Source organism: Kaistella antarctica (genome assembly GCF_900109615.1).
GTDB classification, from domain to species: Bacteria; Bacteroidota; Bacteroidia; order Flavobacteriales; family Weeksellaceae; genus Kaistella; species Kaistella antarctica.
Genome location: NZ_FOIX01000004.1, coordinates 519,045 through 576,715 on the forward strand (window position 1 = coordinate 519,045; position 57,671 = coordinate 576,715).

The following is a 57,671-nucleotide window of genomic DNA, read 5'->3' on the forward strand; positions in this document are numbered from 1 at the left end:
ATGCTGATTGGATCTAAGTTAGAGAACGGTTTAGAAATTAATTTGGTCGGTAAAATTACCTCTCGACCTTATTTGGAAATGACTTTGAAAATCTTAAGAAATATTGGAATTTCGACGCAATGGGAAGGTCAGATGATTCAAATATTCCCCAATATCCAAACCGAAAAAAGTTCTCAAATTATTAAATGCATTACGGAAAGTGACTGGAGTTCTGCGTCTTATTATTATTCGTTAGCAGCGATTGGCAGAAAATGCATTAACCTGAAAAGTTTCCGACCGCATTCGCTGCAAGGTGATTCTGCCATCAAAGAAATTTATTGGAATTTCTTTGGAGTCAATACCATTTCACAAGGTTCAGAAAGTAAAATTTCTTTAATGCCGGAAAGTTCTTTCGTATTTCCAGACCTCATTTCTTTGGATATGAATGATTGCCCAGATATTGCGCAAACGCTTTGTGTGACGGCAACAGCTTTACAAATTCCATTTGAAATTACGGGTTTATCTACTTTAAAAGTAAAAGAGACCGATCGATTAATTGCTTTAAAAAACGAACTTTTTAAAATCGGGTGTATCTCCGAAATTACAGAAGATTCCATTTATTCTACAAAATTCTTTGAACCGAATCAAACTACCTTTATCGAAACCTACGATGATCACCGAATGGCCATGAGTTTTGCGCCGTTTTGTTTGATTAAAGATTTGACGATTGAAAATGATCAGGTCGTCGATAAATCCTATCCACAGTTTTGGGCAGATTTTGCCCAAGTTCTCGACTAAATTTTAAATTACAAAAATGACGATAATTATCACCGGAACTTCTGCCGGAATTGGATTTACGCTGGCTGAATATCTGGGTAAAAAAGGACATACGGTTTTCGGCCTGAGCCGGAAAAATGTTGAATCCAACTATTTTAAAACTATCCCGACTGATATTACAGATCACGCGCAAGTTCAAAATGCAATTGCTGAAGTTTTAAAAACTGAATCAAGAATTGATATACTCATCAATAATGCAGGCATGGGCATGGTAGGTCCTGTGGAAGATTCGTCGCAAGCGGAAATCCTTCAACTGTTCAATCTCAACTTAGTGGGAACTGTGCAAATGATGACGGCGGTTTTGCCCATCATGCGGGCTCAAAAAATGGGGAGAATCATTAATGTTTCCAGCATTGGTAGTGAAATGGGTCTTCCATTTCGAGGATTTTATTCCGCTTCAAAAGCAGCTGTAGATAAAGTGACAGAAGCGATTCGTTACGAAGTTTCTCCCTGGAATATACAAGTTTGCGCTTTGCATTTAGGCGACATTAAAACGAAAATTGCGGAGAACCGAGTGAAAACGAAAATTTCAGAACCTTATCAAAAAATCTTTGACAAAGTTTATGGTTTAATGAACGCTCATGTTGATCACGGAAATGAACCTCTTGAAGTGGCAGAATACATTGAAAAACTGCTGGAAAAGAGACAGTGGAAAGCCCATTTTTATTATGCAAAATTGGGGCAGCGCATCGGCGTTCCTTTAAAATGGATGCTTCCACAAAACTTTTACGAAAATTTAATGCGCAGATATAACCAATTGGATTAATTGACATCTAAACTTTTGAAAAAATAGTTTGAACTGATGTAGTTTAATAATTTTTTATTCACAACATTGCCAAAAAAAAGTATATTTACAATACGTTTTAAATCAATCATTATGAAATTATTAATAACAATAGTCCTTCTGATAATCTCATCAATATCGCTGAATGCGCAAGCGAATTTATTTAACGAGGCTTATCGATTCAATAAGTTTATGAATAAAATCACGACTCCAAAAGGAATATTAACCTATGGAGATATTGAGGGAAACGCCTACTATACAAATACTTTTACTTCAGCAAAAATTGAAAACGCAACCACTTTAATCAACGTACGATATAATACCTACACTGATACAGTGGAGATTTTAAAAGACGGAAGCATTTACGTTTTACCAAAAAACGAAAAATATTCTAAGATTTCCTACGCAAATTCCCCAGAGGTTTTGGTTTATTTGAATTCCGGAGAAATGGAAGGTTATTATTTCGAATTGGTTCCCGGAAAATACCGTTTGCTGAAAAAACTGAAAGCAGAATTCCGTCCCGAAGTTCCGGCTGTAAATACTTTTACATCATCTGTTGCGGCAAAATTTGAAAACCTGAATCCGGTTTATTATTTTGAAATTAATAACCAATTTGTAAAAGTTCCGAAAAACATGAAAGACCTTCTGCAAGAATTCATTGAAAAGAAAAGCGAAATCGAGGCCTTCGTAAAGGCTAATAAGTTAAAAACTAATCAAGAAGGCGATTTAATCCGCTTGGCAAAATTTATTAATAACTAAGTTACTTCCTTTTTTAAAAATCCAAATTAGTAATATTATGAAAGCAATTATAAGTCTTCTTTCTTTACTATTCATCGCCAATATAACGCAAGCTCAACAAATTAGTTTGTCGGAGATATCGAGTAATATTCGATTTAATAAGCAAATTAATGAGTTTAATAGCGGAGCGGCCAAAATTAAATATTCCGACATTCAAGGAATTCCCTATTATTATGCGCAGTTTGTCAATGCAAAAGTAGGCGACAACGAAAGTACAATTCCTGTGCGGTACAATATTTTTTTAGACACCATCGAACTCGTGGAAAAAGAAAATGTTTATGAACTTCCAAAAGATGAACCGACACCCGATTTTACTTTTACTACAACGAAAGAAAAGCTGGTTTTCGTAAAAACAAATGATATTTATTCGGGTCATTTTTTCGAATTAACGGGCGGTAAGAATCGAATCTTGAAGAAAGTGATCACCAAATATCAACCAGCCACGCCGGCGCCGAATTCTTTAATCGCAGGCACGCCAGCTCAGTTTATTCTTCAAAGACCGATTTATTTTATCGAAACGGAAAACAATGTAATTTCAATTCCGAAAAACAGTAAGGAATTTGCAGCTCTATTTCCGGACAGAGCCAAGGAAATAAACGAGTTTGTGAAAACAAATAAGATCAAACTTAATAGAGAAGAAGATTTAATTAAATTAGGAAACTTCCTAAATAAATAAATTACGCAAAGAAAGCCACTTTTTACAATTTAAAAAGTGGCTTTTTTGGATCTTCTGATCAAAACAATTCGCGAGCAATTTTTTTAATATTATCACTTTTACCCATCGAATAAAAATGCAAAACATCTACACCGAAATCGAGTAATTCACGGCATTGGTTGATGGTCCATTCGACGCCAATTTGTTTTACGGCTGCATTATCTTTTGCATTTTCAACGGCAGAAATTAAATCTTCCGGTAAATCGATTTTGAAAACTTGTGGTAATAATTGAAGATGTTTTTTAATTGCAATCGGTTTAATTCCCGGAATAATTGGAACTTTAATTCCCATTTCGCGTGCACTTTTTACAAACTCGATGAATTTTTTATTATCAAAAAACATCTGCGTTACCACGTAATCTGCACCGGCATCTACTTTTTCTTTCAACCATTTTAAATCATAGTTCATTGAGGGTGCTTCAATATGTTTTTCCGGATAACCCGCGACACCAATACAAAATTTATTACTTTCCTCACAGATTTTCTCGTCGTGCAAATATTTTCCATGTCCTAAATCATTCATTTGATGAACCAAATCCATTGCGTTTTTATGTCCGCCATTAGTCGGTTCAAAATACTGTTGTCCTTTCATGGCATCGCCACGTAACGCCATAATGTTTTCGATGCCGAGATACATACAATCCACCAAAAGATATTCAGTTTCCTCTTTGGTAAAGCCACCACACAAAACATGCGGAACCGTATCCACATTATATTTATGCTGAATCGCCGCACAAATCCCCAAAGTTCCCGGACGCATTCTGGTCGTTTTCCGCTCCATCAAACCATTGCCTTTATCCAGATAAATATACTCTTCCCGCGAAGTCGTCACATCGATAAACGGCGGTTTGAATTCCATTAAAGGATCGATATTTTTATACAAATCCTCGATTCCCGTTCCTTTCGTTGGTGGAATAATTTCTATGGAGAACAACGTTTTTCCGTTAGCATTTTTAATATGATCTGTGATTTTCATTTTTTATTTGTCATTTCGAGGTACGAACTAATCTCGACCTATTTTTCGATTATTTTTATTTGGGCAGACATTTCCGCCTTCCGTTCCCAATCTTTTTGTTTCGCTTCGCTCTACAAAAAGGATTTCCACTCAAGTCGGGCTGCAGATTTGGTTTTTAATTAATCTTTCGATAATTTAGAAGACCTCAATTCCTAGTTTTATTACGCCCTTTCAGGGCTTCGCACAATTTCTGATTATTTCAATGGGCTTCACCCATTGCTATTGTTGTTGCGCCACTTCGTGGCTTTACATCTACTTTGTATTCCACCAATCCAAAATTTCAAAAGCATACTTCTTTACATTAATTTCGTGACGGAAAAAACCATAATTTACAATCAGTTCACTTTCAATAACTTTTCCAATCTTATCATTATCTGCAACGCGATATAATTGACTTAATATTTTATGAATCAATGAATCATGTTCATCACTTGGCGAACCTGGGATTAAATTCCAAGAATTTATTATTTTTCTTAATTCAGAAAAATCTCCATTAAATTCTCTACTAATTTCTTTTTTATTCAAAATTTCTAAATATTTTAAAGAATAATTAATCCGCCAAATTTGGGCTCAACCATTTTCGGGCAAATTCTAAATCAACTCCTTTTCTCCCGGCGTAATCTTTTAATTGATCTTCCGAAATTTTTCCAACACCAAAATATTTCGATTTCGGGTTTCCAAAATAATATCCGGAGACCGCAGCCGTTGGAAACATCGCCAAACTTTCAGTTAATTCTAAACCTATATTTTCTTTTACTTTAAGCAAATCCCAAATCGTATTTTTTTCCAGATGATCGGGGCAAGCCGGATAACCCGGAGCCGGACGAATTCCCAAATATTTCTCAGCGATTAAATCTTCATTTTCTAAACTTTCATCTTCTGCATAACCCCAAAATTCCGTTCGAACTTTATGATGAAGAAATTCCGCAAAGGCTTCTGCCAAACGGTCGGCTAAGGCTTTAACAATAATGGCATTATAATCATCGCCATCATCGTAATATATTTTGGCCAATTCCTCAGTTCCAAAACCAGTTGCGACGGCAAACGCTCCAACATAATCTTGTTTGCCAGAAGTTTCTGGAGCAATAAAATCACTCAAGGCGTGATATTCTTTTCCCGCTGATTTCTTCAATTGTTGTCTTAATGTGTGGAATTTCGCCAGTTCATTGTTATGTTCGTCGAAAACCAAAACATCATCTTGAGCATTTGAGTTTGCTGGGAAAATTCCAAAAATTCCTTTTGCAGTAAATAGTTTTTCATCTAGGATTTTATCTAACATCACCTTGGCTTCTTTAAATAACTCATTCGCCTGCTCGCCCACAACCTCATCGGATAAAATCTGGGGAAATTTTCCGTGCAGTTCCCAACTTCTGAAAAAAGGCGTCCAGTCCATAAAGTCAAGTAACTCTCTTAAATCTTGATTTTCGATAATATGAATTCCTAAATTTTTCGGTTTTACAATTTCTTCGTTTTCCCAATCAATCTTGAAGTTCTGCTTTCTCGTCTCTTCAATCGTCACGTATTCTTTATCGATTTGGCGGTTCAAAAACTTCTCGCGGAAATCTTCATAATCGATTTTTAAATCGGCTTTATATTGTACATTATTATGATCCAAAAGTTGGGAAACAACTCCAACTGCTCGGGAGGCATCATTTACATGAACGACGGTATGTCCATATTTTGGAAATATTTTCACCGCCGTATGCGCTTTTGAAGTGGTGGCACCACCAATTAATAGTGGAAAATTTAGATTCTTTCTCTGCAATTCATCAGCGACGTGAACCATTTCATCTAAACTTGGCGTTATCAATCCGCTCAATCCAATCACATCAACTTGGTGATCAATCGCCGCCTGAATAATTTTCTCCGCCGGAACCATTACGCCCAAATCGATAATTTCATAATTATTGCAACCCAAAACGACGCTTACAATGTTTTTTCCAATATCATGGACATCACCTTTTACCGTTGCCATCAATATCTTCCCGTTCGGTTTTTGCTTTTCATCTTTCTCCTCTTCGATGAAAGGTTGTAAATACGCCACGGCTTTTTTCATCACACGCGCAGATTTAACTACTTGGGGCAAAAACATTTTCCCGCTTCCGAATAAATCACCGACCACGCCCATTCCGGTCATTAAATTAATTTCAATAACATCCAAAGGTCGTTTGGAAACTGTTCTTGCTTCCTCAACATCTTCAATAATGAAACGATCAATTCCTTTGACCAAAGCGTGCGTTATTCTATTTTGTAAAGTTTCTTTACGCCATTCTAATTCTTCAACGAATTCTTTTTTGGTGGATTTCACACGTTCGGAATAATCAAGCAATCTTTCGGTCGCATCATCTCTTCGATCAAGCATGACATCTTCAACCAGTTCCAGTAATTCTTTCGGAATCTCGTCATAGACTTCCAACATCGATGGATTAACGATGCCCATGTTCATTCCGGCTTTAATCGCATGGTATAGAAAAACAGAATGCATCGCTTCCCGAACATTATCATTTCCCCTAAACGAAAAAGAAACGTTCGAAACTCCGCCACTTACTGAAACATTGGGTAAATTTTCGCGAACCCATTTTGTGGCGTTGATAAAATCCAACGCATTTCTGCGATGTTCATCCATTCCGGTAGCAACGGGGAAAATATTCAAATCGAAAATAATATCTTCGGACGCAAAACCAACTTGAGTCACCAAAATATCATAAGATCGTTTGCAAATTTCGATTCTTCGGTCGTAATTATCGGCTTGTCCTTTTTCGTCAAAAGCCATTACAATTACGGCCGCGCCATATCTTTTGATTGTTTTTGCATGATGAATAAATTCTTCTTCGCCTTCTTTTAAACTGATGGAATTCACCACGCATTTTCCTTGAACGACTTGCAATCCGGCTTCCAGGATTTCCCATTTCGAGGAATCAATCATCATTGGAATTCGAGAAATGTCGGGTTCGGAGGCAATTAGATTCAGGAATTTAACCATCGCATATTTTCCATCGAGTAATCCATCATCGAAATTAACATCCAGAATTTGTGCTCCGCCATCAACTTGATCACGGGCAATATCGAGGGCTTCAGCATATTTCTCTTCTTTAATCAATCGCAGAAATTTCTTAGAACCTGCGACATTGGTTCTTTCCCCAACATTAATAAAATTGGATTCTGGCGTTATAATTAAAGATTCAAGACCTGAGAGTTTTAGGTATTTTGTTGCTAGTTTTCGGTTGTCAGTTGTCGGATTTATATTAATTTTCATTTTTTAAGTTTTTATAATAATTGATAAATCCGTTTAATAACTTTTTACAAATCAGTATTTGATTTGCTATTTCATTAAATTCAATTTCAGAAATATAATTTTGGTCTAATGATATATAAATTTGAGTTTCCAACTCGTAAAGTGACCCTCTTGAAATATGTAAAAATTGAATAGTGTCGTTCGAAGTTCTTCTGCCACAACCTTCTGCAATATTTGAAGGGACAGAAACAGCACATCTTCTTATTTGATTTGTCAATCCGAAAAGTTCTTCTTTCGGGAAGTTTTTACTCTTCTCATAAACTAAATTCGTTAATTTTCTTGATTCTTTCCAAACCTCCAAACTGGTAAATTCCATAATTTTTTTTATAAACTAAATTCTACAATGGCTAAAAACTGACAACAATCAACCAACAACCGACAACTTCCTTGGTTCATAATCCTTCACCAAATCTGCAATCGCTTTAATATGCGGCGGCGTCGTGCCACAGCAACCACCGATAATATTGATCAATCCTTTGTCAGCATATTCACGGATTTGCTCAGCCATGAATTCTGGCGTTTCATCATATTGTCCGAAAGCATTTGGTAAACCTGCATTTGGATAAGCAGAAATAAAGAAGTCAGAATTCTTGGATAATGTTTCTAAATACGGTGTTAACTGTTTCGCTCCTAAAGCACAGTTTAATCCGACACTTAATAAATTCAAATGCGAAATAGAAATCAAAAATGCTTCAGCGGTTTGTCCACTCAGAGTTCTTCCAGATGCATCGGTAATCGTTCCTGAAACCATAATTGGAATTTTAACATTTCTTTCTTCCTGAATTTCATCAATCGCAAAAAGTGCGGCTTTGGCATTCAAAGTATCGAAGATTGTCTCTACCAAAAGGATATCTGAACCGCCATCTAAAAGCGCTTCCGCCTGTAATTTATAAGCCATCCTCAATTCATCAAAAGTAATTGCTCGAAAACCAGGATCATTAACGTCTGGACTCAAACTCGCCGTCTTGTTTGTTGGTCCCATTGAACCAGCGACAAATCTAGGTTTGCTCGGATTTTGACTAGTAAACTCATCACAAACTTTTCTCGCAATTTTCGCTGATTCATAATTAAGTTCATATACCAATTCTTCCATGTGGTAATCTGCCATGGCGATGGTTGTCCCTGAAAAAGTATTGGTCTCGATGATATCTGCGTCGGCTTCCAAATATTTTCTGTGAACTTCTTCAATGGCGTGTGGTTGCGTAAGAGAAAGCAAATCGTTATTTCCTTTTAAAGAATGTTCCCACTCTTTAAATCGTTCACCACGATAATCTTCCTCTGAAAATTTGTAGCGTTGAAGCATCGTTCCCATAGCACCATCTAGAACGAGGATTCTTTCATTTAAGGCTTTATATAATACTCCTGTGTTTTTCATTTTTTTAAATAAAATTAAAATGACGATTATTTATTTTCAGACAATCTTAAAATATCTCCAAACACGCCTCTGGCAGTTACTTTTGCACCTGCACCAGCACCCATAATTACGATTGGATTTTCACCGTAACTTTCGGTATAAATTTCAAAAATAGAGTCTGAACCTTTCAGTTGTCCGAGCGCAGAATTGGCTGGAACAGAAATTAACTGAACATCGAGTTGGCCCTTTTCCTGCTGCAAATCGCCATGTAAATCTCCGACCAAACGCAGAACGTGATTTTCTTTTTGATTCTCTTTCACTTCTTCAAAATGAGCATCCAAAAGATCTAAACTGTTTAGGAAATCATTTTTATCAAGATTTACTAAACTTTCAGGTATTAATGTTTGAACATTGATGTCGCTAAATTCATTACTTAAATCAAGTTCTCTTGCGAGGATTAATAATTTCCGAGCAACATCATTTCCTGATAAATCTTCACGAGGATCATGTTCTGTCAATCCTTGCTCCATGGCTTCTTTTAAAATGGTTGAAAACTTCTCGTTCCGAACTGAAAAATTATTAAAGATATAACTGAGTGAACCTGAGAAAACTCCTTTGATTCTGGTAATGTTTTCGCCCGACAAGTGTAATAATTTAATGGTATCAATTAATGGTAAGCCCGCGCCGACATTTGTTTCGTAGAGGTATTTTTTATTCCTTTTGTGTAAGACACGCCTGAAATCGCGGTATTCTTCGATTGATAAAGTATTGAAAATCTTGTTGGAAGAAACCAGATCAAATCCGCTTTCTGCCAATTGGGTGTAGTTTTTCACAAAATCTACACTTGCTGTATTGTCAACGACGATTAGATTTTCTAGTTGATTGATTTGGGAAAATTTAATTAACGAATCCATGTTCGATTCATCTTCCGCGACCAAAACATCTTGCGCCCAATTTTCATTAAAACCCGTTTTATTGAAAGCGATTTTTCGAGAATTTGCCACAGCGACAATTTTGAGATCAAGATTTTTACGATTCCGAATTTCTTCTGCACTTTGCAAAACCTGGTCAATCAATGTCGAACCCACTTTTCCATGACCAATTAAAGCCAGGTGAATGGTTTTAGGTTTGGAGAAGATTTGCGCTTCGATGATGTTTTTGGCTTTTTCATCTTGGGATGAACTCACGACCACATTAACCTTATTTTCAGAGGCAACTTGATTTAGAATTAAAGGAAAAATGTTATTTCGTGCTAATTCTGAAAGTATTTTATTAAAATCTTTAGCCACGAAGCCTAAGATAGAAACATTGTTAACACTGAAAATTTGTTTTACTTTTCCAGATTTTCGTTCGGTTTCAAATTCGTCAATTAAACAGTTGACCGCTTTTTCAGAATCACTTTCGTTGACTAAAACCGAAATTCCGTTTTCTACGGCTTGTTGTGAAATTACACCCACGCTGATTCTGGCGTAAGTCAAGGCTTTAAAGATTCTGCCATCAATCCCGATTTCACCTAAGAAATCTTTTCCTTCGAATTTGATAATTGATTTATTTTTTAAAATCTTTATTTCTTTATTATTTTTCATGAATGATATTATTTAAAATTTGATTGAGTTGTTTGTATTCCATTATAAAAGCATCGTGGCCGTGAATGGATTTTATTTCGTGATAAAAAGTGTTTGATTTTCTATGCATTAAAGAATCACGGCATCGATTCATTTCAAAAGCGGGAAAGAACAAATCAGAATCAATACCGATGAGATGAATATTTGCTTTAATTTCCTTCAACTGCTTTTCATCTGTATTAATGGTCATTAACAAATGATTCATCAATCGATAAGCCTCAAGACTAAATCGCTCGTTCAATTTTTCACCATGAAAATTAAGCCAGCTGTGGGAATTTAAAATCTGCTTTTCAGGATGAATTTCATTTTTAAATCTTTCATTTAAAGATGCTGGAGTTCGGTAACACAACATCGCATGTACTCTGGCTTTTTGCAAAGGTTGATCGGCATGATTTAATAAATATTGCTGAACCAAACATTGAGCATGCAACCAGTCCGACGTTTTATAATCACAAGCAAGCGGGATGAAATTTTCTGCCAAATCGTGATTTATTGCTAGTATTTCCCAACCAATCGCGCCTCCCAAGGAACCTCCGATCAAAGTATGAAGTTTAGAAACTTTTAAAAATGATAACCCTTGAAGGAAAATAGTCGCGATATCTTTCGGTGTAAAATCCTGGTAGTTTTCAGTCAGATTTCCATCAAACCCATTTCCGGGAATATTGAAACAAAGGATAGAAAAAGTATTTGTATCAATTGTTTGATTTTCGCCGATTAAAGAATTCCACCAACCGTTTTCTCCAGCAACATTAGAATTTCCGGTTAAAGCGTGATTAACCAAAACTATTGGCGCAGAATGTAACTCCTGACCAAATATTTGATACGACAAATCGATATCGAGAATTTTTCCTGATACTAACTGATGATTTTTGATTTTGATGTGTTGTAGCGAATTTTCCAATTTTTATAAAAATTAAAATTGAAAATGCTACCTAAGAAAGGTAAAAAATAGTTTCTGTTATCTCTTTCGCCTAAGCGAATAGAATGTAGCACCTTCTTCGTTTCCGAAGGGTTGCCAAGGTTTCATTGAGTCTAATCTCTCCACCTTTCTTAATAACATTTTCAATATGTAAATGAACTTATTTCGCTGCAAAGGAAAGCATTAAAATATAACCTCACAAATTTTATCAAAAATTTTTATTGCTTAATTTCGCGGTTGAAATTTAATGGAAAAGATGACTGAGAAAGAAAGAATGCTCGATGATCGATGGAGAAAATGGGGTCCTTATGTGAGCAACAGACAGTGGGGAACAGTTCGCGAAGACTACAGCAGCACCGGAAATGCCTGGGGATTCACCACTTATAACGATGCTATCAGCAGAACTTATCGCTGGAGTGAAGATGGGATTGCCGGCATTTGCGACGCTAAACAAAGACTGTGTTTTGCCTTTTCATTCTGGAATCGTAAAGACAAAATGATTAAAGAACGTTTTTTCGGATTAAGCAATTACGAAGGAAACCACGGCGAAGATTTAAAAGAAATTTATTATTATCTTGATAATACACCTACTCATTCCTACATGAAAATGGTGTATAAATATCCGATCAGCGAATTTCCGTACGACGAATTAATTGCTGAAAACAAACGAAGATCAAAACAAGAACCTGAGTTTGAATTAGTGGATACAGGTATTTTCAATGACAATAATTATTTTGATATTTTTATTGAATACGCCAAAATTAATCATGATGATTTTCTGATCAGAGTGACTGTGAAAAATCGCAGTGAACAGAAAGCACCGTTGGTTATTATGCCTACGCTGTGGTTTAGAAACAACTGGAGCTGGGGTTATGGCAACTACATTCCTCAATTAAGATCATCTAAAAATGGACTGATTGATATTGATCATGAATCACTTCCCTTAAATAAATTATACGCCAGAGATCAGAATACGCGTGCGGTATTTTGTAATAATGAAAGCAATCCGGTTAAAATATCAGACAGTAATTCAGAAGCTCAATTTTTCAAAGATGGGATTAATGATTTCCTCATTCACAATGATGAAGCCGCCATTAACCCAGAACAATCGGGCACCAAAGCAAGTTTCTTGATAGAGGCAGAAATTGAAGCCAGCGAAAGTCAGTCTTTCGATTTCCGGTTAAGTCCGCACGATATGGACGATGCTTTCTTCGACTTCGATGAAATATTTAGCAAAAGAAGAAACGAAGCTAATGACTTCTACGGTGGCATTCAAAAGGAAATTGAAGATGAAGAAGAAAAAAACATTCAACGACAAGCATTTGCAGGACTTCTTTGGAACAAACAATTCTATCATTACAATGTTTCAAAATGGTTAAAAGGCGATCCCAAATTAGATGCTCCCAGAGATTTTGATAAGTTCGTTCGGAATACAGAATGGGAGCATATGCAAAATAAAGATATTATTTCAATGCCCGACAAATGGGAATATCCGTGGTTTGCGACCTGGGACTTGGCTTTCCATTGTGTCCCATTTGCGATTTTAGATTCTGGTTTTGCAAAACAGCAATTAAAATTATTGACTAAGGAATGGTTTATTCATCCGAATGGTCAACTGCCCGCCTACGAATGGGATTTCAGTGATGTAAATCCACCAGTTCATGCGTGGTCGACTTTCCGGGTTTTTAAAATTGATGAAATGATCAATGGCAAACCCGACATTCCTTTCCTCGAAAGTGTTTTCCAAAAATTACTTTTAAATTTTACTTGGTGGGTGAACCGAAAAGATAAAAAAGGAAATAACATTTTCGGTGGTGGTTTCCTGGGCTTGGATAATATTGGCGCTTTTGACCGAAATATGGAATTCAAAAACGGAGGACATTTGGAGCAAGCTGACGGCACAAGTTGGATGGCGATGTTTGCTTTGAATATGATGCGAATCTCAATGGAACTGGCCTTATATAATCCAATTTATGAAGATATGGCGATTAAGTTCTTCGAACATTATTTGTATATCGCCGAAGCCATGGAAAATATCGGGGAAACTAAAGATGGTTTATGGAATGAAGAAGATGGGTTTTTCTACGATCTTTTACAATTAGATAATGGAGATTCTATTCCCCTGAAATTGCGCAGTATCGTCGGATTGATTCCGTTATTTGCGGTTGAAATCGTAGAACATAGTTTGTTAGAAAAATTACCCAATTTCCGCGCAAGAATGGATTGGATTCTGACGCACAAACCAGAATTAGTAGATTTGGTTTCGCATTGGGAAGTGGAAGGAAAAGGTGGAAAACACTTGATGAGTATTCTTAGAAAAACGCGGCTAAAAAGAGTTTTAAGCAGAATGGTGGACGAAGATGAATTCCTTTCTCCTTATGGAATTCGATCCATGTCGAAGGTGTACGAAAAGGAACCTTACAAATTCTCTGTGGATGGCAAAAATTTCACGGTGAAATATACGGCAGCCGAAAGTGACAGCAGTATGTTCGGTGGAAATAGCAACTGGCGCGGCCCAATTTGGTTTCCGATTAACTTTTTGATTGTAGAGAGTTTACAGCGTTTCCATTATTATTATGGTGACAGTTTGCAGATTGAATATCCCGCAAACAGTAGCGAAATGAGAAATCTGGATTTTGTGGCCGATGATTTAAGCAAGCGCCTCTACTCTATTTTCAGGAAAGATGAAGATGGAAACCGTGCATTTAACGGAAAAAATGATTTACTGAATCACAATGAATTCTTTAAAAACTATATTATGTTTTATGAATATTTCAATGGAGATACTGGACAAGGAATTGGTGCTTCTCACCAAACTGGCTGGACGGCGACGATTGCCAAATTGATTCAACCGAGAATGGGCTCGAGACCGAGATAACTTTAAACTGAAAAGCAGCATTTTGAAATGCTGCTTTTTAGTTTCATAACCATTTACTTATTTCTAAATCGTTTCAATGGATTTCAGTTCTTTCAATGATTTTTTCATGATGAACTTTTGAAATATAATTTTTACTAAACCAAAACAAATTAAAACTTGCACAATCATTCCTAAAACCAATCCTATCTTATAAGTTAAGGATTCACTTGGATTGTTTAAAATCTCATTGTTTTTAATCAATACAAGTTTTAAAAGTGCCCCACTACCGTTAATAATTAGATATATACACGCTATATAATAAAATATTTTATTGTTCATTCTTTTTATTTTTTACTAAACACCTACTTTCTCTCCATTCACAAAAACCTCATAATTCACCATTACATTAGGCTCCATGGTTTTTGAAACAGAACAGTATTTTTCGAATGAAAGTGCGGCGGCGCGTTCGGCTTTTTTCGGATCAATCTCTCCCTCGACAAAGAACTTCACTAAAATTGTTTTGAAAGGTTTCGCTTCATCAACTTCAATTCTTTCTCCAGTAACTTCTGCAGAAAAATTGGTGATTTCCTGTCTTTGTTTTTTCAGGATTGAAACCATGTCGATTCCACTACAACCTGCCACGGCCATTAAAATAGTTTCCATTGGGGAAACTCCTTTGGTACCTTCTGACTGAGAACTATTGTCTAACAGGATTTTATTGCCCAAAGAATTGGTACATTCAAACAAATAATCGTCGTTGATTCTATTAAGGGTAATTTTCATAAAATTGATTTTTAATATTGGATACGTAAAAATAGAGATTTTAATTAAAGAATTCCTCTTGCTTTTATTTCCAAATATTTATTAATGACTTCGATATTTAAATTTTCAGGCAAAGTATAAACGGTGTAAATTCCATATTTCCGAAGTTCCTGAATAATTAATTTCTTTTCGTACTCAAACTTCTCGGCGATAATCTCGTCATAGACTTCCTGAATGTTTTCCGGATTGGTATTAATCAAACTTTGAAGTTCAGCATTTTTAAAAAAGATAATCACCAGCAAATGGTTTTTTGCTATTCCACGCAGATATTTCATTTGACGATTTACCGCATCCAAAGTTTCAAAATTGGTGAAAAGTAAAATCAAACTTCTTTGCCCGATCGTATATTTAACATCCTGATACAATCTGCTGAAATCACTTTCAAAAAAGTTGGTTTGAATATTATAAAGTGATTCAGAAATCTTACGCAACTGTCCCGATTTATTATCTGCAGCGACTTTATGTTCCGTCTTTTTCGAGAACGTCATCATTCCGGCGCGGTCATTTTTCTTAAGAATAATGTGACTTAAAGCCATCGTAGCATTGATCGAATAATCGAGTAAACTCAATCCGTTGAAAGGCATTTGCATCGTTCTGCCATTATCAATCAGCATGAAAATTCGTTGTGATTTTTCGTCCTGAAACTGATTCACCATCAATTGATTTCGTTTAGAAGTTGCTTTCCAATTAATCGTTCGAACATCATCGCCGGGAACGTATTCTTTGATTTGTTCGAATTCCATGGTGTGACCAAGTTTCCGAATCTTTTTAATACCACCTAAAAGAAATTCGTTTTGAAGTGCCATCAATTCATATTTTCTTAAATGAATAAATGATGGGTAACTCGGCAACATTGCTTCTTTTTGAAAAGCAAATCTCTTAGACACCAGGCCCAATGGAGAATTCACAAAAATATTGAGGTTTCCAAAACCGTATTCACCGCGTTCTTTTGGCTCGAGAATATATTCAAAAAGGACGTTTTTATTTTTATCAATGGTTCTATCAATATTAAAATCACGCTTCTGAAATTGAAACGGAATTTCATCAATTACTTTCGTTTTAATGGTAAATGGGTAATTGTTTTTAAGATCAATCTTTATAGAATTCTGATCACCGTTTGATAATTTCTCCGGTAAAATTCTTTGTGCCTGAACAGCATTTTTTTGATTAAACAAAAGCATGAAATCCACAATAAAAGCGATCACCACCAAAGTCAATAAACCATGCGCAACCCACATCAACACTGGAAAGAAAAAAGCCAGAATATAAGTAAATCCCACGCCAAAAAGCGTGAAGAAAAATCGGTTATTGATGTACAGGTTTTTCATTTTTTATTAGGTGGTAGGTAGTAGGATTTAGGTGGTAGGAGATTAGGGTTTGGTTTTTAGGTAGTTGATTAGACCGTTGATCATTTTCATGATTTCAGTTATTTTTAAGGTGAGTTCTTCACATTTTACATCGTTCATAAATCCTAAGTTTTTTGAGATGATAATTTGAGTTTCTACTTCTGCACCACTCCCACGAGCAATCTTTAAAAACTGAATATAATCTGCAGAACTTCTTCTGGCATTACCTTCGGCGATATTTGATGGAATTGACACTGCTGCTCTTCTTATTTGAGAAACCAATCCGAATTTTTCCTCAGATGGAAACACAGAAGTAATCTCATAGATTTCTGTCACGAATTCTATTGATTTTTTCCAAACTAATAATTCTTTAAAATTTCCCATAAACTCTTTTTACTACCACCTAAAACCTAACCACTACGACCTATCTAGGAATTTCAATCGCCTCCAATATCTGACGAATAATTTCGTCAGCGGTCAAACCTTCCATTTCGCGTTCTGGGGAAACCATTACGCGGTGGCGAAGAACAGCGTAACTTGCTTCTTTGATGTCTTCTGGCGTTACGAAATCTCGTCCACGAACGGCCGCAAATGATTTAGAAGCCGTCAACAAAGCCAGACTCGCTCTCGGTGAAGCGCCCAAATAAAGGAATTGATTCTCTCTGGTATTCACAATAATTTTTGCAATATATTCTAACAACTGCGTTTCTACGACCACATCTTTTACCAAATTCTGATAGGTCTTTAACTGAGCTCCGGAAATAACTTTCTGAACGGCGTCGGTTTTATCATCTAATCGATTTTCGTGTTGGTTTTTAATGATTTGAATTTCTTGCGTAAGATTCGGATAGCCGACATTTATTTTAAACAGAAACCGGTCAAGTTGCGCTTCCGGAAGTCGATACGTTCCTTCATGCTCAATTGGATTTTGAGTGGCCACCACCAGGAAAGGTTCCTGCATTTCGTATTGTTTTCCGTCCATGGTGATTTGGCGTTCTTCCATGACTTCAAATAAAGCGGCTTGCGTTTTCGCTGGCGAACGGTTGATTTCATCGATCAAAATAAAACTGGAAAATATAGGTCCTTTTTTAAATTCAAACTCAGAATTTTTAACATTGAAAATTGAAGTTCCCAAAATATCCGAAGGCATTAAATCGGGTGTAAACTGAAGTCGGCTAAAACCAACATCAACTGTTTTTGCCAATAATTTCGCCGTTATGGTTTTCGCCACGCCGGGAACACCCTCGATTAAAACATGACCATTGGATAAAAGTGCGACCAGTAAATGTTCGATCATCGATTCTTGCCCGATAATCACTTTGCCGATTTCTGCTTTTACCTGTTCCAAACTTTGCTGAAGTTCAGTCATATCCAATCGGGAATGAAATTCTGTATTTGTATTTTCTTGATTTTGATTTTCAAAATTTTCCATAATTATTTTGGGTTCAATGGTGTTCTGTTCTAATTTAAATTGCGCTAATTTTTAAAGTAAAATCTCGTCTAACAATTTATTCATTTTAATTAAATCTTCTTGCATCACCCTTGCGTAAGGATCTTGTCCTCTTTTAATCAAGTTGGTGGCTTCTGTAATTTTCTCTACACTTTTTCCAGTTTTCAAATGAAGAAGGTTGATGAATTTCTCGTCTAAATCTTTGGTATCAATCATCAAATCGATTCTCACGCGATTGAGGAAGTACTGTGCTTTTTTTGCCATCATATCGTGAAAATCACCTTCTTGCAAATAAAGATTTCCAATGCTTTTTACGAATTCAACCGACTTATTTTTCTTTGGTTCAATGATGGGGACAATTCTCTGTTTCCGTTTTGCATTAAAAATGATGAACAATAAAAGTCCACCTAATAACAGCCACCAAGCATAACGCAACCCAGGATTGGCTAAAATAAATCGCAGAGGCGAGCGCGATTCGGCTACATTTTTATTAGCACCAGAAAACCAAACTGTTTCGCGATCAGGAAGATATGAAAATACATCCTGAACATATTTTTCATTTTCGGGTTTAAGCAAATAGTAATTGGTGACGATCAACGATTCTGAATGTAAATATAAATGACCTTTTCCATGATTAATCTTGATGAAGTTCGCCATCTTACTATCGGTCACTTCTTTGCCTAGAATCTCCGTGCTTTCCAAAACATAATCAAACCCTTTTCCTGAGGGAAGTTTATCTAATTGTAAAGAATCGTTTGCAAATTTAAGATCGGTCAATAACAATCGATTGTACTCTTCATAACTAATTCTTGTGGTCGAAAAACCGAGCGAATCGGCAATTACCTGATTAAAATACTCTGAAATCACCAATGCATCTGAACCGGCTTCTACATTTTTAAGAATTTTATTCCACGACTCAGAATCCAGTTTAGATTCAATAATTAAAATATTATGTGGTTTTAATTTTTGAGTTTTGTAGAAATCATACGGTGAAAGATCGGTTCGCTTAACTTTATCATTTAAAAGTTGATTGACTTCTTTATTAAAAACAAATAATCCAAACGGTGATTTTTCATTAATGTCAAAATTCTTGCGCCAATCAGTCACCTCGGTTTTGCTCAATTCCAGCAACGCCAAAATTGCCATCACGATGATGAAAATTAAACCATATAATTTGAACGTTTTATTCATATTTCACTTCTATCCTAAAGAGGATTTCCTATATCTTAAAATTTAAAAACTTCTGTTTGAATTGAGTATAATTCTCTTGATTAACCTCAAATTCGCCATACCAAACGTAATCGAAAATGTAGGCCAGATCTTTGAAACTCGTTTTTAACTCCTTGTTTTTGAACTCCGACAAATAATCTTTGTTGGTTTTTTCGGGATTCCAACTGATGAGTTTTTTATCCGCCAATTTCTTTAAAACCAATAAAAACTGATAACGAACTGCGGAACGGTAATCTTCTTGCCTTTCAAATTTTTCAATGCTTTCACTGAAATTAATTTCATGAATATTCTCCTGAAGATCTTGATTGGCAATGTTGAGCTTCTTATTCTTTTTACTAAAAAAGAAATTCCCGTCTTTGCCCAATAAAAATTTAAGTAAACAATACATCACAAATCCGATAATGATGACGGCGAAAATCCGCATGATATTTTCTGCATACGACGCCGTTTTGTTGGGATCAACTTTACCAAAAATCGATTCCAGAATTTTCTTTATTCTTTTCTGAATCTTTTGCCACAAAGATTCTCTCGGTTTTACGGTCGTGTAATCGTATTCTCCACCTTTGTATTTCGATTGAAACTTTTCCTCAAAACTTTTAGGAAAAATAATATTATCAGTAGTTGGTTTTTCCAGCAAAAGAGAATCGGTGTAATATTGTCCCTGATGACCGATGCTAACCGAGTCCTTAAAACTTGACATCGGCGGTGGCGGAAGTTCCTGAGAATTTCCAGATATAAATTGTAAGAGAAAAAAGAAAAGGAATGTCTTAATTTTCATTTTTACCAATCGTGTCGATTTCTGATAAATCAATATTGCGATGAAGATCAGTTCGGCTGTCATAATATTGCAAACCGGAGTTTACAAAAATCACGTTAATCATTAAAAATGAAAATACGAGCGAAACTCCATACAAGATAAAAATGAAAATTCCCATCGGTCCTTCAAATGGATTTTGCTGCAATTCTCCGCCTTGCGGAACGGTCATCATTCCGCCAAAGATGATCAGCATTGGAATCATGGTAAAAATAGAGGCAACTACTTGAATAATAAAATACATCACGATGGTTGAACCCCAATATTTCCAAAAGGGAGATTTCTCTCTTCCGTTTTTATAGGAGAATTGGGCTCTGACGGCATAACTTAAAGATTCAAAAAAACCTTTCTTGGTGTTGAAATAATCGAACATTAAAAAATTAACAACGTTCATTAATGTTGGTCCAACTAATATCAATAAAAAGAATCCGATGATGACAATCATTAAAATGAAAGAAAGTCCGAAAACCATTATTGCTAAAGGAGTTACAATAAAAAACAAGCCTAGAAATAATTTTAAAAACCGTCCGATATTATTTTTTAGATCGCTTAAAATATCATCGGCTTTAATATTCTTATTTCCCGTTTCTGCCAATCTTTTCATATATAAGATCGGGTAAGAATAGGAAACCATCGTCACGGCCAAAAACAAAATAAATACAACTGTGGAAACTAAAATCAGCATCGCGGAATTCTCTTGAAAGTAGGCTTCATAATAGTACTTTTGTCCACTGGTGTTGGAACCCATCATTTGCGAAAATAGTTCGCGATAACCAACAACAAAGATAATAACCATCACAATTAATAAAATTCCGTTGATTAAAAGATAGTTTTTAAAATAGTTTTTTCCGTGCTCTTTAAAAAAAGCAAAGGTGTCGCTAATGAACTGGCCGAAGTCACGTTTCTGATAAAATTGCATCATGTATTTTTGATTTTTTTGCTACTAAATAAGGATAGATAAAATAATAATAACCGATCAAAGAAAGCGTTCCGAAAATTAAAAATCCATTTAAAAACCCCGGCATTACCAACGCGTATCTGGTGACATAACCTTCAATAATTCCCGCAACGATCGTAAATGGAACGGTGCTTAGAAATATTTTAAAGCCATCTTTAAAACCTAATTTAAAGGAATTAAAACGGGAATAAGTTTTTGGAAATAAAATAGAAGCGCCTAAAATTAATCCAGCCATCGCTTCCACGACCATGCTGAAAATTTCGAAAACTCCGTGCAGCCAAATCCCACTCGCACTTTCTTTCAAAGCACCATGTTCATGGAAAAAGTATTGAAATGAACCAAGCATAATACTGTTTTGCAACAACGCATACAAAGTTCCTACGCCGCCGAAAATGCCGTAAATAAAAAGAACTGCGCCAACTTTTAAATTATTAAAAGTAATGGCAATCGCACTTCCCCAGTTTGAACCTTGCTGATAAACGCCAACCGCATTTCCTTTTTCAATATTCTCAATTGTTTTGTTCACGTATTCGTCACCCAAAATAATTCTCACAAAATCCTTGTCGTAATACGCTGAGATAAACCCAATCAAAGTAAACAGAATGAAGAAGCCGAAAGCATAAAATAAATACCGCCGATAGTGATGAACCAAAAGCGGAACTTCAGTTTTAAAAAACGCAAACAAACGGTTTTGCTCGGACCTTTTGGTTTTATAAATTCGTTGGAAAATGAGTGAGGAAAGATTGTTGAGATAAATAGTCGTTTTGCTTTTCGGGTAATAAGTTTGTGCAAACGACAAGTCATTCACCAAATTAATATACAGTGAGGAGAGATCATCCGGATTTTTTTTAACTTTTCCCGTGATAACCTGCTCGATTCCCAACCATTTTTCTTTATTTTGTTTGATAAACGCTACCTCTCTCATCCGATGCTAAAATAATAAAAATATGTCGCTGATCGCTATAAATACTTCACAAAATGTAAATATTAATTTCAATACCGCAAGTATTGGCGAGCGAATTTTAGCCTTCGTTATTGATCTCCTTATCAAAGGAGCCTATGTTCTAATTCTTTTTTGGTTTCTGTTTCGCGTCTTTAATTTCGGTTCTTACATCAACGGGCTCGATAATTGGTCGCAAATGGCCGTCTATATTATCCTCACCCTTCCGATTCACATTTACACTTTGGTCAGCGAAAGTTTGATGGAAGGACAGACTTTCGGAAAGAAATTAGTCAAAATTAAAGTGGTGAAAATTGATGGCTTTCAGGCGAGTTTTGGGGATTATTTAATGCGATGGTTTTTTCGATTGATCGACGTGTTTTCCAATTCCGGCGTGGTCGGATTAATCACGATGATTGTTTCAAAAAAGACCCAAAGATTAGGAGGCATTGCTTCTGGGACTGCAGTTATTTCCTTAAAAAATGGAGTTAATATTTCACATACGATTTTAGAAAACCTCAAAGAAGATTACCTTCCCCTTTTCCCGCAAGTCATCGCGCTGACTGATAATGACGTCAGAATCATAAAAGAAAATTATCACAAAGCCTTAAAAATTGATGACCGACAAGTTGTTTCAAAACTCTCCACAAAAATTAAAGAAATCCTGAAATTAGAAATCGATCCCACCAAAATGACCGAAAGACAATTCATCAATGTCGTCATCAAAGACTACAATTTCTACACGGGAAAAGATTTTTAAATAATGATTTGGGCAGACTAATCCGTCTTCCACTCTCAAAACGAGGAGCGAGTTTCGACGATTCAAATAATAATAAATAAATGATGGAGTCAATCTTTTTTTGCCATTTCTAAAGTCCTCTGCAAAAAAAAGGATTTCCACTCAAGTCGGGCTGCAGAGATTGCTTCCTTACAAGATTTTAGAAAGTTGAAAAATCCCTTTCGATTTATTTTCCTTAATTTTAAGGAACTAAATAGATTACAATGAAATACGAAAATAACAGATCAGGAAACGGTGGCGTCTTAACTTTGAACAAGGAAGACGACGAAGTCGGCAGATTAACCTACACCATTTTCCCAGACGAAAATAAATTAATAATTTCTTTTGTCTTAGTCCATGCAAAATTCGAAGGAAAAGGAATGGGGAAATATTTGGTGGAAGAAGGAATCAAATTCGCCCGAGAAAACAACTGGAAAGTTTATCCACATTGCTCTTATGCGCGTTCCGTCATGAACAGAATGAAAGATGTTGATGATATTTTATTAGAACGTTAAAATACAAAACCCATAGAAATTCTATGGGTTTAATTTTTTTGATATTTGTTTCTTATTTGTTGATGTGATAATACGCCAACATTTTATAATACAGTTTTGCCGCTAAAAACGCAGTTGGCTTCGGCATCGGAGAATCCATTAATTCCACAATATCAAAAGCAACAACATTGCATTTTTCAAAAACCTTTCTTAACAGTTCCAAAGTTGGATACCATTGCAAACCACCTGGTTCCGGCGTTCCTGTCGAAGGCGCAATCGAGGGATCGAAGGCATCTAAATCAATCGTAATATAAACATTGCCTGAAACTTTTTCTAAAACATCATTGATCCAGTTTTCATTATTTGCGATTTGGTGAGCCCAGAAACACTGTTCTTTGTTCACATATTCCATTTCCTCAACATCCATAGAACGAATTCCGACTTGAACCAAATTATGTTTTTGGCTGGCTTCATAAACCGCGCAAGCATGATTAGAAGTTGAGCCGTGAAAGTCCGGACGTAAATCGGTGTGTGCATCCAATTGCAAAACGGTCAAGTTTTCATACTTTTCTCCAACCGCACGAATTGATCCAATTGACACGGAATGTTCACCACCAAAAAGGGTAAATAATTTTCCGTCGTTAGACAAAAGTTCTTTCGTTTTTTGATAAACTGCTTCGGTCATCGCTTCCGGTGAAGATTTTTCAGTGATATCTCCTGACAGAAAAACTCCCTCTAAATAAGGTTCCGTTCCTGTTTCAATATCGTACAATTCCATATTCTCTGAAGCATCTAAAAAAAGTTCCGGTCCTTTATCAGCACCTTTTCCCCAAGTTGAAGTCCCATCGTAAGGAACCGTTACCAGCATTACTTTCGAAGTTTCCAGTTGAGCATTTTCTTCCGGAATATCTGCGTATGTTTTCATATTATGTTTGATTTTAGTTTTGCAATATTTGAACTTCAAAGATAAATATTTCAAAATAATTCTGATCTTTTATCGAGTCGTAAAGATAATCGTCCGTAGGTTTTCTGAATTTCCAGTTTATGCAATTAAATAAATCACTAATTTTATATAAAACTTCAGATAGCCCATTGTAAATCAAAAATGAAAACTCATGAAAACTAAGTATTTAATCGGATTGTTTCTATTTACTTTCCACCTATTTTTCTCCCAAGACCTTACTGGTTCCTGGTATGGAAATTTAGATGTTCAAGGACAGAAACTACCCTTGGTAATTCATATTAAAATAGAAGGAAATGATTTGAAATCATCGTTCGATAGTCCTTTGCAAGGTGCAAAAGGAATTCCGATTAAAACTACTTCATTCGAAAATAATGAATTAAAATTTGCCGCACCTGATTTAGGAATTACATTTAACGGAAAATTAAACAACGATAAAATTGAGGGAACTTTTGCACAAAGTGGATTGAATCTGCCTTTAATTCTCACCAGAAATGAAAAGACTGTGGTGATGATTCGTCCCCAAACTCCGAAACCGCCTTTCTCTTATAATTCTGAGGACATCACTTTTAAAAATGATACAGAAGGAAATCTGTTGGCTGGAACAATTGCGACACCTAAAAACCTTAATAAGAAATCACCAATTCTAGTCATGAGCACGGGAAGCGGCGCGCAAGATCGTAATGAGGAAATGTTTGACCACAAACCCTTTTTGGTTATATCAGACGATTTGGCTAAAAAAGGAATCGCGACTTTGCGTTTGGATGATCGCGGAATTGGTGGCTCGGAAAAAGGAAAAGAGAATGCTACGTCTGCAGATTTTGCAACTGATATTAATTCCGCTGTGAACTACTTAATGAAAATGGGTTACAAAAACATCGGCTTAATCGGTCATTCGGAAGGAGGAATGATAGCACCCGTGGTTGCAAATAAAAACAAAAATGTAAAATTTTTAGTTCTTCTCGCCGCTCCTGGAATCCCAATATTTGATCTTGTTTTGGATCAGAATAAAAAAATTGCAGAAAGTACCAATCTCCCACAAGAGGCGATTGATGAAGTTTTGGCTATAAAATTTAAAACATTTTCTTATGCCCAACGCTACGAAGGAAAAGATTTTAAAGTCGATTTTACAAAATATTTAGAAGAGAATTATCCTAAAATGAGAAAGCAAGAAAGAGAACCTTTCATTGCTCAAATGTCCTCAGAATGGTTTCGGTATTTCATCAAGTTTAATCCAGACGACTACTTATCCAAAGTTAAAATTCCAGTTTTGGCAGTAAATGGGAGTTTGGATATGCAAGTTTCTGCTAAAGAGAATTTAGAAGGAATTAAAAAATCCTTAACGAGAGCGGGAAATAAAAGGTTTGAAATAGTAGAATTCGAAGATTTAAATCATCTTTTTCAAACGGCAAAAACCGGAAGTCCTGCTGAGTACGGACAAATCGAAGAAACTTTTTCGTCCAAAGTGCTGAACAAAATGAGTTCCTGGATTTTATCCTTGAAATAATTTTAAGATATTTAAAGAATTAATAATAATCGCATCCTTATGAAAGCTCAGATACCTACGGAAGAAGTTAACAATCCAGCTCACTGGATTTTAGGACTTTTCTACTTTAATAAAAATGATCACCGAATATTTCCGCCGAAAAGATTTAAATACTTGGGCTCGACGATCAATTTTGCAAATCCTTATTCTATTTTTGCCTATTTAATAATCATCGGTGCTGTGCTCGGAATTCTCTACGTACTTCAAAACTTATCCATCTTTAACTAAACATTTATGCCACTAAAAGCAGTTCTATGCGATATGGACGGTGTCATCGTTGATACCGAACCACTTCACCGGAAAGCCTATTTCCATTTGTTTAATGATTTAGGCATTCACGTTTCCGAAGAATTATATACCACCTTCACCGGTGCCTCAACGAACAAAGTCTGTGATACGTTGATTGAAAGATATGGACTCGAAAACTCCCGCGAAGAATTAGCACTTATTAAAAGAAAATATTTCAAAGATTACTTTTATAATGATCCTGAATTTAATTTAATTCCTGGTGTCAGAAGTTTGATTAAGAATTATTACGAAAATAATATCAAACTCGTTTTGGCTTCATCAGCAAGTATGACCACGATTAATATGGTTTTCGAAAAGTTTGAGTTAGAAAAATATTTTATGGGTAAGATAAGTGGCGATGAATTAAGAGAGTCAAAACCTAACCCAGAGATATTTTTAATTGCCGCAGAAATTGCAAATGAACCGAAAGAAAACTGCATGGTTATCGAAGATTCTACCAACGGAATTATCGCTGCTCATTCAGCGGGGATTTTCTGCACTGCCTACAAAAGTGAACATTCAGTTGGTCAGAATTATGAGAAAGCAAACTTGGTAATTTCTGATTTTTCGGAAATTGAGTTTGAGAAAATGGGAACATACTTTCAAAGTAACCTGAGTGAGCACTAAAAAGTAATCTTGCAGAAGTCAGCTTTGAGAGGAATTGTAGATGATATTCTAGCCCAGATGGAAACGACATCCTTTTTTTGAGGAGGTGCGACGAAAAAAAGATACAGTGGACAGCTGGACTGCCATAAAAAAGGAGCAACGATTTCGTAGCTCCTTTTAATTTTAATATCCTAATAACTTTAAGACATCTTCTGCTTTCTGTTCTTCCCGGAAAACGGTGTACACAAAGTTTCCTTCTTCATCTTTATCAATCAAAATATGCTTGGGTTGCGGCATCAAACAGTGGTGAACTCCGCCATAACCACCTATCGTTTCCTGATACGCACCAGTATTGAAAAAGCCAATATAGAGCGATCTTGTATCACTGAAAGTCGGTAAATAAATCGCATTGGTATGTTGTTCAGAATTGTAGTAATCATCTGAATCACAAGTTAAACCGCCGAGAAACACGCGTTCATAAGTGTCTTCCCAACGATTAATCGGAAGCATAATAAACTTCCGCGAAATCGCCCAGGTATCTGGTAACGTAGTCATGAAAGAGGAATCAATCATGTTCCACTTTTCACGGTCGTTCTGACGTTTCTGGGAGATGATTTTATAAAGATGTCCGCCGCTTTCGCCGACGGTAAAACTTCCAAATTCGGTGTAAATATTCGGTTCTTCAACGCCTTCTTCTAAGCAGAATTTTTTAATTTGCGACACGATTTCGTTGACCATATATTGGTAATCGTAATCGAAATTCAAGGACGTTTTAATTGGAAAACCACCACCAATATTGAGAGAATCAACTTCGGGTGCAATTTTTTTCAACCGCGCGTAAACACGCAAACATTTGTATAATTCGTTCCAGTAGTAAGCCGTATCCTTAATTCCAGTGTTAATAAAAAAGTGCAACATTTTCAATCGCGCATTCGGATGGTCTGCTATTTTCTGACTGTAATAAGGGATAATATCTTTGTATCCAATTCCTAATCGAGAGGTGTAGAATTCAAATTTTGGTTCCTCTTCCGCCGCAATTCTGATCCCAATATTAAATTTGCGATCGATGCTTTCGGTCAGCTTATCCAGTTCCCGGTAATTATCAAGAATCGGCGTAATGTTTTCAAATCCATGATTGATTAAATCGGAGATCTTTGCTAAATAATCATCGGTTTTAAAACCGTTGCAAATGACCTCAACATTCTTATCAAACCTGCCTTTTTCGTACAGCGATTTTACAATGTCAATATCGTAAGCTGAAGAAGTTTCCAGCGAAATATCGTTCTTCAACGCTTCTTCTAACACAAAAGCAAAGTGACTGGATTTGGTGCAATAGCAATAACGGTAACTTTTTTTGTAATCATTGATTTCAAAAGCTTCTTTGAACCACGCTTTTGCACGCTGAATATTCATCGAAATCTTTGGCAAATAATTAAATTTCAGAGGCGTACCGAACTGTTCTATAACCTCCATCAAAGGAATATCATGGAATTGTAGCGTATTGTCCGCGACGTTAAATTCTTCCGTCGGGAAATACAGAGTTTGGTCGATAAGTTCTGAATATTTAATCTTCATTGATATAGAAAGTTTTAATGTTTTGAATGTGCAAAGTTGCGGAAAAAAGTTGGGTTTCTATTTTAAAAGACCGTTAAAATTAGGTCAATTCTTTATTCCCAATAAAGACGACCATATTTCCTTTTTCGAATTCGATCTGTACCTCATTTTCTTTGGCGAAATTTCTAGTCCCGATTCTATTGGTAATGTCTAAAGTCTCATTCTGCAAAGGCCAGTTTAAACCTTTTGTGAATACGTTTGTTGCCGAGGGAAAGGGGTATAATGAAATCAACCTGTTTTTCACTTCATTTAAAACGAGGTTATTCGGCGCGAAAAAATATTTTGAATATTCATCAAAAAAAGTGATTTTCAAATCTTCTTTAAACTTAAAAGCGACCGTCAGGTTTCCCAGAAAATGATCCATTTCTCCGCCGCTTCCTCCATAAACGTCGACTTTATTAAAGCCTTTTTTTTGAATAATTTCCAGCGATTTTTCAAAATCAGTTTTATCCTGATCAGGCGTGTAAATGAATTTCTCTTGATAAACGTTTTCGTCCTTGCCAGAATGAGAGTCAAAATCACCTGAAATAAAATCGAGTTGAGCCAGCGGGAAACCGTTCTCTTTTAAATAATGAAAAGCACCATCTGAACAAGCAATCAAGGAATAACTTTCAAGATCAGGAAAAGTTTTAGGAGGAACTCCGTTGATGAATAGTAATACTTTAGCGGTCATTTGGATTCCAGTATTCTTCGGTTTCATCATTTAATCTGGAAACATAGCGAGCCAAAACGAATAGGTAATCAGAAAGACGATTCAGGTATTTAATTAGTTCTGGACGAACTTCTTCAGATTCGTTGAGGAAAACTAAACTACGTTCAGCGCGTCGGCAAACTGTTCTACAAACATGCAAAGAAGTCGCTGATCTACCACCGCCGGGAAGAATGAAATATTGCAAGGGTGCTAATTCCTTTTCAAAATCATCCATCCAATGTTCCAGCTCTTCGATTTCGGTATCGGTAATCATTAAAGCCAAACGGGATTTTCCGTTGGCTAGAGTTAACTTATCGGTAGGAGTCGCTGATTCTGAACCGAGGGTAAATAAATCAAACTGAATTTTTTTCAATTGATTTAAAACCTGTTCGTCTTTCACTTCACTTTTCGCAACTCCGATAAAGGAATTCAATTCATCGATGGTTCCGTAAGATTCAACTCTGGCAGACGCTTTGGAAACGCGTGTTCCACCATATAAAGCAGTTTCGCCCTTGTCGCCGGTTTTTGTATATATTTTCATTTTCTTATCAATTTAAGGTATCTGTAAATTTAGGAAATTTCTACTGATTGCTTTTTCTTCCCATTTTAAAGTTCATCCAGTATGATCTTCCAGAGATTTTTATTAAAACTTCTAAAAAAATTGACATGTCCGATTTCGCCTTTTTCAGATTCTGAAATTTTAATTTCTCGATAAGTCGTTTTTAAATTGGGATAAACATTTTTCAAAAGATTGCTCATTCCCTTTTGTGTCACCCAAGTATCATCTTCCGCGTGAATTATAAATGCTTCTTGATTTAAATCTGTTGAACTATTTCCGCCAATTCTTTCATATAGTTTACTGGTTGATTTCTGATTTAAAATTAAAGTCTGCCAATCAAACGCAACACCTTTTGGTAAAGATTCTCCCAGACCAAACCGATGCGCAGGAAAATAACCGAAAAAATGGGTCATTGCGGGAAGTGCAATTCCGAACCCAAGTACGGCGGTTGCTGCAACTGCCAAGGTCAGATTTCCAATATAGGCATCTTGTGTTCCGACAAAAATAAATTTTTTGAAATTCTTCGAATAATTATTCATGCCAAGAATTAAAGCGCCAACGGAGTGACCTAGACAAAACTTAGTGTAAGTTGGATATTCTATTTCAATAAAATCAGTTACTGTTTTAAAATCTACGGTTCCCCAAATCCTCATCGAGGCATCGAAGCCACGCATTTTTTTTGGTTTTGATTCGCCAATGCCACGATAATCGTAAGTGAAGACTGTAAATCCATTTTCAGCTAAATATTTGGAAAAAGAAAAATAGATCTGTTGTTTTACGCCAGTTGCGGAATTAATCAACAACAATTTACCGTTGGAAATTTTAGGTTCGAAAACCTTTACAGAAAGTGGAATATGGTCGGAAGTATTTAGAGTCAGTTCTTTCATTTTAATGAAAATTCCACTTGTCAATAAGTGGAATTATTTTTTAAAAATATAAATTTTAAAGGAAATAAAAAAGGTAAACCGATATGCTCAATATAGCAATTTACCCTTCGATAATATCTTTCAGATAAGGCAAACCACTTTGGGAACCTCTATTTTTAGTCACTTTTAAAGAGACATCATTTCCAAATTTTACGCAGTCATCGATGCTGTTCTGATGGCAAAGTGCAACTCCAAATCCCGCGGTAAAAGCATCGCCCATACCCATTTTGTGCAAGACTGAATCGTGATCGTTGCGGTAATATTTCATTTCTGTACCATTAAAATAGGTCGTGGAATTGGTATCATCGCGAACGAATAATTTATTGGGATATTTTCTTAAAATCTGCTCTCTTGGTTCATCACCAAAGATGATTGAAAGCTCATTACTTTTAGCAACGATAAATGTGGAATTCTCAATAACCTCTTCCGAAAGTTTTTTTGCCGGAGAAGCGTAAATTCCCATTTTCTTGCCATTTTTCTTCACTAAGTCCGAAGTATATTCAACAACATCCATCGGAATTTCAAGCTGAATTAAAACCAAATCTGAGGTTGAAAAGAATTTTTCTGCTTCGGCAACATGCTGGGGTTTCAAACAATAATTAGAGGCCGGAACCACTACGATTGAATTAATTCCTTTGGCAGCAACGACGTAAGCCGTGCCGGTAGCTGCTTCTTCAGTTTCTATAACGTACCCAACATTAACACCTTCATCAACCAGATTCCGTAAAATCTGTTGACCTTTAGGATCCATTCCAACCGCTCCAATAAAATAAACGCTCGATCCCAATCTGGAAGTTGCGACCGCTTGATTGGCTCCTTTTCCACCAAAAAAACTCTCTGATTTCTCTGCCATAACCGTTTCATTAGGTTGTGGAAGATGATCAGTATTCAAAACTAAATCTATTGAAGAACTACCTATAACAATAATTTTCGGCTGTTCGGAAGTAATATTCATTATGCTTGTAAGTTATATTTCAAATGTACTTAAATAGGAGATGATTAAGAACTATTTTAATTTAATTAATTTCTATAAATTCGCAAACCACTTTTACCGGAATTTCGTTTTTGTCAAAACCAATGTAACTTGCATAAAAACCCTCACCATAACCCGTTTCAAAGGCAAAAAGATTTCCGGGCTTCTCTTCATGAGGTTTTAAAAATGCGTATTGATTCACCGCGCCTTCCTCCTGGAAAAAATGTTCATGGAAAAACTCTTCGTAAATCCCCATAAATTCTTCCCCTTTTCTTTTAAACAAATGTTGTTCCAAGAGAATCAGATTTTCCTGGGTTTCGAAATCCATCAGACAACCCATTCCACTTTCAACAGGAAAACCGTAGATTTCTCCTTCCTCTAATTCCGTCATGTTCTGACCATCGGAGGTGGCAAGTTTCCAGGTTGCTATTTCAGCATTTTTAAAAACCATTTCCACATAAGCGATACAGTTGCTTTCAATCTCTTTATGGACCAAAACTGGAAATTCTCCGATTGGGAAATCGGTCATAAACGGCGGCATTTCGCTGGTGATCAACGGATCGCTCGCAACTAATTTCCCACTTGTAAGCACAATGTTTCCAGCCTCGAAAGTCTCAATTAAGGGACTTTCTACAAAATCTTTGTCAAACAGTTTTTTGATATCTTCGATGTGGTTCATGATAATGTTTTCAATTTTTCTTCGAGCAAGACCAATTTATCCTGCGCATCTTTTTTCTTTTTCAATTCATTATCAACAACTTGTTGTGGAGCGCCATCCATGAATTTTTCGTTCGATAATTTTTTATCTACAGACATCATGAAACCTTTTAGATATTTGATTTCTTCTTCAGTTTTTGTTTTTTCTTCTCCTAAATCTAAATTCTCACTTAATGGAATTGAAACTTCTGTTCCGCCAATTAAAAAGGAGAATGTTGGTTTATCTGTTTTCTCCGCAAAATGAATTTGCTCAATATTCGCTAATTTCCGAACTAAATTTTCATTGTCAAAAGATGCTGCATTGGTGAAAACCTCCACCCTTTCGCGCGGTGAGATCCCTTTGCTCTGACGGTAATTACGAACACCAGAAATTACTTCTTTAGAAACTTCAAACTGTTTGATCAGCTGTTTATCATAAGCCTGAACTTTTCTTTGTTGAGAAATAACCAAAGCGTTTTCAATGGTTCTTTCCGAGATATTTTGCCATAATTCCTCAGATAAAAATGGCATAAATGGATGCAACAGTTTCATTAATTCTTCGAAATATAGGATCGTCTGATCATAAACTTCCGTCGAAATCGCCTCACCATAATTAGGTTTAATAGCTTCTAAATACCAAGAACAGAAATCGTCCCAAATCAATTTATACACTAAATGCAACGCGTCAGAAATACGGAACTTCTCGAATTGATCCGCAATTTCAGCGATGGTTTTATCCATTTGATTTCCGAACCACGCAATTGCCTGTTGATCTGCCTCATTGGCTTTAATAGAATCGTCTTTTTTCCAGCCTTGAATTAGTTTATTGGAGTTCCAAATCTTCGTAGCGAAATTTCTTCCCTGCAACATGAGCTCTTCATCGAACAACAAATCGTTTCCAGCAGCGGAACTCAACAAGATTCCAACACGAACGCCATCTGCACCATATTTCTCAATCAATTCAATTGGATCCGGGGAATTCCCAAGAGATTTAGACATTTTTCGTCTTTGCTTATCACGGACAATTCCAGTAAAATAAACATTTTTAAAGGGAACTTCTTTTCTATATTCAATTCCCGCCATAATCATTCGGGCAACCCAAAAGAAAATAATATCGGGACCGGTCACCAAATCAGATGTCGGATAATAATAATTGATGTCTTTATTGTCAGGATCTGTAATTCCATCAAAAACAGACATCGGCCATAACCAAGAGGAGAACCAAGTATCGAGTGCGTCTTCGTCTTGCTTTAAATTTTCTAAAGTCAGATTTTGGATTCCACTTTTTTGCTGAGCCAAAATCAATGCTTCTTCCATCGTTTCTGCTACGACGAAATCATCTTGACCTTCCCCATAAAAATAAGCTGGGATTTGTTGTCCCCACCAAAGCTGACGTGAAATATTCCAGTCGCGGATGTTTTCCATCCAGTGTTTATAGGTGTTTTTGAATTTTTCTGGGTGAAATTTCACCTCATCGTTCATCACTACATCCAATGCTGGTTTTGCCAATTCTGACATTTTTAAAAACCACTGCACAGAAACTTTCGGTTCGATGATCGCGCCTGTTCTTTCAGATGTTCCTACTTTATTTACATAATCTTCAGCTTTTAACAAAAGATCATTTTGCTCTAATTCTTTAACAATTTCTTTACGAACGACGAATCGATTTTTACCTGAATAATGCAATCCATGATCGTTTAAATTAGCATCATCATCCAAAGAATCAATCATCTGCAGGTTATGACGTTTTCCAATTTCATAGTCATTGATATCGTGGGCAGGCGTAATTTTCAATGCACCCGTTCCGAATTCGATATCTACATAATCATCTTCAATAATTGGAATCGCACGGTTGACAATAGGAACAATTACATTCTTCCCTCTTAAATGCGCATATCGCTCATCATTGGGATTGATACAAACAGCAGTGTCACCAAAAATCGTTTCGGGACGTGTTGTCGCAACAGAAATAAAATCTTCGCTATCTGAGCCTGTCGAAGATTCAATTTTATATTTTAAATAAAACAGTTTCCCGTTTTGTTCTTTGAAAATAACTTCTTCGTCAGAAATATTGGTTTTTGCTTCTGGATCCCAGTTTACCATTCGGTAACCGCGATAAACCAGACCTTTATTATATAAGTCAACAAAAGATTTTACAACTTGGTCAGAAAGTTTCGGTTCCAAAGTAAATCGGGTACGTTCCCAATCACAAGAACAACCTAGCTTTTTCAACTGCTCCAAAATGGTCCCACCGTATTTGTCAGTCCAATCCCAAGCATGTTTTAAAAATTCGTCACGGGTTAAGTCAGATTTATTAATGCCTTCTTCTTTCAGTTTTGCCACTACTTTTGCTTCTGTTGCAATGGAGGCATGATCAGTTCCGGGAACCCAGCACGCATTGAAACCTTGCATTCTGGCTCTACGAACCAAAATATCCTGAATGGTATTGTTCAGCATGTGACCCATGTGTAAAATTCCGGTTACATTCGGTGGTGGAATTACAATGGTGTAAGGCGGTTTTTCGTTAGGTTCGGAATGAAAATAATTATTTTTGAGCCAGAATTCATACCATTTCTGTTCTGTTTCCTGGGGCGTATATTTCTCTGAAATCTGCATATAATATATCTTTGACTTAATAGGTGCAAAAATAGGGAAATAAAAAAAATTGAGCTTGATATTAAAAAAATATTTAACTTTGTTTGTTAATCTCAATCAAATAACCAATTTCTAAAAAATAAAATAATGAAAAAAATCTTCGCAGGCCTATTTTTAGCCGGATCTTTTGCACTTGCCTCAGCACAAACTATTTCATTTGACAAAACCGTCTACGAATATGGAAATGTTAAACCTGGTGCCGATGGTCACAGAACTTTTACTGTTAAAAATACGGGCGACAAACCACTTATTATTTCCAGAGTTCAGGCATCTTGTGGTTGTACTACGCCAGAGTGGAGTCAAACTCCGATTATGCCAGGAAAAACAACTGAGTTAAAAGTGGGTTATGATACCAAAATTGTAGGACCATTTACAAAAATTATTGAAGTGTATTCGAATGATGCTGAGAACAGCAGATCGGTAATCACTATCAAAGGAAATGTAACTGATGCAGTTGCCGTAGCAAATACAATTACGCCGCAAACGACTGCAAAAGCAGAAGTTGCCGTGATGAATATGGATCAATCAGCAAAATTAGCTCCAGCCAAGAAAACTGATAAAGCTGCTGCTAGAAAATAGTAGTCTTTAGAATCTTTTCTGACAGATAAATTTATAAAATCATTTCATTATTGAAATGATTTTTTTATTTTAGTAGAAATATTAAAATTATGGATTTAGATTTTACTGATAACTTTATCGTAGACGGTAAATTTTCCATGGAAGATTTTTCGACAAAATATGAAGGTAAGTTGTCGAAAGACGACGGGAAAAAGATGTTAGCTGAAGAGCAAGAAAAACTACGAGAACTTCAGGAAAGACTTTATAGCGATGGCAGCCAATCAATACTGATTGTTTTGCAAGCGATGGATGCCGCCGGAAAAGACTCGCTTATCAAACATGTTTTCGGTGGCGTGAATCCACAAGGTTGTAGCGTTACCAGTTTTAAAACTCCAAATGACAAAGAATATGATCATGATTTTCTGTGGAGGCATTATATCGCTTTACCTGCAAAAGGAAAAATCGGCATCTTTAACCGCAGTCATTATGAAAGCGTTTTAGTTTGTAAAGTTCATCCAGAATACAATTTAAATGAAAAGGTTTGGAAAGACGTTGATGATTTTGACGATGATTTTTGGCAAGACCGATATGAAAGCATTCGAAATTTTGAAAAGCATTTAGCGGAAAACGGTACGACCATCATTAAAATATTTTTGAACGTTTCACAGAAGGAACAGAAAAAAAGATTTTTAGACCGAATCAACGAAGAAGACAAAAACTGGAAATTCTCGGCAGCCGATTTAGCAGAGCGGGCATTGTGGGACGAATATATGAAGGCTTATGAGGAAGCAATTAATGAAACTTCAAAAGATTATGCGCCTTGGTATGTCATTCCGGCAGATTCGAAATGGTTCACCCGAGTTGCAGCCATTCAAATCATTATTGATGCGATGGAAAAAATGGATTTAAAATATCCAAAACTTTCAGAAAAGGAAACCTTAGCTTTAGAAGATGCGAAGAAAAAATTGGAAAGTGAATAGCAATGGTCAAAATAAAAAAAGCAGAAATCGAAATTTCTGCTTTTTTTATAAAAACCCACAAGAGAAACTGTAAGCCGGATTCTGTAAATTGACCGAAGTCAAAGTGCCTGTTATTTATCTACGCGTTGCATTGCTGCAAAACTTTAGCTGATTACCCCTCGGTTTTTGGAACGAGCCGCTCCTATTTTCATTGCTGAAAAAATCCGATATACTTAACATTGCACCGCAAAGAGTTTACCTGGTTTCACTATAAATTAATATACATACTTTCTGTTGCACTTGTCCTGATCTCACGACCGACGGATGTTATCCGCTTTGCTGCCCTGTGGTGTCCGGACTTTCCTACCTCCGCTTAAGCGGAAATCAACAAGCCGTTTTTCTTGTGGAAGGCAAAGATACATAAAGTTGAAAATTTACCGCTTCTATTTTTTTGGAAAGAATTTTGCTATCAAAAGAGCTTCTCAATTTTTGATACATTTGAATAATGAACTATTTTGAAATTATAATGTCTGTTCTGCATAAGTGGTATGCGGGTTTTGCCCAGGCAACTCCGCGACTTGCCGTTGGAATTCTGGTCTTCCTTCTCTTTTTGACGATGAGCACTTTTCTAAGTAAAGTTTCTGTAAAGATTTTCCACAGGTTTTTCCCGAAAAGTAAAAATAAATCTATTGTTACTTTAATTAAAGTTTTTAAATTTTTGATAGTTCTGTCTGGTGCTTTTATCTCCCTAGAGATAATGGGTATGGGCGGATTTGTGATGAAATTTTTAGGAAGTTTAGGAGTTGCCGGAGTTATTGCCGGAGTCGCTTTAAAGGATTTGGTCTCATCGATGTTTTCTGGAGCGCTGGTCGGAATCGATAAATCATTTGCACCTGGCGATTATGTTTCCATCAAAGATGTGACTGGCGTGGTCGAGAAAATCGGATTTTTAACCACCAAAATTATTACCGATGAAGGCAAGAAGGTTTTCGTTCCCAATCAATTAATTTTCAGCGCACCCTTTACCAATTACTCTGCTTCTGGACAACGGAAAGTTTTCTTGGATTTACAAATCGCAGCCAATCAGGATTTAGAAAAAACAACCCAAGTTATTTTAGAGGAGATTAAAAGTTTCGATTTTACCGATCACATTGAAGAAGCTCAGGTCATCATCTTAAAACAATCTTTTGGCATCTTCTATTTGCAGGCCCGTTTCTTTATGAAAAGTGGCAAAAATATTATGAAAGTGAAAAGCGATGCTCTATTAAAATTAAAAGGGAAGCTAGAAGATGAAGGAATCGAACTCGCCACTCAAATGCAGATTGATACCACGTCTTTATAATTCTAACCCCAGGTTTAATAAAACACCTTTAAAAAAGCGACCTTAATATATAGTTTCTACAAATCAACTTTTAGTATATATTTGTATTTCAAAAAAACTACAATTTCGGTGAAAAAATCTTTATTCTTTATTCTTCTCTCCACCTTTTGCTTTGGGCAAAACTGGAGTATCTCCTTTGCTGAAAGAGCATCTTTGATAAATATATTTAACGCTACTGACGGAACAAACTGGAGCACGAAATGGGATTTAGAAAAAGATCCGAAGCATTGGTTTGGTATCATTATCAAAAAAGGAAACGTAACCGAAATCAATCTTCGCGGAAACGCCTTGAAAGGAAATTTTCCCGTTTCGGTCGCTGGCTTCACCAAATTAGAAAGACTCGATCTAAGCTCCAACCAATTAGCGGGCGAAGTGTCACCTGCGATTTCAGGGCTAAGTTCATTGGTTCGCTTAGATGTTAGCAACAATCGATTCACGGGCGATCCAATCGCAGCTATTTTACCACTTTCGCAGCTCAAAGAAATTTCAGTTGGGAACAATGACTTTGCTTTTGCAGATATCGAAACGCTGCTGCAGAATTTTCCGAACTTAGAAGTTCTTGATTTAGCTCATATTGGTTTAAATGCAGTTCCACAAAAGATTTCAACCTTAACAAAACTGCAAGTATTGAATTTAAGCAATAATTCTATTTTGCAAAATTTCAATTATCTTTCAACCCTGATTTCTTTGAACGAACTAAACCTTTCCGGAAATCAGTTGACAAAAATTCCTGTGGAATTATCGACTCTTACACAGTTACGGGTTTTTGATGTAAGCAATAATTCAATTTCAACTAGTTTCACTACACCGTTAGCTTCGCTAAGAAATCTCGAATGGCTGTCTTTTGCCGGAAATCAGTTGACTAATTTTCCGAACGAACTCTCCCAATTGCCAAAATTAATTCACGTTAATTTTTCCAATAATCAAATTTCTGGTGGGTTTGAAACCTTAGTAGGTTTGAAAAATTTAGAACAAATCTATTTGGATAAAAATTTAATTGTGGGCGCTTTTCCAAGCACTCTTTTACAATTAAAAAAATTACAAATGTTGTCGCTCAATGGCAATGAACTTTTTGGTGAAATTCCGGAAACCATCCCTGCGCTTACTTTTATCGACAATAATCGGTTTACCAAACTAGACATCAAGAATTTTTTACTAAAAGATAAATCGTTGGCAGATTTCACCTATTCGCCCCAACGATATGATGAGCCAAAAACAGTTTTTGCAAGTCTCGGAAGTGCCGCAACTTTATCGCAATCCCTTTCTGGTGAAGACTATCAATATACTTGGTTCAAAAACTTAGATAAGAAAACACCGATTACGGCAGAAAAATATTACATCAGCAATGTTGAGCTAGAAGATTATACCGATTACACCTGTGAAGCCTATTATTTCGAAGTTCTTCCTAACGAGTTGATGGAACTATCCTTCTTTCGTGAGCCAGTAACCTTAGCGAATGGTTTAGGAACTTCCGAAGTTAAGATCGATTTAATCGTGTACCCAAATCCTGCAAAAGATTTTATCAACATCAAAACCACCAAACTCGATATTGAAAACGTATTCATTTTCGACTTGAGCGGGAAATTAATCATGACCGAAAAATCGAAAAGAATCGACATCAATCATTTGCCATCTGCGACATATATCATTTCCATTAAAACGGATGAGGGTCTAAAATCATTTAAATTCATTAAATTGTAATTGATTGATTCAATGACAAAAATGATTTCAATCGCTTTCATCAATCAATAAAGTATCCTAAAAGCCGAGCTGTTCACTACCTTTGCTTTAAATAAAAAGATAATGAATAATTCAAAAATTATCGGTTTAAACGAAACCGACTGCCAGCAGATTTCAGAGAAATTAAATATACTTCTAGCGAACTATTCTGTATTTTATCAAAATACACGAGGAGCACATTGGAACATTAAAGGAGATCAATTTTTCACCCTTCACCCAAAATTCGAGGAGCTTTACAATAATTTAGTTTTGAAAATAGATGAAATCGCAGAGAGGATTTTGACCTTGGGTTCTACGCCAAATCATAACTATTCTGATTACCTAACACTTTCTAACATCAACGAAAGCAAAGAAAATTCTGACGGTACGAAGTGTGTAGAAAATATTTTAGCTTCCTTTAAAATCGTTATCGATTTACAAAGAGAATTGCTTGAGGTTACAGCTACAGCTGGCGATGAAGGAACCAATTCCCAGATGAGCGATTACATCACCGAACAGGAAAAAGAAGTTTGGATGTACAACTCTTATCTTGGAAAATAAAAATTGATTTCAATTAATATTAGCAAAATCGTCTTTTAAAAGGCGATTTTTGTTTTCGAATTTCTAAATTTGTTTAAACATACCAATCCAATATGCGCGAAGTCCGTCTGAAGTCAATTCTCGATAACGATTTCTATAAAATCACCATGCAAAATGCGGTTATTAAACTTTTCCCTAATGAAAAAGTAAAATACCAGTTTATCAATCGGGGCAAACATCATTTTCCAGAAGGTTTTGCGGAAGAACTGAGAAAGTCGGTTAATGCAATGGCAGAATTGAAATTGACCAAAGATGAAAAACAGTTTCTGCGCGAAACGTGTCCTTATTTAGACTTGCCTTATCTCGATTTTTTAGGCGGTTATCATTATGATCCCAGCGAGGTTCACATTGTGCAGACCGCGGATTATTTAGATGTGACGGTGGAAGGAGAATGGTATCGCACAATCTTGTGGGAAGTTCCCATCTTGGCTTTGATTTCCGAACTGCATTATGAAATGAACCATCTAGAAAGGGATTCTAATGAAGTGGTCGTTGAAAAAACTTTAGAAAAAGCCAAACAATTAGATCAGCTGAAGGTCACTTTTGCTGAATTCGGTACGCGCCGTCGACATTCTTATAAAGTACACGATTTGGTTGTAGATTCCTTGGTGAAAAATAATACTTCAGGCAATTTCATCGGAAGTTCTAATGTTCACTTCGCAATGAAATACGGCGTAAAACCAATCGGCACACATGCTCACGAATGGTTTATGTTTCATGCCGCCGAATACGGATTCAAAATGGCCAACGCACTTTCCCTGGAACATTGGGTCGACGTTTACCGTGGTGACTTGGGTGTTGCCCTTTCTGACACGTATACGACCGAAGTTTTCTTCCAACAGTTTGATAAAAAATTCGCCAAACTTTTTGACGGAGTTCGGCACGACAGTGGTGATCCGATTGAGTTTGCCAATAAAACCATTGAACATTACCAGAGAAACGGCATCAATCCGTTATTCAAATACATTATTTTCTCTGATGGTTTAAACCTTGAAAAAGTGGAAGAAATCACCAAAGCCTGCAAAGGAAGAATCGGAATTTCATTTGGAATCGGTACGAATTTAACCAATGATGTGGGCTTAAAACCAATGAATATAGTTATGAAACTCATCGCTGCACAATCAATCAATGGCGACTGGATACCAACTGTGAAACTTTCTGATGAACATGGAAAGTACACGGGCGACCCAAAAATGATCGAGCTTGCCAAAGAGTTTTTACGAATTAAAGAATAATTTTTTTTAGGACCTATTTCCCGCTCTCCGTTATATCTTTTTCTTTCCTCCTCCGCCTATTCCACTTCAAAAAAGAAAAAGGATGCCACTCCGATCGGGGGTAAAAATGCCCGATTTTTTATTTCAGAAAAGAGTAATTTTACTTTAACCTAAAAACACTCCTGATGAAAACCTTAACAACGATTGAAGAAGTTATTCAAAAACTCGATGAAATAATTGCGTGGAGCATTCAACACAATAGCCCGATTGGCTACTTTGCCAGCACCTATCGAAGCATGACGGTTGCCGTTCTTAATGGTGTGAAAAATAAAAAATTCGAAGATGAAAATAGAATGATTACGCTGGGTCTCGCTTTTGCACACCGCTATTTCGAAGCGCTTGAAAATTATCAGCAGCAAAAAAAATGCACCAACGCTTGGTTTACCGCCTTCGAAGCCGCTAAAAATAAAGATTTGTTAATCATGCAGCATATTCTGCTGGGAATTAATGCGCATATTAATTTAGACTTAGGCGTGTCGGCTGCGTCTATAATGCCTTACCGAAAAGTAAATCTACTGAAAAACGACTTCAACAAAATCAATGAAGTTATTGCTTCGATTAATCAAAAGGTTCAGGATTCATTGAGCAAAATCTGTTATCCCATTGAACTGATGGATCAATTGTCCAACGGCCAAGATAATGTGATGTTGGATTTCGCAATTTTGAAAGCCAGACAAACTTCTTGGGCAAGCGCCTATATTCTTTCCAATTCAGTTCTGTTTATTCGGCCAGCTTTAAAAAACATGATTGATAATGCTGCGGCTTTAATTAGCCGGAATATTATTGTCTCGACTAAAATTCCAGCAAAATTGATGAAAGCATTAAAAGCTTGCGAAAGTCATGATGTTAAGAAAAATATCGAAATTCTTTCTTCTGTAGAAATTTGAAACTTAAAAAAGAACTTTTTCCAAAAACTCCAAATCATTGTTTTTCTACCTATTTTTGAAGAATGGATTTCATTTCTGTTTTAATCGGCTTAATATTAGGCGCCCTTGTTGGTGCAGCCATCGTTTATTTTGGGTTAAAAACTGCTCACATTCCCAGAGAATCATTTAATGAATTAAATCAAAATTTCATTAAAACTAATTCCAATTTAGAAAATTCCACCAAAAGGATTGAGGAACTTCAGCAGGATTTAACGAAAGAAAAAGCGACCAATCAATTTCAACAAGAAGTCATTAACCAATTAAAAAATGATTTAGCGACAATTTCCGCAGAATACAACTCGCTTAATTCGCAATTTCAAGAGCAGCGAGAATTTAATGTTAAGCAAAGTTCTCAAATCGAGAATCTCCAGCAAGACAAACAAAACATCTTCGCTAAAAACGCGGAACTTTCTGCTATAAATGATTCTTTAAAAAATTCCTTAGAAAATCAAAAGGAAGAAATAAGCAAAATGCAGGACCTGGCTAAAAATGAATTTCACAATTTGGCTAATAAAATTCTGGAGGAAAAGTCAGAGAAATTCACAACTCTTAACCAAAATAATTTGAAGAATATTTTGGAACCCTTCCAAGAGAAAATCGCTGAACTCCGCAATAAAGTGGGAGAAACCTACGATAAAGAATCGAAGGAACGTTTTTCTTTGGGCGAAAAAGTAAAGGAACTGGCGCTCCTCAATCAACAGATTTCAGAAGATGCGAAAAAATTAACACGCGCGCTGAAAGGGGAAAGTAAAACACAGGGGAACTGGGGTGAGATGATTTTGGAAAGTATATTAGAAAAATCAGGCTTGGTAAAAGGGCGAGAATATTTTCTGGAGCATGAGCTTCGGGATGAAGATAACAAAGCTTTGTTCTCCGAATTCTCTGGTAAGAAAATGCGTCCCGATGCAGTTGTTAAGTATCCTGACGAAAGAAATGTGATCATCGATTCCAAGGTTTCTTTAACCGCGTTTATAGAATTAGTCGATGAAAACGACAGTGAATTGTATCAATTGAAAGTCAGTCAACATTTAAATTCTATAAAAAATCACATCAAGCAATTAAGTGATAAAGCCTACGACGATTACGACAAATCACTGGATTTCGTTATGATGTTTATCCCGAGTGAACCAGCTTATATTGCGGCGATGCAGGCTGATCCTAACCTTTGGAACTTTGCCTATGAAAAAAGGATATTACTTTTAAACCCCAGTAATTTAATCACCTCCTTAAAATTAGTTGCAGATTTATGGAAACGGGAGTATCAAAATAAAAACGCCACGGAAATCGCGGAGCGCGGTGCTAAATTATATGATAAGTTCGTGGGTTTTGTTGATAATTTAGAAAAGCTTGGAAGAAATATCGACCAGACCAAAAACATTTACAACGATGCCTTCAAGCAGCTTTCAACCGGAAATGATAATTTAATTACGCAGACAATAAAATTAAAATCATTAGGAATAAAAAACAAAAAAAATCTACCATCTAGTTTGGAAGAGTCATCAGAAAACTTATTGAATTTATCGGAATAAGTTAGTTTGTGGGATTTTGAATTTCTGATTTCTAACCTTTATTAAAAATACCTTTTTACTACATTTGCAAAATGATTATTGAAAGTGCCCAAAACGAAAAGGTAAAATACGTCATGCGTTTACTTGCGGACAATCGGTTCCGAAAGAAGGAAGATGTTTTTGTGGTAGAAGGAAAGCAGGAAAATGAACGCGCTCTGAAATTTGGCTTTGATGCTCAGGAATTTTACGTTGTAGAAAGTATCTTCAATGAAAATTTACCGAAAGGTAAAGTGCATCTAATCTCTGAGAAAATATACGAGAAAATTGCTTACCGCGGTTCTTCGGAAGGCATCATAGGAGTTTACAGAAGCAAAAAATTAGACTTAAAGAATTTTAAACCTACAAAGAATTCTGCTATCATTGTGGTTGAAAGTATTGAGAAGCCAGGGAATCTGGGTGCAATATTAAGAAGTTGCGAAGCTTTTGGGATCGACGCTTTAATCGTGACCGATACGAAAGTAGATTTTTATAATCCAAATGTTATTCGCTCCAGCGTGGGTTGCCTCTTTGGGATGAACATTTTCAATTCTACTAATGAGCATCTTTATCAATACCTGACTGAGAATGATTATCGTATTTACACTACGATTATGCATGAGAATTCAGAGAACATAAATAAAAAGAATCTTATAGAGAAAAGCGCAGTCGTTTTTGGGACAGAACATTCTGGGTTAACGGATTTTTGGATTGGCAAAGGGGAAAACACCATCATTCCGATGTCAGGAAGCATAGATTCTTTGAATTTAAGCAACGCCGTTGCTATTACATGTTATGAAATCTCTCGCCAGAAACTATTATAAACAAAAAAACCGCTTCTCTGAGAGAAACGGTTATTTGTAATAAGTTGGTACTAATTATTTAGTAGCATCTTTAGCAGCTTCACCAGCTTCTTTAGCAGCTTCACCAGCGTTAACTGCAGCATCACCAGCAGCGTCGATAGCAGCAGCAGGAGCAGTAGCATCAGCAGTTACAGTACCAGCAGAATCAACTACCATAGCAGCAGAATCGATAACCATAGCAGCAGAATCAACAACTTCAGCACCAGCGTCAGCAGTTTCTACAGTTTCAGTTTTGTTACAAGCTACAAGAGCTAAAGCAGCGATAGCAGCTACGAATAATGACTTTTTCATAATAAATTAAATTTAAATTGTTTTGTTGTAATAAAGTTTGTTTGTTCTCATTCATCATTTCGAACAGGACAAAGATAGAGTGGGAAATAAATTTGTATTCGAAAATTAATTGTAATATATTTGTAAAACTGTTTTACAAAATTACAGCACTGTAAATCAATAATTTACCTAAAAATAGCAATTGAGCGATTTAGATCTATTACACTTCGAACAACTAAAAAATGAGGTTCAATCTCAATATTTAGAGAATCACACTCCATCCTTTGATGATATATCAAAATGGAAAGGTATCGACATCATCTATTTTCAAGAAGATCTGCGGAAAATTGCTAAAGGAAACATTAGCGAAAAATCCTTTTATACTTACTTCAAAAACTCCCCGGTTCTAAAACTTCCTAGAATAGACATGTTAAATATTCTGAGCATCTATGCGGGTTATATGTCCTGGTATGAGTTTAAAAAGAAGCACCTTTTTGCAGATGAAATATTAAAGGAGTACGAAGAGGCAGACGAAAATCTGGTGGAAGAATTAGAGAAATCACTCGAGGAAACCGAAGATATTGAGCTTGAAACCAGCAATATTCAAAAACCCTCCATATTAATTCAAAAATCAGTGGAAACAGCTGAAGAAATATCTGATTTACAAATATCAGGCACTGATGATCAGTTACTTAAACAGAAAAGTAAAACTTTCAGTACCTACGATACTTCAGAACAAAAATCTACATTCTCTCTTGTAAAAAAATATATCTGGCTCGGTATTTCTGGGGTTTTAGCAATTTTGGTCGGCCTGCTTGGTTTTAAAGATGAACTGTTCAGCAAAAAATTCTATTATAGTTTTATTGATGCTGATCGAAACTCCAGAATTAACGCTGAACTGCAAGTTCAAATATTAAAGGAAAACGAATCGCCCATTTTATACAACGCTAAGCCGAACGAAGCTTTTGTTTATACTACAAAATCTAAAACACTAACAATGGTAGTTTCGTCACCTTATTATAAAACTGATACGATACGCCGAAACCTAGTCGCCGCACCAGAAGCAGAAAATATAGAATTAAAACCTAATGATTACGCCATCATGCTTTTTTACTATTCTAAATCGATTAAAGATTTGAAAAGAAAACGAGAGTCACTAAATTATCTCATCAGTGACAATGCCCTGATTTACCAGGTGTACGCGAACGAAATGTATGGTGTAGAGACAATGGACAAGCAGCGCTATATCAATTTAGTGACCCTGCCGTCGACTTCGCTGGAAAAGCTGGAAGTAATTGACACCAAAAATGATAAGTCTAACAAAATAATCATGATTAAATTTAAAATTGCCACCGATGAAAAGCAAAAATAAAATAGTTCTTCTCATTATAAGTTTAGTTTTAATTACCTTTTCTTGCAATAAAGAAGTCAAACAGAGATCTGATTTAGAAATTGTGCGAAACAATAACAACAGGAAAAGTTATCCTGTGATAAAAATGGACAGCGCACTCGCGATTACAACGATTACCAAGCAAAAGATTCAGGAGTTACTTGATTTATCTACTTTATACACCGCGGGGAATCGGGACACAGAAATAGATTCAGTGATATACGCCCAAATGCAAAGTTATTTTTTCGAGCAAGATTCTAATAGACTCAGTTCTCTACTGTTGCAGCTTGACAGTCTAAAGGTACAAACCGCAAAGGTGGGTAACATTTCCGTATCAAAAGAAATTAAAGGCAATGATACGCTGGATTTGGCGAAGTTTTACGTGGAGTATTTCGATTTTAGAAACCGCTTAATTGGGTCTTACGAAAAAACCGCACACTACGTTTTAAAGCCGTCACCAGTAAAATTTGTGAAAGAATTCAAGTTTTACTTTGTCGATTTTGATTCTAAACCAAAGAAGGACAGCACTTCAGTTGGCGTAACTAAGTAATTGAGAGGAACATCAAATTCAGAAACATCATCTACATTCTCAAAAGGCGGAAAGAAACTCACGCCAACTTTAATGGAGTTGGGATTAATTTCTGAAAAAAAACGGTCGTAAAAACCTTTCCCGTAACCTACTCTATTTCCAAATTGGTCAGCATAAAGTAGCGGAGTAATTATTAAGTCGAAATCTTTTAGACCACAATCTTCGTTTCCCGCAGGCTCTTTTATTCCCCAGGAGTTTTCGATTAAAGGAGTTTCTTTATTGATTTCAAGCGCAATTAATTTGCCTTTGACAATCTTCGGCACAAAAACACGAATTTTATTTTCAAAGAAATAATTTAGAAATGAATAAGTATCAACTTCTCCTTTCTCTGGAATCGATAAAAAACAATGTACTTTTTGATTTTCTTTTAAATCAAATTGAGAAAGTAAATTTTCGAATATTTTTTCAGATAAAGACTGAACTTCAGCTTCAGTTAGCAATTCTTTCTTTTTCAAATAGACTTTTCTAATTTCCGATTTATTCATTATTAAAGGTATTAAAAAAATTGCGCTTCAATGAGACGCAATTTATTGTTGATATTTAAATTTCTTTAACCGAGATAATTTTCACAGGACAAGCCTTGGCTGCTTTATCACAAGATTCAAAAGCCCCATGATTAGGGATTTTTAAAGTGTAAAATCCTTTCTTATTTTCGGTTCTCAACAAAACTGATTTCCCATCCTTCTTGGACATTCGAAAATATTCCGGTGCAAATTCTGCGCAGTAATTACAGCCGATGCATTTCTCCCGTTGAAGTGTTACGATAATCATCTATTTATGAGCAATAAGTAATTGATAATGAGTAATTAATCTGTGGAAACTATTTTATATAATTTATTAGAAGGTCTTACTTTAAATTCTGTTTTAAAAGTAACCACATCAGATTTATAGGCTTTTTCGGCGTCTGGTTTTTCATCGACCCTCATGGCTTCTAGAACCATTTCTTGTGAACCCGCGGTTGGACCTTGAATTAAAACTCCATCTCCAACGGTTAAATCGTAGGCTTCAATTAAAAATTCTGCAATATTTGATTTGGAATAGTAATGTCTTCCTTTTCCGATATAAACTTTTTTCTGAGTTGCGGCCGAACCATTGTCAGCAGACCATTCTCCCAACTCTTGTCCGAGATAATAACCGCCCCAGAAACCTCTGTTATAAACGGTCTCCAGTTGCTCCATCCATTCCGCAACTTTTTCCTGATTGTAAGTTCCGTCTGCAATTGCATCGATCGCTTCTCGGTAACATTTGGTCACGGTCGCCACATATTCTGGCGCTCTACCGCGACCTTCAATTTTAAGAACACGAACTCCAGCCTCAACGATTTGATCCAGAAAAGTGATGGTACACAAATCTTTCGGCGACATCATGTATTCATTATCCAGTTCGATTTCGAAACCAGTTTCCTGATCGATGACGGTATATTTTTTACGACAGTTTTGTTTGCAAGCACCTCTGTTTGCGGAAGAATTCGCAGAATGTAAACTCAAGTAGCATTTTCCAGAAACTGCCATACAAAGTGCACCGTGTCCGAAAATTTCAACTTCAACTAAATGCCCGGAAGGTCCTTTTATTTGTTCTTTAACAATTTGATCACAGATTTTTTTGATCTGCGACATGCTTAATTCCCGACTCATCACCATCGTATCGGCGAAAAGTGCGTAGAACTTTACTGTTTCAATATTGGTAATATTAATTTGGGTAGAAATATGAACTTCCATTCCAATTTGTCGGGCATAGGAAATCACGGCTTGATCCATCGCGATTACGGCGGTAAGATTTGCTAATTTTGCTTTGTCTAAAAGCGTTTTGATTAGAGACAAATCGTGATCGTAAATAATCGTATTTAAAGTAAGATACGTTCGAACGCCTTTTTCTGAGCATCTTCTAGAGATTTCCAGTAAATCATCGAGCGTAAAATTCATGGAGGCTCTGGCTCTCATATTCAACTGCTCTACGCCGAAATAGATGGAATCTGCACCGTTATCGATTGCTGCTTGCATCGAAGTAAAATCACCAGCGGGCGACATTAATTCTATTTTTCCAGATTTCGTCATTATCCTAAAACTTTATACAATTTATCTGACAAACGAATTCTAAATGGAATGGTAAAAGTGATTTGGTCTCCTACTTTCGCAGTTTCACAAGGAGCACCATTAGCGAAAATTTCGGTAATGATCAATTCCTGCTCACCAGTTGTTGAACCCGAAATCAAGATTTTATCTCCAATTGAAAGTTCATTATTTTCAATTAAAAACTGAGCGATTTTTGATCTTGTATAATAATGTTCTGCTTTTCCAATCAATGTTTTTTTGATGGATATTTTTTGACGGATATTTTTGGTTTCCGCTTTTGCTAAAGGTTTATTGGGTAAATCGCCGGAGTTCTTAAATAATAAAGAATCTGATTTTCCTTTTCGAAAAACTTTGTTTCCAACTTCTAGACCTTTGCGAAGTTTCACTTGTTCTGCTAAAGGCAAATGGGTTATTTCTAAGCATGCGGTTGAACAGCAATTTTCCATAGCGCCTTTACAGTCTTCACATTGAATAAAAAGTAAATGACAAGCATCATTCGCACAATTCGTATGATTGTCGCAAGGTTTTCCACACTGATGACATTGCGAAACAATATCGTCTGTAATTCGTTCGCCTAAACGATGATCGAAAACGAAGTTCTTTCCAATAAATTTACTTTGAATATCTTCTTCTTTGATCTGTCGGGTATATTCGATAATTCCACCTTCTAACTGATAAACATTTTTAAAACCTTGATGTTTGAAATAAGCACTTGCTTTTTCACATCGAATTCCACCTGTACAATACATGAGCAGGTTTTTATCTTCTTTAAAATCCTGTAACTGTTCGTTGATGATCGGTAAACTTTCTCTAAAAGTTTCCACATCTGGCGTAATCGCTCCTTCAAAATGACCAACTTCACTTTCGTAATGATTTCTAAAATCGACTACAATTGTATTCGGATCTTCCAATAAATTATTAAATTCCTGCGCTTTGAGGTGAATTCCTTTATTGGTTACATCAAACGTTTCATCATTCAAACCATCGGCAACAATTTTATGGCGCACTTTTATAGTCAACTTTAAAAATGAATGATCATCTTGATCAATTGCGACATTTAAACGAATTCCTTTCATGAAATCATAAAGTTCCAGCGTATTGCGAAAGGCTTCGATTTGATCGGCAGGAATACTCATTTGGGCATTAATTCCTTCATTAGCAACATAAATACGGCCCAACGCATCAAGCGCATTCCAGGCTATAAATAGTTCGTCGCGAAATTTTTTGGGATCTGAGATTTTGGCGTACGCATAGAAAGACAAAGTAAGACGTTGCTTACCAGCTTCATCAATAAGTTGAGCTCTTTCTTCTGCGCTTAAGGTGTTATACAGTTGCATGCTATAAACGGTTTAAGTGAGAATTTTAATGGTGCAAAGGTAAACAATTAATGAATTTTTGCAATGTTGAATTCGAATGAATCACCTTTACCTCAAAAAATAATTCGAGAATAAAAAAAGCCAACTTTTCCAAAGTTGGCTTCAATATTATTTTAACAGAATTAATTTGTCGCGGACATCAATAAGTAATTATTACATATCTCCACCATGGTTTTCAAGTTGTCCTTCCCATTTCGAAACTGCAGATGTTGCTAAAGCATTTCCCAAAACGTTGGTCATACTTCTTCCCATATCGCAGAAATGGTCAATTGGTAAGATCAAAGCAATTCCTTCTGGTGGTATTCCGAACATGGTACAAGTTGCGACGATAATAACCAAACTTGCTCTTGGAACTCCAGCGATTCCTTTAGAAGTTAGCATTAAAACCAAAAGCATAATTACCTGTTGTCCTAAAGTCATATCAATCCCGTAAATCTGCGCGATAAAGATTGCGGCGAAAGTCATATACATCATACTTCCATCCAGGTTAAAAGAATAACCTAATGGTAAAATGAAGGATACAATTCTGTTATTGCAGCCAAATCTTTCTAATTCTTCAACTAATTTCGGGAAAACTGCTTCTGAACTCGTGGTAGAAAAGGCAATCAATAAAGGTTCTTTGATTCTTCTTAACAATTCGAACAATCGGTTTCCTAGAATCATATAACCTACGACGCAGAGCACTAACCATAAAACGGCTAGAGCGAAGAAGAAATCCCTGAGATAAATTGCGTAAACTTTGAAAATATCGAAACCATTCGTGGCAACTACGGCGGCAATCGCTCCCAACACTCCGAGTGGCGCGAACCACATGATGTATCCAACCATTTTCAAAATAGCATGGGCACAAATATCTAAAGCGCGAACAATTGGCTTGGTATATTCTTCACCCATATTGGCTAAAGCGACACCGAACATGATAGAGAATACTACGATTTGCAGAACCTCATTCGTTGCAAATGCTTCAAATAAACTTTTCGGAATGATGTGTTTTACAAATTCTTCTAATGATAAACCCTGACTATTGGCAACCATATCACCAGCAGCATCAGCAGCAGGCTTTGGAAGTTGCATTACACGACCTGGTTCTAACCAGTTTACAAAGATAAGTCCGATTGTTAGTGAAACTAAGGAAGCTGTAATAAACCACAACATTGCTTTCGTTCCGACCCGACCAATCATTTTGAGATCGCTCATTTTGGCAATTCCCACTACCAAAGTTGTAAATACCAAAGGCGCAATAATCATCTGTACTAAACGGATAAAGATAGTTCCTAAGAGTTTTATATTTTTTGCAAATCCTTCCGAACTTTCCGGATATTGAGTATGAACGACTCCACCCATTATAACTCCTATTACGAGAGCCACAATAATGAAGATGAATAGTTTGTTTTGACCTTTCATTAGAATTTTTATTTATAAGATTTACAAATATATGTTATTTTGTTAAAAATTGCTTAACGTTTTAAATTTGTCTAAATAAACCACTTCTATTTACGATATATTATTGAAACTTGAACCTGGTTTGACACTAGAATTATTTTTTCTCCTCAGAGCAAATTCGGTAAAAAAGAAAGGTTGTTGTCTTAAGTGCAGAATCATACAGAAACTCGGGACTGCCTTGTGAGGACGAAACATTCTCACTCGATTAAAAATAACAAAACCTCTGAATAATCAGAGGTTTTGTTTTTACTTAAAGACTTAACTACGCTTTTAAATATCTTGCATACGCGTATCCTTCTTCTCCCTCAGAGTTTCTTACTTTCCACCAGTCATCTGAAGTTTGCTCAACCAAAGTAACAGACGCTCCTTTGGCTGCTTTACCAACAACCGTAGCGTCTGTAGAAGGCTCTTGTCTGAGATTTAGATTTGAAGACTCTGTAGCCACCATCAATGAAGCCCCGGCAGACAATCCTGCAACTTGAACATCAACATTAATATCTGAAGCTGAATACGTAGAATCTAATGCTCCTAAGGCATTCCAAACGGCGTCTTTTGCGGCGCTTGAACTTGTATTGCCTGAAACATAGAGAATTCCATCTTGTTCAGAAACTTTAAGATCTGAAACACCCGCAGACTTTGCTGCAGAAATCACACTTGCGTATTTATCTTGTAATGTACTCATCTTAATTATTTTACGGTATAATTATAATTTACTTTCCCAGCTTTCAATCCATCAACAGACATTTTGATTTTTTTTGCCTGCTCTGTAGAAACGTTTCCAGTCAACGTTAGTTCACCGTTTATTACTTCTACTTTCACGGAAGGAAAATCTTTCACGGCATCTGCCACACTTTGTTGAACTGCAGGGTCTACGGCTGATACCGTTTCTACCACTACCGGTGCTTCAATTGTTGCCATGTCCATTACGTCTTTAACGCCCGGAACCGCTTTCAAAGAAGCAATCATTGTATCTTTAGACTGTTGGTCTGCAAACGTACCGCTTAAGTGTGCAGTACCATCTTTTACTTCTACAGAAGCACTAGGATTAGAAGTTACTATTGTTGTTGCTTGTGTTTGTAATTCTGCGTCGGTAACTTCTTTTTTACAAGAGATTGATCCGAATGACACAGCAAGTGCTAGCGTAGCCATTGCGATTGTTTTTTTCATAATAGAATGTATTTAAGGTTAAAAATTGTTCTCAAATTTAATAATAAAAAGAATGCTGATACCGTAAAGGATTATAAAGTTTTCATAAATTTTGATAACATAAATTCCTTTTATCAGCTGGTTTTTTAGTTGAGTAATCAAATATAGCGAATTCAAATCAAAATTTAAAGTGCCGTTTTATCAATGGTGCGAAAGGTTAAATTGATTCTCGGACTGGTTATTTTTTTTGTGGGCGGCAACCGATGAAGCCAATAAGTTTGCGTTTCATCTTTCATAATAAGTAAGCTCCCTTTTTTTAAGACGATATCTACTCTCTCTTTGATCGTTTTATGTTTAAAGGAAAACTTTCTTTCTGCACCCAAACTCAGGGAGGCAATTGCACCGTTCTTTTTTAAATCTTTTTCTGCATCGCTGTGATAAGCCATTCCTTCGCTACCGTGGTGGTAAAGATTGAGCAAGCAGGAATTAAATTGCTCACCACATTTATCTTCTACTCTTTTTTTTAATTTTAGTAATTCATCTGTCCAAGGCAGCGCCTCTTTCGTAGTTTTGGAATAAGTATAATTAAAGTTCTCTTCAGCATACCAAGCGACTTTCCTCTTTGTTATAATTTTTTTACCGAATATAATGGCTTCATCATTCTTCCAATCAATGGTTTCTAAAAGTACTTAATAAAAATGATCAGCTTCTGTTTTATTCAATATTTCACCATAATAATTGACCGTTCCATCTCTGGGAAGTAAATTAAAATCGGGATTTGGTGTGGTTTCAAATAATTCCATGGTTTGTATTTCTGTTTCAAATTTCTACAAATTATTTCATAAATTCGTTAAAATTATTTTTATGAGAAAAATCCTCCAATTTTTAATGGCTTTTTATTTTGTGTTCGGACTGGCTCAGACCAAACCTACTAATACCTTTGTAAAAGACCATTTCATCAAACAAGAAATATATATTCCCATGCGTGATGGCGTAAAACTCTTCACTTCAGTTTATATTCCAAAAGATATTTCAAAAGCTCAAAAATATCCATTTTTAATGCAACGGACTTGCTACAGCGTTGCGCCTTATGGTGAGAATGACTACAAAACTTCTTTGGGTCCGAATCAGTATTTGATGAAAGACCAATACATTTTCGTCTATCAAGATGTTCGAGGCAGATACATGAGTGAAGGCACCTTTACAAACATGACTCCGCAGGTTCAACATAAAACAAAAAAAGATGTTGATGAAAGCACCGATACTTACGACACGATTGAGTGGTTATTAAAAAACGTCGGAAACAATAATGGAAAAGTTGGACAATATGGAACTTCCTATCCTGGATTCTACACCGCAGCCGGGGCACTTTCAGAACATCCCGCTCTCGTAGCATCTTCTCCTCAAGCGCCAATTTCTGATTTTTGGAATGATGATTTTCTGCATAACGGAAGATTTATGCTGGGATATTTCAGAACATTTCCAGTATTTGGAATTCAGAAAACTAAAGCTGAAAATAAAGCGTGGTATATGGGCACGTTCGTAAAGCAAACATCGGATGATGGCTTGAAATTCTACAGAGATATGGGAACTCTGAAGGATGGTTATGAAAAATATTACAAAGAAAATTTCTTCATGACCGAGATTATGAACCACCCCAATTACGATGAATACTGGCAAAAGAGAAGTATTCTTCCTCACCTGAAAAACATCAAACATGCTGTGATGACTGTTGGTGGTTGGTTTGATTCGGAAGATTTATCAGGTCCTTTAAATATTTATAAAACCATCGAGAAAACAAGTCCAAAAGCAAAGAATACGATTGTGATGGGTCCATTTTCTCACGGCGCTTGGTCACGGGAAACGGGAAAACATTTCCACAATGAAATTTATTTCGGAGACAGTATTGCGACTTATTATCAAACTAAATTAGAAACTCCCTTTTTTAAACATTATTTAAAAGGCAATTCTAAAGTTGATGCAGGTTTGCCAGAAGCTACCATGTATGACACCGGAAATAAAGAGTGGAAAGAATTTTCTACTTATCCTCCGGAAAACGTAAAGAAAGTAAGTTTCTATCTCGCAGATGGAACTTTGAAAAACAATTCTTCTTCAAGTGTTTCAGAATATTACAGTGATCCAAATAATCCAGTTCTGAGTTCCGATAATTTAAAAGATTTTAATGGGTTTACTCCAAGAAATTATATGAGTGAAGATCAACGTTTCGCAGTTGGTCGCCCCGACGTTTTAACGTTTACTACTGATATTCTAACGGAAGATCTAACTTTCGTGGGAGAAATTTTAGCGAAACTAAATATTTCCTCTACGTCCAATGACGCAGACTTTGCATTAAAATTAATTGATGTTTACCAACAGGATTTTGTACAGAAAGAAAAGAAAGAAGGAGTGATTTATGCCAACTACCATCAAATGGTTCGAAGTGAAATTATGCCAGCCAGATTTAGAAATTCGAGAGAGAAAGGAGAAGCCTTAGTGCCTAATCAGAAAACTATTGTTGAAGTTAAATTGCAAGATGTGCTTCACACCTTTAAAAAAGGGCATAAAATACAGATTCAAATTTCGAGCAGTTGGTTCCCATTATTTGCTATCAATCCGCAGAAATTTTTAGACAATCCAAATTTTGCAACAAAGGAAGATTATACTAAAGCTTTTATTAAAGTTTTCGGAGATAGCTCTCTTGACGTCTATATATTGAAATAGGAATATAATTTAAATACATATTTTAAACATAAAAACCCAAAACTCTACTGAGAGTTTTGGGTTTTTATGTTTCTCTAAAACTGTGTAGTTACAGAATTCTAAAAGCAAATTTGGGGAAACACCTAGATAGAGTTCATCAACTCATCTGTAATTTCCATATTGTGATAAACGTTTTGTACGTCATCATCTTCCTCAAAGCGCTCTAGCATTTTCATATTAATTTTAAAGTGCTCTTCTGATACTTCTTTGATGTTGTTTGGAATTCTTTGAACCTCCGCACTTTTCACTTCTATTCTCAACTCATCTAATTTATGTGCCAAAGCACCGAAATCTTCAAAGGCGGTCGTAATAAAAACTTCTTCATCATCATGGTCAATTTCTTCGGCGCCACCGTCAATCATTTCCATTTCAAAATCATCCCAATCTAATTTAATCAAGGCCTTATCCAAAGAAAAGATTCCTTTCCTGTCAAAAATAAAAGCGAGTTCTCCGTTCTTACCGAGATTCCCATCAAACTTATTGAAAATTGCACGTACATTGGCCACAGTTCTAGTTGGATTATTGGTAGTACAATCCACGAAAAATGCAACTCCACCTTGACCGTAACCTTCGTAGGTAATTTCTTCATACTGTTCCGCATCTACGCCACTTGCTTTTTTCACAGCGCGTTCAACATTTTCTTTAGGCATGTTAGCTCCTTTCGCATTTTGGATGCATCTTCTTAATCCGGGATTGGTGTCAGGATCAGGTCCACCTGCTTTAACAGCTAGGGCGATGTCCTTCCCAATTTTTGAAAACGTTTTGGCCATCTTGTCCCAACGAGCCATTTTAGATGCTTTTCTATATTCGAATGCGCGTCCCATACTTTAACTTTTTAATGATTACAAAAATACAAATTAGTTTACAAAAAAACACCCTCGATATCGAGGGTGTTCCTTTATTTAGAAAAAGAATTTAATTATTTTCTTTTTTTCTTGTAAACTTTTACAGATTTTTTACCTGATTTTTTAATAACAACATCTGATTTTTGGTACGTAGCCCATTCAGAATTGTCTTCGATTGCTTTTACTACAACCTTTCTATCTGCTTGTCTTTCTGCGTTAGAAGCATTTTCTGCAACCATTGCTTTAGCTTCACCAACACCGATTGATTTAAGTGAAGTTAAGTCAACTCCTCTAGCGTCTAGTGCAGATACTACAGCCGCAGCTCTTCTTTGTGAAAGGTCTAAGTTATAAGACTCAGCTCCTTTTTTATCAGTTTGACCTTCTAGTAAATAATTACCTCCGTCAGCCTTGATAATGTTTGCAGCAGCATCTAATCTTGCGCTTGATTCAGCTTTGATTGTAGATCTATCGAAATCGAAATAAATATTTTTCAATTCTCCTTCTACTTCAGTAGCTGTTACAGATTTAGGTTTTGGACAACCGTTGTATTCAGCAAGACCGAAAACTGTAGGACAAGCGTCATCTTTATCTAAGATTCCGTCTCCGTCTGTATCTGGCCAAGGACAACCGTTATTTTCTGCTGGTCCTGGAACTTCTGGACATGCATCGTCTTTGTCAACAACACCATCACCATCAGTATCTGGCCAAGGACAACCGTTGTTTTCAATTGGACCTGCAACATCTGGACATTCGTCATCGATATCAGGAATTCCGTCTCCGTCAGTATCTGGACAACCTTGGAATTCAGCTAAACCTGGAGTATCTGGACATCTGTCATCTTTATCTAAGATTCCGTCTTTATCTCTGTCCATATTTCCAAATCTGAATAATAATGAAGCAGAAGCTTGCCAGAAATTAGCAACGTCTGATTTATCAATTGGAGTAGAAACGTAATCTCCTTGTACACCTAAACCAAAGTTTTTAGTGATCCAGAAATTAGATCCGATCCCTGTTGCAACTGCAAAGTGATCTTTTCTTCTTTGAGTACCCGCCATGTTATCAGAAAATCCTGGGTAGAATTGTCCGCTAACATCAGTTAAAGGAAAAGATACACCACTATAATCATGTCTCATATAGTTAGCACCTGCTCTTACGTACGGATCGAACCAAGAGTCTTCGTTCCAAAGACCGTTGATTTTAAATTGAAGACCTAAACCAGTCATTAGGAAAAACTCTTTTCCCATTCCAATTCTCTTATTGTCAACGTTCCCTACGGAAGTTTGCCAGTCAAGAACCAAATACTTGCTAAGATTTCTTGCAACAGTTAATTTGGAAAGTGGAGGTGTAATAGTGAAATTATTCATATTATACAGGTGCGGACCATCTCCCCCGCCAAACGCAGTAGAGAACACGTCCCCTACATTACCGCCA

56 protein-coding genes, 1 other RNA gene, 1 pseudogene and 1 riboswitch (2 of these 59 cut by a window edge) are annotated in these 57,671 nt (G+C 36.1%); of the genes and pseudogenes, 22 read left to right on the forward strand and 36 right to left on the reverse strand.

What is annotated here, in order from left to right; translation table 11 throughout:
• The 4 genes from BMX49_RS13945 to BMX49_RS13960 all read left to right on the forward strand — a co-directional run.
• Positions 1–777, forward strand: the 3' portion of a protein-coding gene (locus tag BMX49_RS13945; protein WP_034719108.1) for a 3-phosphoshikimate 1-carboxyvinyltransferase. 447 nt of this gene lie to the left of the window's left edge; 777 of the gene's 1,224 nt are visible here — the last part of the coding sequence; its start codon lies off the left edge, out of view; it ends in the stop codon at positions 775–777.
• A 16-nt stretch (positions 778–793) separates the two neighbouring features.
• The gene (locus tag BMX49_RS13950; RefSeq protein WP_034719105.1) at positions 794–1,582 is read left to right on the forward strand and encodes an SDR family oxidoreductase; all 789 of its coding nucleotides are present in this window, start codon (positions 794–796) and stop codon (positions 1,580–1,582) included.
• A 111-nt stretch (positions 1,583–1,693) separates the two neighbouring features.
• Entirely contained in the window at positions 1,694–2,359 is a 666-nt protein-coding gene (locus tag BMX49_RS13955) for a hypothetical protein (protein ID WP_126337157.1), read from the forward strand.
• Between the two features lie 37 nt (positions 2,360–2,396).
• A complete protein-coding gene (locus BMX49_RS13960; protein ID WP_034719101.1) occupies positions 2,397–3,074 on the forward strand; it encodes a hypothetical protein in 678 nt (225 codons plus the stop codon).
• A gap of 58 nt (positions 3,075–3,132) precedes the next feature.
• Here BMX49_RS13960 and metF read toward each other — a convergent pair whose 3' ends face one another.
• The 7 genes from metF to BMX49_RS14000 form a co-directional block, all read right to left on the reverse strand.
• Positions 3,133–4,089, reverse strand: coding sequence for a methylenetetrahydrofolate reductase [NAD(P)H] (gene metF / locus BMX49_RS13965; protein ID WP_034719099.1), 957 nt, complete (start codon positions 4,087–4,089; stop codon positions 3,133–3,135).
• A 291-nt stretch (positions 4,090–4,380) separates the two neighbouring features.
• On the reverse strand, positions 4,381–4,653 hold the full coding sequence (locus tag BMX49_RS13975; protein WP_034719097.1) for a hypothetical protein: 273 nt from the start codon (positions 4,651–4,653) through the stop codon (positions 4,381–4,383).
• A 25-nt stretch (positions 4,654–4,678) separates the two neighbouring features.
• On the reverse strand, positions 4,679–7,384 hold the full coding sequence (gene metH / locus BMX49_RS13980) for a methionine synthase (RefSeq protein WP_051803713.1): 2,706 nt from the start codon (positions 7,382–7,384) through the stop codon (positions 4,679–4,681).
• Positions 7,374–7,739, reverse strand: coding sequence for a four helix bundle protein (locus tag BMX49_RS13985; RefSeq protein WP_177169196.1), 366 nt, complete (start codon positions 7,737–7,739; stop codon positions 7,374–7,376). The genes metH and BMX49_RS13985 overlap by 11 nt, the downstream gene beginning before the upstream one ends.
• Before the next feature lie 48 nt (positions 7,740–7,787).
• Positions 7,788–8,798, reverse strand: a complete 1,011-nt coding sequence (locus tag BMX49_RS13990) for a homocysteine S-methyltransferase family protein (protein WP_034719093.1) — start codon at positions 8,796–8,798, stop codon at positions 7,788–7,790.
• 26 nt (positions 8,799–8,824) lie between these two features.
• A complete protein-coding gene (locus BMX49_RS13995) occupies positions 8,825–10,363 on the reverse strand; it encodes an ACT domain-containing protein (protein ID WP_034719092.1) in 1,539 nt (512 codons plus the stop codon).
• Positions 10,353–11,303, reverse strand: a complete 951-nt coding sequence (locus tag BMX49_RS14000; RefSeq protein ID WP_034719090.1) for an alpha/beta fold hydrolase — start codon at positions 11,301–11,303, stop codon at positions 10,353–10,355. Before BMX49_RS14000 ends, BMX49_RS13995 begins: the two co-directional genes overlap by 11 nt.
• Before the next feature lie 54 nt (positions 11,304–11,357).
• Positions 11,358–11,462: riboswitch (SAM riboswitch) on the reverse strand.
• Between the two features lie 106 nt (positions 11,463–11,568).
• Here BMX49_RS14000 and BMX49_RS14005 point away from each other — a divergent pair.
• The gene (locus BMX49_RS14005; protein WP_375600480.1) at positions 11,569–14,199 is read left to right on the forward strand and encodes an MGH1-like glycoside hydrolase domain-containing protein; all 2,631 of its coding nucleotides are present in this window, start codon (positions 11,569–11,571) and stop codon (positions 14,197–14,199) included.
• A 63-nt stretch (positions 14,200–14,262) separates the two neighbouring features.
• Here the strand turns inward: BMX49_RS14005 and BMX49_RS14630 are convergent, their stop codons facing one another.
• Genes BMX49_RS14630 through BMX49_RS14045 form a run of 9 tightly spaced genes read right to left on the reverse strand, consistent with a single transcriptional unit; the run spans position 14,263 to position 21,723 of the window.
• Positions 14,263–14,517 (reverse strand): hypothetical protein, encoded by a 255-nt coding sequence (locus tag BMX49_RS14630; RefSeq protein ID WP_126337158.1) that lies wholly within the window; start codon positions 14,515–14,517, stop codon positions 14,263–14,265.
• A 15-nt stretch (positions 14,518–14,532) separates the two neighbouring features.
• Positions 14,533–14,961, reverse strand: a complete 429-nt coding sequence (locus tag BMX49_RS14010; RefSeq protein ID WP_034719088.1) for an OsmC family protein — start codon at positions 14,959–14,961, stop codon at positions 14,533–14,535.
• A gap of 44 nt (positions 14,962–15,005) precedes the next feature.
• On the reverse strand, positions 15,006–16,328 hold the full coding sequence (locus tag BMX49_RS14015) for a DUF58 domain-containing protein (protein ID WP_034719086.1): 1,323 nt from the start codon (positions 16,326–16,328) through the stop codon (positions 15,006–15,008).
• Between the two features lie 42 nt (positions 16,329–16,370).
• Positions 16,371–16,730: a four helix bundle protein gene (locus BMX49_RS14020; protein ID WP_034719085.1), complete on the reverse strand. Its 360-nt coding sequence runs from the start codon at positions 16,728–16,730 to the stop codon at positions 16,371–16,373.
• Between the two features lie 40 nt (positions 16,731–16,770).
• Complete coding sequence (locus BMX49_RS14025) at positions 16,771–17,778, reverse strand: AAA family ATPase (protein WP_034719083.1); 1,008 nt, start codon at positions 17,776–17,778, stop codon at positions 16,771–16,773.
• A gap of 51 nt (positions 17,779–17,829) precedes the next feature.
• A complete protein-coding gene (locus BMX49_RS14030) occupies positions 17,830–18,987 on the reverse strand; it encodes a DUF4350 domain-containing protein (RefSeq protein WP_034719081.1) in 1,158 nt (385 codons plus the stop codon).
• Positions 18,988–19,015: 28 nt separating this feature from the next.
• Positions 19,016–19,804: a DUF4129 domain-containing protein gene (locus tag BMX49_RS14035; RefSeq protein WP_034719079.1), complete on the reverse strand. Its 789-nt coding sequence runs from the start codon at positions 19,802–19,804 to the stop codon at positions 19,016–19,018.
• On the reverse strand, positions 19,794–20,762 hold the full coding sequence (locus BMX49_RS14040) for a hypothetical protein (RefSeq protein WP_034719077.1): 969 nt from the start codon (positions 20,760–20,762) through the stop codon (positions 19,794–19,796). Before BMX49_RS14040 ends, BMX49_RS14035 begins: the two co-directional genes overlap by 11 nt.
• On the reverse strand, positions 20,737–21,723 hold the full coding sequence (locus BMX49_RS14045; protein ID WP_034719075.1) for a stage II sporulation protein M: 987 nt from the start codon (positions 21,721–21,723) through the stop codon (positions 20,737–20,739). Before BMX49_RS14045 ends, BMX49_RS14040 begins: the two co-directional genes overlap by 26 nt.
• Positions 21,724–21,745: 22 nt before the next feature.
• Between BMX49_RS14045 and BMX49_RS14050 the strand changes: the two genes are divergently transcribed.
• Positions 21,746–22,498 carry an RDD family protein gene (locus BMX49_RS14050; protein ID WP_034719073.1) on the forward strand — a complete coding sequence of 251 codons (753 nt, stop codon included), beginning with the start codon at positions 21,746–21,748 and terminating at the stop codon, positions 22,496–22,498.
• A gap of 242 nt (positions 22,499–22,740) precedes the next feature.
• Complete coding sequence (locus BMX49_RS14055) at positions 22,741–23,031, forward strand: GNAT family N-acetyltransferase (RefSeq protein ID WP_034719071.1); 291 nt, start codon at positions 22,741–22,743, stop codon at positions 23,029–23,031.
• Between the two features lie 52 nt (positions 23,032–23,083).
• Here the strand turns inward: BMX49_RS14055 and speB are convergent, their stop codons facing one another.
• Complete coding sequence (gene speB / locus BMX49_RS14060; RefSeq protein WP_034719069.1) at positions 23,084–23,935, reverse strand: agmatinase; 852 nt, start codon at positions 23,933–23,935, stop codon at positions 23,084–23,086.
• Positions 23,936–24,125: 190 nt separating this feature from the next.
• On the opposite strand from speB, the gene BMX49_RS14065 reads away from it, so the two are divergent.
• The 3 genes from BMX49_RS14065 to BMX49_RS14075 are packed head-to-tail and all read left to right on the forward strand — an operon-like array spanning position 24,126 to position 26,432.
• Positions 24,126–25,478 (forward strand): alpha/beta hydrolase family protein, encoded by a 1,353-nt coding sequence (locus BMX49_RS14065; RefSeq protein ID WP_034719067.1) that lies wholly within the window; start codon positions 24,126–24,128, stop codon positions 25,476–25,478.
• A gap of 39 nt (positions 25,479–25,517) precedes the next feature.
• Positions 25,518–25,745, forward strand: a complete 228-nt coding sequence (locus tag BMX49_RS14070) for a DUF5808 domain-containing protein (RefSeq protein ID WP_034719057.1) — start codon at positions 25,518–25,520, stop codon at positions 25,743–25,745.
• A 6-nt stretch (positions 25,746–25,751) separates the two neighbouring features.
• Positions 25,752–26,432, forward strand: coding sequence for an HAD family hydrolase (locus BMX49_RS14075; protein ID WP_034719056.1), 681 nt, complete (start codon positions 25,752–25,754; stop codon positions 26,430–26,432).
• A gap of 162 nt (positions 26,433–26,594) precedes the next feature.
• Here the strand turns inward: BMX49_RS14075 and BMX49_RS14080 are convergent, their stop codons facing one another.
• The 7 genes from BMX49_RS14080 to BMX49_RS14110 all read right to left on the reverse strand — a co-directional run bounded on the left by BMX49_RS14080 (position 26,595) and on the right by BMX49_RS14110 (position 34,486).
• Positions 26,595–27,986 (reverse strand): type III PLP-dependent enzyme domain-containing protein, encoded by a 1,392-nt coding sequence (locus BMX49_RS14080; protein ID WP_034719055.1) that lies wholly within the window; start codon positions 27,984–27,986, stop codon positions 26,595–26,597.
• 79 nt (positions 27,987–28,065) lie between these two features.
• Positions 28,066–28,725 (reverse strand): thiamine diphosphokinase, encoded by a 660-nt coding sequence (locus BMX49_RS14085; protein ID WP_246005089.1) that lies wholly within the window; start codon positions 28,723–28,725, stop codon positions 28,066–28,068.
• On the reverse strand, positions 28,688–29,257 hold the full coding sequence (locus BMX49_RS14090) for a cob(I)yrinic acid a,c-diamide adenosyltransferase (RefSeq protein ID WP_034719054.1): 570 nt from the start codon (positions 29,255–29,257) through the stop codon (positions 28,688–28,690). The genes BMX49_RS14085 and BMX49_RS14090 overlap by 38 nt, the downstream gene beginning before the upstream one ends.
• A gap of 65 nt (positions 29,258–29,322) precedes the next feature.
• On the reverse strand, positions 29,323–30,162 hold the full coding sequence (locus BMX49_RS14095) for an alpha/beta hydrolase family protein (protein WP_034721204.1): 840 nt from the start codon (positions 30,160–30,162) through the stop codon (positions 29,323–29,325).
• A gap of 100 nt (positions 30,163–30,262) precedes the next feature.
• A complete protein-coding gene (locus BMX49_RS14100; protein WP_034719052.1) occupies positions 30,263–31,156 on the reverse strand; it encodes a ribokinase in 894 nt (297 codons plus the stop codon).
• Positions 31,157–31,217: 61 nt separating this feature from the next.
• Complete coding sequence (locus tag BMX49_RS14105) at positions 31,218–31,853, reverse strand: DUF4241 domain-containing protein (RefSeq protein ID WP_034719051.1); 636 nt, start codon at positions 31,851–31,853, stop codon at positions 31,218–31,220.
• Entirely contained in the window at positions 31,850–34,486 is a 2,637-nt protein-coding gene (locus BMX49_RS14110; protein ID WP_034719049.1) for a valine--tRNA ligase, read from the reverse strand. Before BMX49_RS14110 ends, BMX49_RS14105 begins: the two co-directional genes overlap by 4 nt.
• A 126-nt stretch (positions 34,487–34,612) precedes the next feature.
• Between BMX49_RS14110 and BMX49_RS14115 the strand changes: the two genes are divergently transcribed.
• A complete protein-coding gene (locus BMX49_RS14115; RefSeq protein ID WP_034719048.1) occupies positions 34,613–35,104 on the forward strand; it encodes a DUF1573 domain-containing protein in 492 nt (163 codons plus the stop codon).
• An 89-nt stretch (positions 35,105–35,193) separates the two neighbouring features.
• Complete coding sequence (locus BMX49_RS14120) at positions 35,194–36,063, forward strand: PPK2 family polyphosphate kinase (protein ID WP_034719046.1); 870 nt, start codon at positions 35,194–35,196, stop codon at positions 36,061–36,063.
• A 54-nt stretch (positions 36,064–36,117) separates the two neighbouring features.
• Here BMX49_RS14120 and rnpB read toward each other — a convergent pair.
• An RNA gene (gene rnpB / locus BMX49_RS14125) (RNase P RNA component class A) lies at positions 36,118–36,446 on the reverse strand.
• Positions 36,447–36,547: 101 nt separating this feature from the next.
• Here rnpB and BMX49_RS14130 point away from each other — a divergent pair.
• From BMX49_RS14130 to BMX49_RS14160, 7 genes are all read left to right on the forward strand, one after another.
• A complete protein-coding gene (locus tag BMX49_RS14130; protein WP_034719045.1) occupies positions 36,548–37,384 on the forward strand; it encodes a mechanosensitive ion channel family protein in 837 nt (278 codons plus the stop codon).
• A gap of 108 nt (positions 37,385–37,492) precedes the next feature.
• Positions 37,493–39,124, forward strand: a complete 1,632-nt coding sequence (locus BMX49_RS14135; RefSeq protein ID WP_034719044.1) for a leucine-rich repeat domain-containing protein — start codon at positions 37,493–37,495, stop codon at positions 39,122–39,124.
• A gap of 102 nt (positions 39,125–39,226) precedes the next feature.
• Complete coding sequence (locus tag BMX49_RS14140) at positions 39,227–39,703, forward strand: Dps family protein (protein ID WP_034719043.1); 477 nt, start codon at positions 39,227–39,229, stop codon at positions 39,701–39,703.
• Positions 39,704–39,795: 92 nt separating this feature from the next.
• The gene (gene pncB, locus BMX49_RS14145; RefSeq protein ID WP_034719042.1) at positions 39,796–40,977 is read left to right on the forward strand and encodes a nicotinate phosphoribosyltransferase; all 1,182 of its coding nucleotides are present in this window, start codon (positions 39,796–39,798) and stop codon (positions 40,975–40,977) included.
• Positions 40,978–41,141: 164 nt separating this feature from the next.
• The gene (locus BMX49_RS14150) at positions 41,142–41,903 is read left to right on the forward strand and encodes a DUF5995 family protein (RefSeq protein ID WP_034719040.1); all 762 of its coding nucleotides are present in this window, start codon (positions 41,142–41,144) and stop codon (positions 41,901–41,903) included.
• 62 nt (positions 41,904–41,965) lie between these two features.
• Positions 41,966–43,471: a DNA recombination protein RmuC gene (locus BMX49_RS14155; protein ID WP_034719038.1), complete on the forward strand. Its 1,506-nt coding sequence runs from the start codon at positions 41,966–41,968 to the stop codon at positions 43,469–43,471.
• Between the two features lie 71 nt (positions 43,472–43,542).
• Positions 43,543–44,310, forward strand: a complete 768-nt coding sequence (locus tag BMX49_RS14160) for a TrmH family RNA methyltransferase (RefSeq protein WP_034719037.1) — start codon at positions 43,543–43,545, stop codon at positions 44,308–44,310.
• A gap of 54 nt (positions 44,311–44,364) precedes the next feature.
• Here BMX49_RS14160 and BMX49_RS14165 read toward each other — a convergent pair whose 3' ends face one another.
• Entirely contained in the window at positions 44,365–44,640 is a 276-nt protein-coding gene (locus BMX49_RS14165; protein WP_034719035.1) for a hypothetical protein, read from the reverse strand.
• Positions 44,641–44,821: 181 nt separating this feature from the next.
• Here BMX49_RS14165 and BMX49_RS14170 point away from each other — a divergent pair, with 181 nt between their 5' ends.
• Positions 44,822–45,991, forward strand: coding sequence for a hypothetical protein (locus tag BMX49_RS14170; RefSeq protein ID WP_034719033.1), 1,170 nt, complete (start codon positions 44,822–44,824; stop codon positions 45,989–45,991).
• Between the two features lie 124 nt (positions 45,992–46,115).
• Positions 46,116–46,559 (forward strand): hypothetical protein, encoded by a 444-nt coding sequence (locus BMX49_RS14175; protein ID WP_246005091.1) that lies wholly within the window; start codon positions 46,116–46,118, stop codon positions 46,557–46,559.
• Here BMX49_RS14175 and BMX49_RS14180 read toward each other — a convergent pair.
• The 8 genes and pseudogenes from BMX49_RS14180 to BMX49_RS14215 all read right to left on the reverse strand — a co-directional run bounded on the left by BMX49_RS14180 (position 46,496) and on the right by BMX49_RS14215 (position 53,438).
• On the reverse strand, positions 46,496–47,083 hold the full coding sequence (locus tag BMX49_RS14180; protein ID WP_034719031.1) for a 5-formyltetrahydrofolate cyclo-ligase: 588 nt from the start codon (positions 47,081–47,083) through the stop codon (positions 46,496–46,498). The genes BMX49_RS14175 and BMX49_RS14180 overlap by 64 nt on opposite strands.
• A 55-nt stretch (positions 47,084–47,138) precedes the next feature.
• Entirely contained in the window at positions 47,139–47,369 is a 231-nt protein-coding gene (locus tag BMX49_RS14185; protein ID WP_034719029.1) for a ferredoxin, read from the reverse strand.
• A gap of 35 nt (positions 47,370–47,404) precedes the next feature.
• Positions 47,405–48,652 (reverse strand): peptidase U32 family protein, encoded by a 1,248-nt coding sequence (locus BMX49_RS14190; protein WP_034719027.1) that lies wholly within the window; start codon positions 48,650–48,652, stop codon positions 47,405–47,407.
• Positions 48,652–50,007: an oxygen-dependent tRNA uridine(34) hydroxylase TrhO gene (gene trhO / locus BMX49_RS14195; protein ID WP_034719025.1), complete on the reverse strand. Its 1,356-nt coding sequence runs from the start codon at positions 50,005–50,007 to the stop codon at positions 48,652–48,654. The genes BMX49_RS14190 and trhO overlap by 1 nt, the downstream gene beginning before the upstream one ends.
• 192 nt (positions 50,008–50,199) lie before the next feature.
• Complete coding sequence (locus BMX49_RS14200; protein ID WP_034719024.1) at positions 50,200–51,450, reverse strand: dicarboxylate/amino acid:cation symporter; 1,251 nt, start codon at positions 51,448–51,450, stop codon at positions 50,200–50,202.
• Between the two features lie 301 nt (positions 51,451–51,751).
• Positions 51,752–52,171, reverse strand: coding sequence for an SH3 domain-containing protein (locus BMX49_RS14205; protein WP_034719023.1), 420 nt, complete (start codon positions 52,169–52,171; stop codon positions 51,752–51,754).
• Positions 52,172–52,176: 5 nt separating this feature from the next.
• Positions 52,177–52,656 (reverse strand): BON domain-containing protein, encoded by a 480-nt coding sequence (locus tag BMX49_RS14210; protein WP_034719021.1) that lies wholly within the window; start codon positions 52,654–52,656, stop codon positions 52,177–52,179.
• A 164-nt stretch (positions 52,657–52,820) separates the two neighbouring features.
• Positions 52,821–53,438 (reverse strand): annotated as a pseudogene (locus BMX49_RS14215) (alpha-ketoglutarate-dependent dioxygenase AlkB family protein).
• A 61-nt stretch (positions 53,439–53,499) separates the two neighbouring features.
• Between BMX49_RS14215 and BMX49_RS14220 the strand changes: the two are divergent.
• Positions 53,500–55,356, forward strand: a complete 1,857-nt coding sequence (locus BMX49_RS14220) for a CocE/NonD family hydrolase (protein WP_034721200.1) — start codon at positions 53,500–53,502, stop codon at positions 55,354–55,356.
• Positions 55,357–55,478: 122 nt separating this feature from the next.
• Here BMX49_RS14220 and BMX49_RS14225 read toward each other — a convergent pair whose 3' ends face one another.
• Both BMX49_RS14225 and BMX49_RS14230 read right to left on the reverse strand, forming a co-directional pair.
• Positions 55,479–56,219 (reverse strand): YebC/PmpR family DNA-binding transcriptional regulator, encoded by a 741-nt coding sequence (locus tag BMX49_RS14225; protein WP_034719019.1) that lies wholly within the window; start codon positions 56,217–56,219, stop codon positions 55,479–55,481.
• Between the two features lie 95 nt (positions 56,220–56,314).
• On the reverse strand, positions 56,315–57,671 hold the 3' portion of the coding sequence (locus tag BMX49_RS14230) for an OmpA family protein (RefSeq protein WP_034719017.1). 125 nt of this gene lie beyond the right edge of the window; only the last 1,357 of its 1,482 coding nucleotides appear in the window; its start codon lies beyond the right edge, outside the window; its stop codon occupies positions 56,315–56,317.

Bases quoted from the DNA above. Each gene is read 5' to 3' on its own strand.
- BMX49_RS14210 (WP_034719021.1), bottom strand. From the start codon at position 52,656: ATGAAAAAAACAATCGCAATGGCTACGCTAGCACTTGCTGTGTCATTC.
- BMX49_RS14040 (WP_034719077.1), bottom strand. From the start codon at position 20,762: ATGATGCAATTTTATCAGAAACGTGACTTCGGCCAGTTCATTAGCGAC.
- BMX49_RS14190 (WP_034719027.1), bottom strand. From the start codon at position 48,652: ATGACGAAATCTGGAAAAATAGAATTAATGTCGCCCGCTGGTGATTTT.
- BMX49_RS14155 (WP_034719038.1), top strand. From the start codon at position 41,966: ATGGATTTCATTTCTGTTTTAATCGGCTTAATATTAGGCGCCCTTGTT.
- BMX49_RS14140 (WP_034719043.1), top strand. From the start codon at position 39,227: ATGAATAATTCAAAAATTATCGGTTTAAACGAAACCGACTGCCAGCAG.
- BMX49_RS13960 (WP_034719101.1), top strand. From the start codon at position 2,397: ATGAAAGCAATTATAAGTCTTCTTTCTTTACTATTCATCGCCAATATA.
- BMX49_RS14005 (WP_375600480.1), top strand. From the start codon at position 11,569: ATGGAAAAGATGACTGAGAAAGAAAGAATGCTCGATGATCGATGGAGA.
- BMX49_RS14055 (WP_034719071.1), top strand. From the start codon at position 22,741: ATGAAATACGAAAATAACAGATCAGGAAACGGTGGCGTCTTAACTTTG.
- BMX49_RS14010 (WP_034719088.1), bottom strand. From the start codon at position 14,961: ATGAAAATTACCCTTAATAGAATCAACGACGATTATTTGTTTGAATGT.
- BMX49_RS13990 (WP_034719093.1), bottom strand. From the start codon at position 8,798: ATGAAAAACACAGGAGTATTATATAAAGCCTTAAATGAAAGAATCCTC.
- BMX49_RS13950 (WP_034719105.1), top strand. From the start codon at position 794: ATGACGATAATTATCACCGGAACTTCTGCCGGAATTGGATTTACGCTG.
- BMX49_RS14180 (WP_034719031.1), bottom strand. From the start codon at position 47,083: ATGAATAAATCGGAAATTAGAAAAGTCTATTTGAAAAAGAAAGAATTG.
- trhO (WP_034719025.1), bottom strand. From the start codon at position 50,007: ATGCAACTGTATAACACCTTAAGCGCAGAAGAAAGAGCTCAACTTATT.
- BMX49_RS14130 (WP_034719045.1), top strand. From the start codon at position 36,548: ATGAACTATTTTGAAATTATAATGTCTGTTCTGCATAAGTGGTATGCG.
- BMX49_RS14200 (WP_034719024.1), bottom strand. From the start codon at position 51,450: ATGAAAGGTCAAAACAAACTATTCATCTTCATTATTGTGGCTCTCGTA.
- BMX49_RS14045 (WP_034719075.1), bottom strand. From the start codon at position 21,723: ATGAGAGAGGTAGCGTTTATCAAACAAAATAAAGAAAAATGGTTGGGA.
- BMX49_RS14015 (WP_034719086.1), bottom strand. From the start codon at position 16,328: ATGAAAAACCTGTACATCAATAACCGATTTTTCTTCACGCTTTTTGGC.
- BMX49_RS14085 (WP_246005089.1), bottom strand. From the start codon at position 28,725: ATGAAACCGAAGAATACTGGAATCCAAATGACCGCTAAAGTATTACTA.
- BMX49_RS14110 (WP_034719049.1), bottom strand. From the start codon at position 34,486: ATGCAGATTTCAGAGAAATATACGCCCCAGGAAACAGAACAGAAATGG.
- BMX49_RS14070 (WP_034719057.1), top strand. From the start codon at position 25,518: ATGAAAGCTCAGATACCTACGGAAGAAGTTAACAATCCAGCTCACTGG.
- BMX49_RS14225 (WP_034719019.1), bottom strand. From the start codon at position 56,219: ATGGGACGCGCATTCGAATATAGAAAAGCATCTAAAATGGCTCGTTGG.
- BMX49_RS14105 (WP_034719051.1), bottom strand. From the start codon at position 31,853: ATGAACCACATCGAAGATATCAAAAAACTGTTTGACAAAGATTTTGTA.
- BMX49_RS14115 (WP_034719048.1), top strand. From the start codon at position 34,613: ATGAAAAAAATCTTCGCAGGCCTATTTTTAGCCGGATCTTTTGCACTT.
- BMX49_RS14065 (WP_034719067.1), top strand. From the start codon at position 24,126: ATGAAAACTAAGTATTTAATCGGATTGTTTCTATTTACTTTCCACCTA.
- metF (WP_034719099.1), bottom strand. From the start codon at position 4,089: ATGAAAATCACAGATCATATTAAAAATGCTAACGGAAAAACGTTGTTC.
- BMX49_RS13995 (WP_034719092.1), bottom strand. From the start codon at position 10,363: ATGAAAAATAATAAAGAAATAAAGATTTTAAAAAATAAATCAATTATC.
- BMX49_RS14160 (WP_034719037.1), top strand. From the start codon at position 43,543: ATGATTATTGAAAGTGCCCAAAACGAAAAGGTAAAATACGTCATGCGT.
- BMX49_RS14080 (WP_034719055.1), bottom strand. From the start codon at position 27,986: ATGAAGATTAAATATTCAGAACTTATCGACCAAACTCTGTATTTCCCG.
- BMX49_RS13985 (WP_177169196.1), bottom strand. From the start codon at position 7,739: ATGGAATTTACCAGTTTGGAGGTTTGGAAAGAATCAAGAAAATTAACG.
- BMX49_RS14025 (WP_034719083.1), bottom strand. From the start codon at position 17,778: ATGGAAAATTTTGAAAATCAAAATCAAGAAAATACAAATACAGAATTT.
- BMX49_RS14150 (WP_034719040.1), top strand. From the start codon at position 41,142: ATGAAAACCTTAACAACGATTGAAGAAGTTATTCAAAAACTCGATGAA.
- speB (WP_034719069.1), bottom strand. From the start codon at position 23,935: ATGAAAACATACGCAGATATTCCGGAAGAAAATGCTCAACTGGAAACT.
- BMX49_RS14035 (WP_034719079.1), bottom strand. From the start codon at position 19,804: ATGAAAATTAAGACATTCCTTTTCTTTTTTCTCTTACAATTTATATCT.
- BMX49_RS14120 (WP_034719046.1), top strand. From the start codon at position 35,194: ATGGATTTAGATTTTACTGATAACTTTATCGTAGACGGTAAATTTTCC.
- BMX49_RS14090 (WP_034719054.1), bottom strand. From the start codon at position 29,257: ATGAAAATATATACAAAAACCGGCGACAAGGGCGAAACTGCTTTATAT.
- BMX49_RS14030 (WP_034719081.1), bottom strand. From the start codon at position 18,987: ATGAATAAAACGTTCAAATTATATGGTTTAATTTTCATCATCGTGATG.
- BMX49_RS14630 (WP_126337158.1), bottom strand. From the start codon at position 14,517: ATGAACAATAAAATATTTTATTATATAGCGTGTATATATCTAATTATT.
- BMX49_RS14205 (WP_034719023.1), bottom strand. From the start codon at position 52,171: ATGAGTACATTACAAGATAAATACGCAAGTGTGATTTCTGCAGCAAAG.
- BMX49_RS13955 (WP_126337157.1), top strand. From the start codon at position 1,694: ATGAAATTATTAATAACAATAGTCCTTCTGATAATCTCATCAATATCG.
- BMX49_RS14095 (WP_034721204.1), bottom strand. From the start codon at position 30,162: ATGAAAGAACTGACTCTAAATACTTCCGACCATATTCCACTTTCTGTA.
- BMX49_RS14185 (WP_034719029.1), bottom strand. From the start codon at position 47,369: ATGATTATCGTAACACTTCAACGGGAGAAATGCATCGGCTGTAATTAC.
- pncB (WP_034719042.1), top strand. From the start codon at position 39,796: ATGCGCGAAGTCCGTCTGAAGTCAATTCTCGATAACGATTTCTATAAA.
- BMX49_RS14175 (WP_246005091.1), top strand. From the start codon at position 46,116: ATGGACAGCGCACTCGCGATTACAACGATTACCAAGCAAAAGATTCAG.
- metH (WP_051803713.1), bottom strand. From the start codon at position 7,384: ATGAAAATTAATATAAATCCGACAACTGACAACCGAAAACTAGCAACA.
- BMX49_RS14020 (WP_034719085.1), bottom strand. From the start codon at position 16,730: ATGGGAAATTTTAAAGAATTATTAGTTTGGAAAAAATCAATAGAATTC.
- BMX49_RS14220 (WP_034721200.1), top strand. From the start codon at position 53,500: ATGAGAAAAATCCTCCAATTTTTAATGGCTTTTTATTTTGTGTTCGGA.
- BMX49_RS14075 (WP_034719056.1), top strand. From the start codon at position 25,752: ATGCCACTAAAAGCAGTTCTATGCGATATGGACGGTGTCATCGTTGAT.
- BMX49_RS14050 (WP_034719073.1), top strand. From the start codon at position 21,746: ATGTCGCTGATCGCTATAAATACTTCACAAAATGTAAATATTAATTTC.
- BMX49_RS14100 (WP_034719052.1), bottom strand. From the start codon at position 31,156: ATGAATATTACTTCCGAACAGCCGAAAATTATTGTTATAGGTAGTTCT.
- BMX49_RS14165 (WP_034719035.1), bottom strand. From the start codon at position 44,640: ATGAAAAAGTCATTATTCGTAGCTGCTATCGCTGCTTTAGCTCTTGTA.